Annotated in this window: 37 protein-coding genes and 2 pseudogenes; 19 read left to right on the forward strand and 20 right to left on the reverse strand. The window is 62.7% G+C overall.

Translation table 11 applies throughout. The features are described 5' to 3' along the window. The coding region (locus B4383_RS23510; RefSeq protein ID WP_139361013.1) for a PLP-dependent aminotransferase family protein at positions 1-1,236 on the forward strand (1,236 nt) is incomplete at its 5' end. A 12-nt stretch (positions 1,237-1,248) separates the two neighbouring features. Here B4383_RS23510 and serB read toward each other — a convergent pair. Then, positions 1,249-2,508, reverse strand: a complete 1,260-nt coding sequence (gene serB / locus B4383_RS23515) for a phosphoserine phosphatase SerB (RefSeq protein WP_078293959.1) — start codon at positions 2,506-2,508, stop codon at positions 1,249-1,251. A 3-nt stretch (positions 2,509-2,511) separates the two neighbouring features. Next, positions 2,512-4,209, reverse strand: a complete 1,698-nt coding sequence (ctaD, locus tag B4383_RS23520) for a cytochrome c oxidase subunit I (protein ID WP_078293961.1) — start codon at positions 4,207-4,209, stop codon at positions 2,512-2,514. 225 nt (positions 4,210-4,434) lie between these two features. Between ctaD and B4383_RS23525 the strand changes: the two genes are divergently transcribed. The 9 genes and pseudogenes from B4383_RS23525 (at position 4,435) to B4383_RS23565 (ending at position 12,708) form a co-directional block, all read left to right on the forward strand. Then, positions 4,435-5,442, forward strand: a complete 1,008-nt coding sequence (locus B4383_RS23525; protein WP_286150738.1) for an iron-siderophore ABC transporter substrate-binding protein — start codon at positions 4,435-4,437, stop codon at positions 5,440-5,442. A gap of 52 nt (positions 5,443-5,494) precedes the next feature. After that, positions 5,495-5,773 (forward strand): YciI family protein, encoded by a 279-nt coding sequence (locus tag B4383_RS23530; protein WP_078293966.1) that lies wholly within the window; start codon positions 5,495-5,497, stop codon positions 5,771-5,773. Continuing rightward, entirely contained in the window at positions 5,770-6,282 is a 513-nt protein-coding gene (locus B4383_RS23535) for a nitroreductase/quinone reductase family protein (RefSeq protein ID WP_078293968.1), read from the forward strand. The genes B4383_RS23530 and B4383_RS23535 overlap by 4 nt, the downstream gene beginning before the upstream one ends. 135 nt (positions 6,283-6,417) lie before the next feature. Continuing rightward, entirely contained in the window at positions 6,418-6,891 is a 474-nt protein-coding gene (locus B4383_RS23540) for an SRPBCC family protein (RefSeq protein WP_078293971.1), read from the forward strand. A gap of 41 nt (positions 6,892-6,932) precedes the next feature. Then, positions 6,933-7,549 (forward strand): annotated as a pseudogene (locus B4383_RS23545) (EamA family transporter); the annotation flags it as partial. Positions 7,550-7,681: 132 nt separating this feature from the next. Next, positions 7,682-9,553, forward strand: coding sequence for an ABC transporter ATP-binding protein/permease (locus tag B4383_RS23550; RefSeq protein ID WP_078293974.1), 1,872 nt, complete (start codon positions 7,682-7,684; stop codon positions 9,551-9,553). A 70-nt stretch (positions 9,554-9,623) separates the two neighbouring features. Continuing rightward, complete coding sequence (locus B4383_RS23555; protein ID WP_078293976.1) at positions 9,624-10,664, forward strand: NAD(P)-dependent alcohol dehydrogenase; 1,041 nt, start codon at positions 9,624-9,626, stop codon at positions 10,662-10,664. Positions 10,665-10,720: 56 nt separating this feature from the next. After that, complete coding sequence (locus tag B4383_RS23560; RefSeq protein WP_078293978.1) at positions 10,721-12,214, forward strand: LLM class flavin-dependent oxidoreductase; 1,494 nt, start codon at positions 10,721-10,723, stop codon at positions 12,212-12,214. Next, the gene (locus B4383_RS23565) at positions 12,184-12,708 is read left to right on the forward strand and encodes a hypothetical protein (protein ID WP_078293981.1); all 525 of its coding nucleotides are present in this window, start codon (positions 12,184-12,186) and stop codon (positions 12,706-12,708) included. Before B4383_RS23560 ends, B4383_RS23565 begins: the two co-directional genes overlap by 31 nt. On the opposite strand, the gene B4383_RS23570 is transcribed toward B4383_RS23565, so the two are convergent. Then, complete coding sequence (locus B4383_RS23570; RefSeq protein WP_078293984.1) at positions 12,709-13,038, reverse strand: DUF3349 domain-containing protein; 330 nt, start codon at positions 13,036-13,038, stop codon at positions 12,709-12,711. Between the two features lie 157 nt (positions 13,039-13,195). Then, complete coding sequence (nrdF, locus tag B4383_RS23575; RefSeq protein WP_078293986.1) at positions 13,196-14,170, reverse strand: class 1b ribonucleoside-diphosphate reductase subunit beta; 975 nt, start codon at positions 14,168-14,170, stop codon at positions 13,196-13,198. Between the two features lie 173 nt (positions 14,171-14,343). On the opposite strand from nrdF, the gene B4383_RS23580 reads away from it, so the two are divergent. From B4383_RS23580 to B4383_RS23590, 3 genes are read left to right on the forward strand one after another with little or no spacing between them, the layout of a single operon-like run. Continuing rightward, on the forward strand, positions 14,344-15,210 hold the full coding sequence (locus tag B4383_RS23580; protein WP_078293989.1) for an SDR family oxidoreductase: 867 nt from the start codon (positions 14,344-14,346) through the stop codon (positions 15,208-15,210). 29 nt (positions 15,211-15,239) lie between these two features. Continuing rightward, complete coding sequence (locus B4383_RS23585) at positions 15,240-16,433, forward strand: geranylgeranyl reductase family protein (RefSeq protein ID WP_078293992.1); 1,194 nt, start codon at positions 15,240-15,242, stop codon at positions 16,431-16,433. Between the two features lie 30 nt (positions 16,434-16,463). Next, entirely contained in the window at positions 16,464-17,108 is a 645-nt protein-coding gene (locus B4383_RS23590) for a YoaK family protein (protein ID WP_078294041.1), read from the forward strand. On the opposite strand, the gene B4383_RS23595 is transcribed toward B4383_RS23590, so the two are convergent. Both B4383_RS23595 and B4383_RS23600 read right to left on the reverse strand, forming a co-directional pair. After that, positions 17,094-17,831, reverse strand: coding sequence for a maleylpyruvate isomerase family mycothiol-dependent enzyme (locus B4383_RS23595; RefSeq protein WP_078293995.1), 738 nt, complete (start codon positions 17,829-17,831; stop codon positions 17,094-17,096). The genes B4383_RS23590 and B4383_RS23595 overlap by 15 nt on opposite strands. Positions 17,832-17,921: 90 nt before the next feature. Continuing rightward, positions 17,922-18,635 (reverse strand): LysR family transcriptional regulator substrate-binding protein, encoded by a 714-nt coding sequence (locus B4383_RS23600; protein ID WP_078293998.1) that lies wholly within the window; start codon positions 18,633-18,635, stop codon positions 17,922-17,924. 28 nt (positions 18,636-18,663) lie between these two features. On the opposite strand from B4383_RS23600, the gene B4383_RS23605 reads away from it, so the two are divergent. Then, on the forward strand, positions 18,664-19,050 hold the full coding sequence (locus B4383_RS23605) for a DUF5997 family protein (protein ID WP_078294001.1): 387 nt from the start codon (positions 18,664-18,666) through the stop codon (positions 19,048-19,050). Positions 19,051-19,074: 24 nt separating this feature from the next. Here B4383_RS23605 and B4383_RS23610 read toward each other — a convergent pair whose 3' ends face one another. The 6 genes from B4383_RS23610 to B4383_RS23635 are packed head-to-tail and all read right to left on the reverse strand — an operon-like array spanning position 19,075 to position 24,466. Continuing rightward, positions 19,075-19,782, reverse strand: coding sequence for an anti-sigma factor (locus B4383_RS23610; RefSeq protein ID WP_139361015.1), 708 nt, complete (start codon positions 19,780-19,782; stop codon positions 19,075-19,077). Then, complete coding sequence (gene sigK / locus B4383_RS23615; protein ID WP_078294043.1) at positions 19,779-20,324, reverse strand: ECF RNA polymerase sigma factor SigK; 546 nt, start codon at positions 20,322-20,324, stop codon at positions 19,779-19,781. Before sigK ends, B4383_RS23610 begins: the two co-directional genes overlap by 4 nt. Positions 20,325-20,356: 32 nt before the next feature. Beyond that, on the reverse strand, positions 20,357-21,130 hold the full coding sequence (locus B4383_RS23620; protein WP_078294045.1) for a DUF1295 domain-containing protein: 774 nt from the start codon (positions 21,128-21,130) through the stop codon (positions 20,357-20,359). A gap of 8 nt (positions 21,131-21,138) precedes the next feature. Beyond that, positions 21,139-22,413 (reverse strand): class I SAM-dependent methyltransferase, encoded by a 1,275-nt coding sequence (locus tag B4383_RS23625; protein ID WP_078294011.1) that lies wholly within the window; start codon positions 22,411-22,413, stop codon positions 21,139-21,141. Continuing rightward, on the reverse strand, positions 22,410-23,147 hold the full coding sequence (locus B4383_RS23630; RefSeq protein ID WP_078294013.1) for a DUF1365 domain-containing protein: 738 nt from the start codon (positions 23,145-23,147) through the stop codon (positions 22,410-22,412). Before B4383_RS23630 ends, B4383_RS23625 begins: the two co-directional genes overlap by 4 nt. Beyond that, complete coding sequence (locus tag B4383_RS23635) at positions 23,144-24,466, reverse strand: FAD-dependent oxidoreductase (protein WP_176126607.1); 1,323 nt, start codon at positions 24,464-24,466, stop codon at positions 23,144-23,146. Before B4383_RS23635 ends, B4383_RS23630 begins: the two co-directional genes overlap by 4 nt. A gap of 221 nt (positions 24,467-24,687) precedes the next feature. On the opposite strand from B4383_RS23635, the gene B4383_RS23640 reads away from it, so the two are divergent. The 4 genes from B4383_RS23640 to B4383_RS23655 are packed head-to-tail and all read left to right on the forward strand — an operon-like array spanning position 24,688 to position 29,013. Next, the gene (locus B4383_RS23640; RefSeq protein WP_078294018.1) at positions 24,688-25,596 is read left to right on the forward strand and encodes a cyclopropane mycolic acid synthase family methyltransferase; all 909 of its coding nucleotides are present in this window, start codon (positions 24,688-24,690) and stop codon (positions 25,594-25,596) included. Beyond that, positions 25,593-26,240 (forward strand): heme-binding protein, encoded by a 648-nt coding sequence (locus tag B4383_RS23645; protein WP_078294021.1) that lies wholly within the window; start codon positions 25,593-25,595, stop codon positions 26,238-26,240. Before B4383_RS23640 ends, B4383_RS23645 begins: the two co-directional genes overlap by 4 nt. A gap of 50 nt (positions 26,241-26,290) precedes the next feature. Next, complete coding sequence (locus B4383_RS23650; RefSeq protein WP_078294023.1) at positions 26,291-27,649, forward strand: TIGR01777 family oxidoreductase; 1,359 nt, start codon at positions 26,291-26,293, stop codon at positions 27,647-27,649. Beyond that, on the forward strand, positions 27,646-29,013 hold the full coding sequence (locus B4383_RS23655; protein ID WP_078294025.1) for a deoxyribodipyrimidine photo-lyase: 1,368 nt from the start codon (positions 27,646-27,648) through the stop codon (positions 29,011-29,013). Before B4383_RS23650 ends, B4383_RS23655 begins: the two co-directional genes overlap by 4 nt. Here the strand turns inward: B4383_RS23655 and B4383_RS23660 are convergent. The 6 genes from B4383_RS23660 to B4383_RS26820 all read right to left on the reverse strand — a co-directional run bounded on the left by B4383_RS23660 (position 29,010) and on the right by B4383_RS26820 (position 37,382). After that, entirely contained in the window at positions 29,010-29,504 is a 495-nt protein-coding gene (locus B4383_RS23660) for a TspO/MBR family protein (protein ID WP_078294027.1), read from the reverse strand. The genes B4383_RS23655 and B4383_RS23660 overlap by 4 nt on opposite strands. Positions 29,505-30,399: 895 nt before the next feature. Next, entirely contained in the window at positions 30,400-33,264 is a 2,865-nt protein-coding gene (locus B4383_RS23670; RefSeq protein ID WP_286150736.1) for a hypothetical protein, read from the reverse strand. Between the two features lie 399 nt (positions 33,265-33,663). Further along, positions 33,664-35,802 carry a class 1b ribonucleoside-diphosphate reductase subunit alpha gene (nrdE, locus tag B4383_RS23675; RefSeq protein WP_139361016.1) on the reverse strand — a complete coding sequence of 713 codons (2,139 nt, stop codon included), beginning with the start codon at positions 35,800-35,802 and terminating at the stop codon, positions 33,664-33,666. Then, the gene (gene nrdI / locus B4383_RS23680; protein WP_078294033.1) at positions 35,799-36,239 is read right to left on the reverse strand and encodes a class Ib ribonucleoside-diphosphate reductase assembly flavoprotein NrdI; all 441 of its coding nucleotides are present in this window, start codon (positions 36,237-36,239) and stop codon (positions 35,799-35,801) included. Before nrdI ends, nrdE begins: the two co-directional genes overlap by 4 nt. Positions 36,240-36,260: 21 nt before the next feature. After that, entirely contained in the window at positions 36,261-36,503 is a 243-nt protein-coding gene (locus B4383_RS23685; RefSeq protein ID WP_078294035.1) for a redoxin NrdH, read from the reverse strand. A gap of 447 nt (positions 36,504-36,950) precedes the next feature. Beyond that, on the reverse strand, positions 36,951-37,382 hold the full coding sequence (locus B4383_RS26820; protein ID WP_176126603.1) for a hypothetical protein: 432 nt from the start codon (positions 37,380-37,382) through the stop codon (positions 36,951-36,953). A 723-nt stretch (positions 37,383-38,105) separates the two neighbouring features. On the opposite strand from B4383_RS26820, the gene B4383_RS23700 reads away from it, so the two are divergent. Continuing rightward, a complete protein-coding gene (locus B4383_RS23700) occupies positions 38,106-38,324 on the forward strand; it encodes a helix-turn-helix domain-containing protein (protein WP_078294037.1) in 219 nt (72 codons plus the stop codon). A gap of 35 nt (positions 38,325-38,359) precedes the next feature. On the opposite strand, the gene B4383_RS23705 is transcribed toward B4383_RS23700, so the two are convergent. Together B4383_RS23705 and B4383_RS23710 are read right to left on the reverse strand one after the other, a co-directional pair. Then, positions 38,360-38,968, reverse strand: coding sequence for a hypothetical protein (locus tag B4383_RS23705; RefSeq protein ID WP_286150737.1), 609 nt, complete (start codon positions 38,966-38,968; stop codon positions 38,360-38,362). Then, positions 38,956-40,447 (reverse strand): annotated as a pseudogene (locus B4383_RS23710) (hypothetical protein); the annotation flags it as partial. The pseudogene B4383_RS23710 and the gene B4383_RS23705, both read right to left, overlap by 13 nt.

Here is a 40,447-nt window from a genome sequence, read left to right on the forward strand (position 1 = left end):
TCCGAACTTCGCGAGAACGGATACCTGCGCGGCCGACAGGGAGCGCGCAGCACCACTGCTCTACCCGGCCCCGACCGATCACATTCGGCTACCACAGGATTGGCGAGCGCGATGATCGACCTGCAAAATGCCGCCACCGCCGCACCGGCTGCCGCGATACTGGAGGCGTATCAGCTCGCCCTGGTCAAACTGCCGACCCACCTTCGGGGAATCGGTCATGAATTGGTGGGCATTCCGGAGCTGCGACCCCGCATCGCCGAGCACTTCTCTCGGCGCGGCCTGCCCACCGCAGAGGACCAAATCATGGTGACGTGCGGCGCCCAGCAGGCCATCGCGCTACTCCTGGGCACCTTCGTGGAGCCCGGCGACAGAGTCCTGGTGGAGCAGCCGAGTTACCACGGTGCGCTCGATGCGATCACCCAACGTGGTGCACGCCCTGTTCCGGTACCGATGCACACCCACGAACGCGAGTCGGGCTGGGATATGACCGGCCTGGAGACCACCATCCGTCAAACGGCTCCAAACCTCGCCTACCTGGTGCTGGACAATCACAACCCCACCGGCCTCACCATGCCACTTGCGCAGCGAAAAATATTGGCGGACATCATCTCTCAGACCAGAACCCGCACGATCGTCGACGAGTCGCTCGTTGGATCCTGGCATGTGGCACCCACACCCGCGCCGATGGCCTCGCTGGTGGCGCGTCCCGATCTGGTGGTCACCATCGGGTCCATGTCGAAATCGTTCTGGGGCGGCATGCGCGTCGGCTGGATTCGTGCCGACCGCACCACCATCGCCCGGCTCGCCGCGGTGCGCTCGGCCATGGACACAGGAACACCGATCCTCGAACAGCTGGCCGCCGCCGAGCTGCTGGAACGTGCGGACGAGGTGGAAGCCATGCAGCGAGAGACCCTTCGCGCACGGCGCGCCCTGGTGGTGGCCGAGCTGCACCGGCGGCTCCCCGATTGGGAGCTCCAGGAAGCCGAAGGCGGACTGTGCATCTGGGCCCGGCTGCCCGCTCCGATGAGTACTGCGCTCGCGGCCGCCGCCGCGCGCCTCGGGGTCCGCATTGCTGCCGGCCCACGGTTCGGGGTCGGCGGTTCGCTGGAACGTTTTGTGCGGGTGCCCTTCACCCAGCACGACGATCAGTTGTTACGCGGTGTCGAATTACTCGCCCAGGCCTGGCACACCGTGACCGGTGCTGCACCGCTTGCCGATTCGGCGATGGTGGGCTGACCCACACGGCTCTTAATCGTCGAGAATCTCGACGCGGCGCACTCCGCCGTCGACGGCGTCGGCGGCCTCGATCTCGGCGCGGGTCACCCCGAGAATGAACAACACCACATCCAGATACGGCTGACTCACCGACGCGTCGGCAACCTCGCGCAGTGCGGGCTTGGCGTTGAAGGCCACACCGAGCCCGGCCGCCGACAACATGTCGATATCGTTCGCGCCATCACCGACCGCCACCGTCTGCGCCAGCGGCACCCCCGCCTCATAGGCGAACTGCCGCAACGCTTTAGCCTTCCCCGGGCGGTCTACGACCTCCCCGATGACACGGCCGGTGAGCTTGCCATCCACGATTTCCAAGACATTGGCGGCCACGAAATCGAGGGCCAGGTCGTGGGCCAGCGGATCGATCACCTGCCGGAATCCGCCCGACACCACACCGCACGAATACCCCAGACGCCGCAAGGTCCGGATGGTGGTGCGTGCACCCGGGGTGAGCACCAGCTCCTCGGCCACCTCTTCGAGCACTGATTCTGGCAGCCCGGCCAGGGTGGCCACTCGCTGGTGTAGCGACTCGGCGAAGTCCAACTCTCCCCGCATGGCCGCCTCGGTGATGGCCGCGACCTGTTCCCTGGCCCCGGCACGATCGGCGAGCATCTCGATGACCTCGCCCTGAATCAGGGTCGAGTCGACGTCGAAGACGATGAGCCGCTTGGCCCGCCGGTCCAGGCTGCTGTGCTCGACGGCGATGTCCACCGGCTCGTCGACGGTCACCTGCGCCATGGCGGTGTGCAGGTCGAGATCGGTCAGCCGCTGTCCCCCGCGAGCGGGAGGTGCCCCCAGCGGAACCGTGACCCGCAGCTCCAGGCCTGTCACGGGATAGTCGGCGATACCCCGGATCAGGTCGATGTTGATCCCTAGTTCGGCAAGTGCGCGCGCTACCGCCCCGAAGGCCCTCGCGGTGACGGGCCGGCCCAGCACCACGATGGTGTGAGTCGACGGGTCCCGGATTACTGAGCTATCGCGGCCGAGTTCGACGTCAACATTGAACCCGAGCGTGTGCATGGCCTCTTCGAGCTCGTCCTGCAAGGCCTCCACGGCTTGGTTGCCACCGTGCGCCTTGACCAGCACACCGAGCGTGAGCTTCCCGCGGATGACGACCTGCTCAACATTCAGTAGCTCGACGCCGTGGCGGGATAGCACGCCCATGAGCACCGAGGTGACACCAGGCTTGTCGGCCCCGGTGACGGTGACAAGGACCGTGAAGTTACGGGCCACCGGTTACTTGTGGCCGCCACCCACGTGCGCCTCGGCGCGCATGCGTTCGGACATGTGCGGGTAGTGCAGCTCGAATGCCGGGCGTTCCGAACGGATTCGGGGCAGCTCGGAGAAATTGTGCCGCGGCGGCGGGCAGCTGGTGGCCCACTCCAGGGAGTTGCCGTAGCCCCACGGATCGTCAACCGTGACGACCTCGCCGTAGCGGTAGCTCTTGAACACGTTCCACAGGAACGGCAGCGTCGAGGCGCCCAGGATGAAGGCACCCACCGTCGAGAACGAGTTCAGGAAGGTGAAGCCATCGGTGGGCAGGTAGTCGGCGTAACGGCGCGGCATGCCCTGGTTACCCAGCCAGTGCTGCACCAGGAAGGTGGAGTGGAACCCGATGAAGGTAAGCCAGAAGTGGAACTTGCCCAGACGCTCGTCGAGCAGGCGGCCCGTCATCTTCGGGAACCAGAAGTAGATACCGGCGTAGGTCGCGAACACGATGGTGCCGAAGAGCACGTAGTGGAAGTGCGCGATCACGAAGTACGAGTCGGTGACGTGGAAGTCGACCGGAGGCATGGCCAGCAGCACACCCGTCAGACCACCGAAGAGGAAGGTAACCAGGAAGCCCACCGAGAAGATCATCGGGGTCTCGAAGGTCAACTGCCCCTTCCACATGGTGCCGATCCAGTTGAAGAACTTGATACCGGTCGGAACCGCGATCAGGAACGTCATGAACGAGAAGAAAGGCAGCAACACGGCGCCAGTGGCGTACATGTGGTGCGCCCACACCGCGATAGACAGCGCCGCAATACCGAGCGTCGCGTAGATCAGTGTGGTGTAACCGAAGATCGGCTTTCGACTGAACACCGGGAAGATCTCCGAAACAATGCCGAAGAACGGCAGCGCGATGATGTAGACCTCGGGGTGTCCGAAGAACCAGAACAGGTGCTGCCACAGCAGAACACCGCCGTTGGCGGGATCAAAGATGTGGGCTCCAAGGTGCCGGTCAGCGGCCAGACCGAAGAGCGCGGCGGTCAGCAGCGGGAAGGCCAGCAGCACCAGCACGCTGGTCACCAGGATGTTCCAGGTGAAGATCGGCATCCGGAACATGGTCATACCGGGGGCACGCATACAGACGACCGTGGTGATCATGTTGACCGCGCCAAGAATGGTGCCCAGACCACCGACGGCCAGACCCATGATCCACAGGTCGGCGCCAGCACCCGGCGAGTGAATGGCGTCGGTCAGCGGGGTGTAGGCGGTCCAGCCGAAGTCGGCGGCGCCACCAGGGGTGATGAAGCCGGCGATACCGATCATGGCGCCGAAGAGGAACAGCCAGAACGAGAAGGCGTTCAGACGCGGGAAAGCGACGTCAGGCGCGCCAATCTGCAACGGCAGCACCACGTTCGCGAAGCCAAACACGATAGGCGTCGCGTAGAACAGCAGCATCACGGTGCCGTGCATGGTGAACAGCTGGTTGAACTGCTCGTTGGACAGGAACTGCAGGCCCGGCACCGCCAGCTCGGCGCGCATGAACAGCGCCATCAAGCCACCGATGAGGAAGAACGCGAAGCACACGACCAGATACATGATGCCGATCAGCTTGTGATCGGTGGTCGTGATCAGTCGGTAGATCAGAGTGCCCCGCGCGCCCGTGCGGGGCGGGAACGGGCGGCTGGCCTGCAATCCACCAATGGGGGGTGCTTCGGCGGTCACGGCTCCTCCGATTCCTTGTAGCGCGCAGTCGATCCAGTGACTGCATGTCTGTGGTGAATCCTAGCCCGCGCCACCCCCGATCGTGGAGCGGGTCCTACAGAGAGTCGTACTTGGGGTTGATTACCATCCGCGCGACCGTGGTCGAAGCGTCCTACCCGCGTGTTCACGACCCCGCGCGGTAAGTTCAACCGGGTGCAGACAGCGAGGTTCTGGGGCGCTGCCGTGATGTCGGCAGCACTGGTGACGGCGACGGTGTCCGGCTGTACCGAGAAACCCACCAACGAAACCCCGAGCACCCTGGCCACCAGCACCACGAAGATCGCCGGCGCGGGCGTGTTGGGCAATGCCCGTAAGCCCGACGAGTCCTGCGCCAAGGACCCGGCGGCTGTCGACTCCGCCGCACCGCGCGAGGTGCGGCACGCCCAAGGCGAGACCGAGGTACCCGAGGACGCCAAACGCATCGTGGTCCTTGATGCCGGCGCCATCGACACACTGTGTGCGCTGGGGTTGCAGGATCGCATCGTCGGAGTCGCACTGGCCGACCGCGCGACGTCTCCCCCGTCCTATCTGGGCACCGTGGTCCATGACCTGCCGTCAATCGGTCCAATGGCATCTCCGGACCTGGCCAAGATCGGTGCCGCCAAACCCGATCTCATCCTGAGCTCGGTTGGCGAGCAGAATTCCTACCTCGACCTGAGCGCCATCGCGCCTACCGTGATCGTGTCCGGCCACGATCTCGCCGAGCACGTCCGGCTGGTGGGTAAGGCCACCAGGCGGACCGCCGATACCGACAAGCTGTGGTCGGGCTTCGTCGATGCCGCCAAGAAGGTGGGCCGCGAGAACGACGCCACACATTTCCAGGCCTCAATAGTCCAGTTCACCGATCAGACGGTGCGGGTGTATGGCGCCAACAACTTCCCTGCTTCGGTGCTCGCCACCGTGGGACTGGATCGTCCTGCCACCCAACGGTTTACCGACACTCCGTTCATCGAGATCAGCGCCGAGGACTTCTCGGCAGTCGAGGGCGACATCGTCTACGTCTCGTTTACCAGCCCGTCGGCCAAGGATCGGGCTGCCCGGATTTTCGGCACCAAGCCCTGGAGGGCGCTCGGCGCCACACGAGACAACCGGGTGTTCGCGGTCAACAACGAGGTCTGGCAGACCGGGGATGGAATTGTCGCGGCCCGCGGGATTCTGGACGACTTGCAGTGGGTCAACGCACCCATCAACTAGATCTCCCAGTCGGCCCGCACCCACCCATCGCCCCAGGCGTTACGCTCCCGGCATGTACCACGTACTGCAGCTGACCTATACCCAACCGCTCGACGTCGTGGACGGTGTCCGCCCCGCACACCTGGAGTGGCTCGACGGCGAGATCGCGGCAGGCAATCTGCTGATCAGCGGCCGCAACGAGGCAGGTACCGGCGGCGTGCTGGTCACCGGCGACATCAGCGCACAGGACGCCGACGCCCTGATCGCCGCCGATCCGTACACCACGGCCGGTGTTGCCGAGTACACCCGAATTGGATTCAACGCTGGACGCAAAGCCGAGATAATCCCTTGAGCGACAAGGGTTTTCCAGAGAATCGCTGGGGCAATCCCGACAGCGCGCTGTCCCGGGCCGCCGCCAAGTTCGCCGCCACCAAACCGGGGTCGTGGACCATCCGAAAGTTGACCCCACTGGACCGGGCCGTCATGGAGCGCACCGGCAGCCGGTACACCGTGCTGGGCCCGTTGGGTTTATCGACACTGCTGCTCACCACGACCGGCCGCAAGTCTGGCCAGCCTCGGGTCTCCCCGCTGCTGTATCTCCACGATGGCCATCGGATCGTACTGGTGGGCAGCAATTTCGGCCAGGAGAAGCACCCGGCGTGGACCACCAATCTGCTCGCCGATCCGCGCGCCAAGGTGACACTGGCCGGCCAGACCATCGATGTGGTCGCGACCCCCGCGCAGGGCGCCGAGCGCGACGACTACTACCGGCGCTTCGAGGCGATGCTCGAGGTCTATTCCGCCTACAAGGGCCGGACCGGGCGCGAGATCAGGGTTTTCATTCTGGAACGTGCCACCTAAAGCTATCCGTTACCGGCAGTATCCGTACCTCCAGTACCAGTTCTGAGCTGGAACTTTAGAATCAGTTTGCCTGAAAAGGCTCCATTTTTGCTCCAATTGGGCTAACGTTCCCCGCAGTCCGCGGAAGGATGGAACGTGATCCAGGAACGCATCGACATTGCCGTCGCCGCTAGGCCCGAAACCGTTCTCGAGGTGCTCAAGGATGTGGAGTCCGTCGATAGTTGGCTGCGCCCACATCTGCCGACGTGGCCGCCGGTCGCCAGCACGATGACTGTGGTCGAATCATTTGACGACGGCTCGCCGCGGCTGGTGCGAACGGTGAGTACCACGCTCGGAATCTCCGATGATTCCCTGACTGAGTACGAGTGGTACCACGACGGCTGCCGGCTCACCCTGCTGGAAAGCAGAACCCTGCGCCATAACGTCAGCCGGTTCACCGTCGTCCCCGACGCCCCCGAATCCCGCCTTACCGCCGACATCTCCCTGGATCTCAAGATCCGATTGCCCGGCCTGCTGGAGCGCCAGCTCAAGAAGACCCAGGTGGGATTTGTCCGCAGCTTCCAGCGCGCGCTGGCCGCGGAATCGGCGCGGCGCGAGCTGAATTCGTAGCGATCCGAGTCAGTGCGAATCCACGCCGACGGCACGACGTTTTCTATCTCGCGATCGACCGACTGCCGCTGGGCACCGCGGTGGCGATCGAATTCCTGGGACCGATCAGTATCGCGGCGATCGGCTCGCGATCCCTCCGCGAAGGATTCTCGGTTCTGGCCGCTCTCGTCGGTGTCCTCCTGATCGCCGACGTGCAGCTCACCGCCGAGCCCGCGGGGATGGCATTCGCACTGCTTGCGGCAATTCTGGGCCGGATACATTGTGCTCGGCAAACATGTTGTGCTGCAGGGTAATCCGGACGACTCACTAGCGATCGGATTCACCGTCGCCATGATCGCGACCGCGCCGGTCTTGGCTCTCGGCATCGCCGGCGCTCATCACGAGATACCCGTCGGCCATGTCCTGGTGCTGGGACTCCTGATGGGCGTGCTCTCCAACGTCATCCCCCTACGGGCTTGACCAGGTGATCCTGCGACGAGCGGGGCGGAGCCACTTCGCAATGCTCCTAGCCCTTCTTCCGGTCTCCGCGACCGTGATCGGCGTGCTCGCTATGCACCAGATTCCCAGCACACCAGAGCTTTTCGGAATCCTCGCGATCGTGATCGCGGTCGCTTCACGCCGAGACGGCGACCCGAATGGCACACCGACCGCATTGTGATCCCCTTGCCGACGGCACCCGCACAAGACTTTCGCAACCTGGCCACTCCTCGCGCTTGCCAGGACGTGCTCAGGCCGGGGCCGTACACTCCGCGGACAACTGGATAGTGACGGACTCGGAAGGTATTGATCGATGAAGACTGCGACCGACTGGGGTACAGAGGTATGGCGATCGGTGGTCTGGATCGGCTGGGTGTTGCCGGTCACCATCGCGGCTTTTCTTACCGTCGTATTCTTGATTGTTCGGTTCACGCGGTGGGGTCGGCAATTCTGGCGCATCACCGGCCAGTACTTCACCACGCGTGAAGGGCGAGTGGGCTGGGCCCTATTGGCACTGGTGCTGCTCTCGGTAGTCGTGAATGTCCGCCTGCAGGTAGTGTTCACCTACTACTACAACGACATGTCAGCATCGATTCAGTACATCGTCCAGGCGCTGGCGCGCGATGGCCAGGGCATGCCCGAGGCCAAGGCATTCTTTTGGCTCAACGTCCGCCGATTCTGCCTTTTAGCGAGCATCTTTGTCGTGATGGTGGTAACCGACTTCTATCTGCTGCAGGCGTTCATCATTCGGTGGCGCGTGTGGCTCACCGACCGCATCACCACCGACTGGCTCTCGAAGCGCGCCTTCTACCGGTCACGTTTCATCGACGACACCATCGACAACCCGGATCAGCGAATTCAGGCTGATATCAACAACTTTGTCGCCATGTCGAGCGCACCGGAGCAGCTACAGAGTTCCTCGCTCCACCTGGCATTCGGTGCCGTGAACGCATGCATCTCGCTGCCCTCGTTCACCATCATCCTGTGGAATCTCTCGGGTCCTCTGAACATTTTCGGATATGAAATGCCCAGAGCCCTGGTGTTTCTCACCTACATCTACGTGATCGTGACGACCTTGATCGCCTTCCGGATCGGGCGCCCACTAATCCGCAGGTACTTCCTCAACGAACGCCTCAACGCCATGTTCCGTTACGCACTTGTGCGCCTGCGCGATACCTCAGAAAGCGTGGCCTTCTACCGCGGCGAAAAGGCCGAGGCCAAGCAGCTCAAGGGCCGCTTCGACGGAATCATCGACAACTTCTGGCAGCTGGTCTATCGGAGCATGGGCTTCACGGGCTGGAACTTCGCGGTATCGCAAACCGCGGCGGTTTTCAATTCCGTTCTGCAGGTTCCGAGGCTGATCGCGGGGCAGATTACCTATGGAGATGTAAGCCAAAGCGCCAGCGCCGCCGGCCAGCTGCAAACCTCCCTCTCCTTCTTCCGGAATGCCTACGACAACTTCGCCGCCTACCGCGCCACCGTCATGCGTCTGGACGGCCTGCTACAGGCCAACGCGCAGTCACGCGAGCTGCCCATGCTCGAGCCCGGCGATCAGGCGGACGGTGTCACGCTTCACAACATCTACGTCCGTAAGCCCAACGGCGACACTCTGATCGACGACCTCAACCTCAGCCTCACCGCGGGGGACGCGCTACTGATCAAGGGACGGTCGGGCGGCGGCAAGACCACACTGCTGCGCTCGCTGGCCGGACTGTGGCCGTACACCGATGGCGACTGGACCCGCCCCGGCGGCGAACACGAGACATTGTTCCTGTCGCAGATGCCCTACCTCCCGCTGGGCGATCTGCGCGCCGCCGTGAGTTACCCGGCACCGCCGGACACCTTTACCGACGAGGAATTGCGCAACACCCTCGACAAGGTGGCACTTGGTCATTTGTCCGACCGGCTGGACGAAGAATCCGACTGGATCAAGGTGCTCTCCCCCGGCGAGCAGCAGCGCGTCGCGTTCGCGCGGATACTGCTTCTCAAACCCAAGGCGATCTTCATGGACGAGTCGACGTCCTCACTCGATGAGGGGCTGGAATTCGCGCTCTACCGCCTGCTCCGCACCGAGGTCCCCGACTGCACACTCGTCAGCGTCGGCCATCGCAGCACGATCGATCAGCACCACGACCAGAAGCTGCAGCTGGAGGCCGATGGCCGGTGGTCGCTGTCCCCCGTCTAAGCGCGCGCTATGTGCGGGGCGAGTAGTGTGAGATCGGTAGCTTCGTTAACTATCGCAAAAGGATGCATATATGGTCACCGTGTCGGCTTATGCCGCCGTTTCCGGTAAGGACCCCCTGGTTCCCACCACCATCGAACGCCGTGAAGTCGGGCCGCACGACGTCTTCATCGACATCAAGTTCGCCGGTATCTGTCACTCCGATATCCATACCGTCCGCGACGAATGGGGACGCGCTAACTACCCCATCGTCCCAGGTCACGAGATTGCCGGCGTCATCACCGAGGTCGGTTCCGAAGTCACCAGATTCAAGCCCGGCGACCATGCCGGTGTCGGTTGTTTCGTCAACTCTTGTCGCGAGTGTGCGAGCTGCCTCGCAGGGCTGGAGCAGTTCTGCGAACGCGGCATGGTGGGCACCTACGGCGCCAAGGACCGTGACGGCACCCAGACCCAGGGTGGGTACAGCCAGGCCATCGTCGTTGATGAGAACTACGTGCTGCGCATCCCCGACAGCCTGCCGCTGGACGCGGCCGCGCCGCTGCTGTGCGCGGGCATCACCACCTTCTCTCCATTGCGGCACTGGAACGCAGGCCCCGGCAAGCGCGTTGCCGTCGTCGGCCTCGGTGGCCTCGGCCACATGGCCGTCAAACTCGGCAAAGCGATGGGCGCCGAGGTAACTGTGCTGAGCCAGTCGCTCAAGAAGATGGAAGACGGTCTGCGATTGGGGGCCAGCCATTACTACGCCACCGCCGACCCGGACACCTTCAAGTCGCTGCGCAGTAGCTTTGATCTGATTCTCAACACCGTGTCCTCGAACCTGGACATGGGCAAGTACCTGGGCCTGCTGGGTGTCGACGGCACCCTGGTGGAATTGGGTCTGCCCGAAAACCCGATCGAGGTCCCCGGCTTCCCGCTCCTGACCAACCGGCGCAGCATTTCAGGTTCGTTGATCGGCGGCATCCCGGAAACCCAAGAGATGCTTGATTTCTGCGCCAAGCATGGCATCGGATCGGAGATCGAGGTCATCGATGCGTCGTACATCAACGAGGCCTACGAGCGCGTCGTGGCCAGCGATGTGCGGTACCGGTTCGTCATCGACACTGCCACTTTGTAAGTTTCATCCCGAGTACAACCGGTGACTGATGTCGTCGGGGTGGCGATGCTGAGGGGATGACCCGCGTCATCCGTTTCAACGCGTTCGACATGAATTGCGTTGCGCACCAATCCCCCGGCCTGTGGCGACACCCCGACGACCAGTCCTGGCGGTACAAGGATCTGTCCTACTGGACAAATCTGGCCAAGCTGCTCGAACGCGGCCGCTTCGACGGACTGTTCATCGCCGACGTGCTGGGCACCTACGACGTCTATGACGCCAGCGATGAGGCGGCCATCCGCCAGGCCGCGCAGATTCCGGTCGCCGATCCCCTGCTGTTGGTCTCGGCGATGGCGCTGGTCACCGAGCATCTCGGCTTCGGGGTCACCACGGGCACCGGATTCGAACACCCATATCCGTTCGCGCGCAGGCTATCCACACTCGATCACCTCACCGGAGGCCGAGTCGGATGGAACGTCGTCACCGGGTACCTACCCGCCGCGGCACGCAACATGGGACAAACCGACCAGCTGGCACACGACGCCCGCTACGACCACGCCGACGAGTATCTGGAGGTGCTCTACAAGCTGTGGGAAGGCTCCTGGGAGGACGACGCCGTCGTCCGCGATGCGGCCCGCGGCGTCTTCACCGATCCCGACAAGGTGCACCACATCGGCCATGAGGGAACGCATTTCACCGTCCCCGGTGTCCATCTCGTTGAACCGTCGCCGCAGCGGACTCCGGTGATCTACCAGGCGGGATCCTCGCCGCGCGGGGTGCGCTTCGCTGCGGAGAACGCCGAGGCGGTCTTCACCGCGGCCCCGACTAAGGACCTGCTACGCCAGACGGTCACCACGATCCGCCGCGAGCTGGAACTCGCCGGACGAGATCCCTACTCCGCCAAAATCTTCAACCTCACCACCGTCGTCACCGGCGAGAACTCCGAGGCGGCGCACGCCAAGCACCGCGAGCTGCTGAGCTATGGCAGCGCCGAGGGCGCACTGGTCTTCATGTCCGGCTGGATGGGCGTCGACCTGGCCCGCTACGGCCTGGACGAGCCGATCGGAAATGTGGACTCCAACGCGATCCTGTCGGCGGTCGCGGCATTTCAGGCCGCCACCGACGACGGTCGGGAATGGACGGTGCGCGACATCGCCGAGTGGGGCGAGATCGGCGGCATGGGGCCGCTTGTCGTCGGCTCCGGCACCGAGGTCGCCGACACCCTGCAGGAGTGGGTGGAGGAAACCGATGTCGATGGCTTCAACCTGGCCTACGCGATCACACCGGGCACCTTCGAGGACTTCATCGAGTACGTGGTCCCGGTATTGACCGAACGTGGCGCATACCAAAATGGCTACACCCCAGGAACATTGCGCCACAAGCTACTGGGCAATGGCGACCGATTGCCCGATGAGCACCGCGGTACCAAGTACCGGATCGGCGGACCGCTGTCGACAATCGTCGATCGACCGTCCACCGTGCCCTCGTCGTCGGGGTCTACCGCGCCCGCGCCTACCCGGGGGCGGGGTAGATTGCGTCCATGGAAAACCGGGGCGTCAAAGCCCTGCTAGTCACATGTGTTGCGGCGCTGTGCCTGACACCCCTGGGCGCCCGCACCGCCTCCGCCGAACCGCCACCGGATTTCCCTGACGTGAGCCGGCTCCCCACAGTCGACTCCCGGCAGTACTTCAGCGTGAAGGTCTATCGTTTCGCCACACCCGATGGTGTCGTATGTGAAAGCGCCGGATGGAATCCGTACTTTCAGTGGACCTGCGTTGGACCGAAAGGCAGCGGGTCAGCTCAATTGGATCTGGGCAGCTATGCGCGGAACAACGGCGCGCCCGCGACGGTGGGCGAATCACAGGGCACCACCGAGATGTCCGGCATTCCGGTGCTACCCGGCCATCACCAGGTGCGGATAGCCGCCCCCGTGCACAACAACCACGGCAGCCAGACAACGCTGATATGTGCCACTCCGGCACCCAAGACCACTGCCTGTTTGGTCGACGATGTCCGTGGTACGCACGGATTTGTGTTGAGCCCAGAACGCAACTGGGCGTTCTAGTTACGCGTTGAGTGCGGTGGCGTCCACACCGGCCAAGGGCCAGCCGCCAGCGGCCAGGCGTGAAGCCACACGCGAAATGTCTTGAGCGGTCGGCTCATCCTTGGTCACATCCGAGATGAACTTCTCGATCTCGTCCTTGCTCACCACGCCGTCCAGCTGCGCAGCCGATACGGGGTCGGTCAGCTTGGCGACCACTTCCTGGACCTGCTCTTCGGTCAGCGTGCGGCGCAGCAGCGCCAACAGCGGGAATCGATCCGTGGGGGGAACCCCCTCCGGGTATCCGGCGGACAGCCAGGAAAGAATCGAACCGATAATCGATGTGCTCGTCACGGTAATAGTGTCCCCGCAGCGGGTTCACAGCGCGAGGTGACATCAGTACAGTTCACCGGCCGTTCATTTGTGAATCCGCCACCACCTGCGACCTGACAGGAAAGCCCCCAAACACTTGACGTATCGGGGGCTTTCATGCCTTGTGACATGGAGAGACCTAGAAATCCCAGTCCTCATCTTCGGTGTTCACGGCCTTGCCGATGACGTACGACGAACCCGATCCGGAGAAGAAGTCGTGGTTCTCGTCGGCATTCGGTGAGAGCGCCGACAGGATCGCCGGGTTCACGTCGGTCTCCTCGCGCGGGAACAGCGCCTCATAGCCCAGGTTCATCAGGGCCTTGTTGGCGTTGTAGCGCAGGAACTTCTTGACGTCCTCGGTCAACCCAACCTCGTCGTAAAGGTCTTCGGTGTAATCGGTTTCGTTCTCGTACAGCTCGTAGAGCAGGTCGTACGTGTACTCCTTGATCTCGGAGCGTGTGGCCTCGTCGGCGCGCTCCAGACCCTTCTGGAACTTGTAGCCGATGTAGTACCCGTGCACCGCCTCATCACGGATGATGAGCCGGATCATGTCGGCGGTGTTGGTGAGCTTGGCGCGGCTCGACCAGTACATCGGAAGATAGAAGCCCGAGTAGAATAAGAAGCTCTCCAGCAAGGTCGAGGCAACCTTGCGCTTGAGCGGCTCGTCACCCCGGTAGTACTCCATGACGATCTCGGCCTTGCGTTGCAGGTTCGGGTTCTCCTCCGACCAGCGGAACGCGTCGTCGATGTCGCGCGTGGAGCACAGCGTGGAGAAGATCGAGCTGTAGCTCTTGGCGTGCACCGACTCCATGAACGCGATGTTGGTGTACACCGCCTCCTCGTGCGGAGTGATCGCATCGGGGATCAAACTGACCGCGCCGACAGTGCCCTGAATGGTGTCCAGCAGCGTCAGGCCCGTGAAAACCCGCATGGTCAACTGCTTTTCGAGATCGGTAAGAGTGTTCCACGACGGGATGTCATTGGATACCGGCACCTTTTCGGGCAGCCAGAAGTTACCGGTGAGCCTGTCCCAGACCTCGGCATCCTTCTCATCGGGAACCCGGTTCCAGTTGATCGCCGAGACGCGGCTGACCAGCTTAAGTTTTTCACTCACGAGACCACTCCTGGAGAACGTCAAACAGATTCGCGGGATTCGCTGACTGTGCCACAGACACTACCCCTGGGGTGAGATATCACGGCGCAACACAACGTGTTGTGGTTAAGCGTGTCGAGCCCAATCGCAGAATCCCTAGTGACGCAAACTTGACACGTGTAAAGTCCGTGGTCATGGGCTCATCCAGGGACAAGATCTACGGGAAAACTATCGCCATCACCGGTGCCGCACGCGGGATCGGATATGCCACCGCCACCGCACTGCTGCGTCGTGGCGCTCGGGTGGTGATCGGCGACCGTGATGTTGAGGCGCTCGGAGCCGCGGTCGAGGGCCTCAAGGAAGAAGGAAACGTCGACGCCCATCCCGTGGACGTGACCGACCCCGCCTCGTTCAAGCGTTTCCTGGAGGCTGCCGGCGCCGGCGGACCGGTCGATGTGCTCGTCAACAATGCGGGCGTCATGCCGATCGGGCCGTTCCTGTCCACGAGCGACGGCGCGATCAGGTCGATGCTGGAGGTCAACCTGTACGGCGTCATCAATGGGTGTCGTCTGGCGCTTCCCGAGATGGTGGCACGCCGCGGCGGTCAGATCGTCAACATCGCATCCGTGGCCGGCCTCATGGCGGCACCCGGTATGGCGGTGTACAACGCGTCCAAGTTCGGCGTTGTCGGCCTGTCCCGCGCGCTGAGCGACGAGTTCGAGCCGCAAGGGGTCCAGGTCAGCGCCGTACTGCCGACCTTCACCAACACCGAACTGATTGCAGGCACTGATTCGACCGGCGCGCAGAAACCCGTCGAACCCGAAGACATCGCGGCGGCCGTGGTGCGGATCATCGAGAAGCCGCGCGTCCAGGTCACGGTCCCGAAGCCACTCGGCGCGGTGACCACAATCGTCAATTCGCTGCCCACCAAGGTCCGCCGATTCATGAGCAAGAAGACCGGAACCGACCGCGTGTTCCTCGAGATCGACACGAAAGCACGCAGCGCGTATGAGAACCGCGCAGGTTCGAGCTTGGGTGTGACCAAACCCGAGGGCGAATAGACGCACTCGCGGCCCTTACTATTTGATACGTGACCGAGAAGCACTACGACATTGCGGTAGTCGGCGGGGGCCCGGCCGGGTCATCCGCGGCCTGGCAGGCCGCCCGCACGGGCGCCAGCGTGGTTCTCGTCGACAAGGCCGAGTTCCCGCGGGATAAGCCATGCGGCGACGGGCTGACTGCCCGCGCGGTGAGTTACCTACAGAAGATGGGTCTGGCCCATGAGGTCGCCCAGTTCCACCGGGTCGATGGCGTGCGCGTCGATAGCGGCAGTGTCTGGGAGCTCACCTTCCCCCAGCGTCCCGGCATGCCCGATCACGGGCATGTGGTGCGTCGGCCCGAGCTGGACACCCTGCTGCTCAAGCATGCCGAGTCCGCGGGCGTCGAAGTGCGCCAGTCCACCGAGGCGGTGGGCCCGATCGGCGATGGCAATCTGGTCAAGGGCATTGAGGTCAAGACCGCGAATGGATCTCGCGAGACCATCTCGGCCGACGCGGTGATCGTGGCCGACGGTGCCTACTCCCCCATCAAGCGCGCGATGAACCTCGACTCGGAGGTCAAGGGGTACACCGCGATTGCGATCCGCGCCGAGATGGAAGCTAACCGCGAAGACTCGAACATGCTCGATATCGACCTGCGGTTGCACCATAACAATGACGCGCTGATCGGATATGGCTGGGTTTTCCCGCTCGGCGCCGGGCGGATCAATATCGGCATCGGGTACGTCAACAGCTACAAGAAGTGGCAGGACGTCAACGCGGCGCAGGTGCTGGACACCTACATGAAGAAGCTGCCCCGGGAGTGGGAGCTTCCCGATCTGGCCGAGCTGCGCAAGAACAAGGGTGTGCGGGCCTGGCGCCTGCCGATGGGATTCACCGCATGGCCACCCTGGCGCCCCGGAGTGCTGTTCGCCGGTGACGCACTGGGCGCGGGCAAGCCGGTCAGTGGTGCCGGCATCTCGAAGGCACTCGAATCCGGCTTGGCGGCAGGCGAATGCGCAGTAGCGGCGTTGCAAAACGCCGGCCCGCAAGACTTCACCAACTACCAGCAGCGGATGAATGACGCCTGGGGCCGCGAGTACCAGCGCGGACGGATCATGCACCGGGCCCTGGGTAATCCGTGGCTGTGCGACAAGGGCATCAAGCTGATGGACAACTCGACCTTCCGCGACAACCTGCTGAAGGTCTTGTACAAGCGGGCCCAGGGCCCCGGCCACAAGCACTGATCTGCCGTGTGGTCGATCCGGCGGCGCGAGATGGTGCTCGCCACCGGACTGTCGAGTGTCGCAGGATTTCTCGACGCGATCGGGTTCGTGCATCTGGGCGGGTACTTCCTGTCCTTCATGAGCGGTAACACGACCAGGATGGCCGCCTCGACGGCCGCCCAACAGTGGGAATCCGCCTACAAGGCAGCCGGTTTGATCGCCATGTTCTTCATCGGGGTGATGATCGGCGCCGTCGCGTCCCGCGTCAGCGGCGACCACGAGCGGGTCGCCGTGCTGGCCGTCGCCTCGACAACCGTGGCCGCGGCGGCGATCACACAGGAATTGGGAGCAGGTGTCGCGGCGCTGCTCGTCACGGCGCTGGCCATGGGTGAGATGAACTCGGTTTTCCAGCGCTCCGGCGAGGTCCAGGTTGGCCTCACCTACATCACCGGCACGGTCGTGAAGGCCGGACAGCGGCTCGTCGATGCGTTCTTCGGCGGACCCCGATGGGTGTGGCTGCGCTACATCACACTGTGGGCGGGCCTGACCGTCGGCGCCGTGTCGGGCGCCGCGACGTACCACCGCATCGGGCTCGATGCGCTGTGGATCGGATGGGTGCTCCTGCTCCTCGCGACGCTCACGACGTGGCTGATACGCCGATCGAGCCCCGCTCGGCCGGTACTAGATCCGGATTAGATCCAGCACCTGCTCCACGCGGGCGGCATCCCCGTCGACTGTCAAGCGTGACAACGGAACCCGGTGCCACAGCGCAAGCAGCAGATCGGACGTGGACGCCGTGATCGTGGCATCCGGTTCGGCGTCGTCATCGACGATGCCGATGGCTTCGGCGTCCACACGTAGCAGCCAGGAACCACCGGCCTCGCTGGCCTGCAGGAGGATCCGCGTTCCCCGAAGGTCTTCCGGGGTACCGCCGTCACGCCCGATACGCCTGGGCGTAAACAGCTCCGACCACTCGCCGATGCCGTCGGCCGCCAGGGCAGCGTCGATGGGTTCGGCGTCCCATCCGCGGTAGGCATGCTCGATGTCCCAGCGGTGTACCGCCACCTCATTTGCCTGGCGGCGATACCAAAATCGCACCGGCCGCTCGCCGAAGGGCGACTTCGTCGGTGCATCAAGGTCTTTCGATGTCAGGGCGGCGATGAGATTGTCGGCGCGATCGGAGTACCAACCGATGACAGTCTCCCCCGACGGAGCGTCTAGGTCGACATCAGTGTACGGAACCTTTTCCCCGATAACGACTCCCACGGCCCAGCGATGCACTCCGCCGAGATGGGCCATCACATCGCGTGCCGTCCAGCCCGGACAGGACGGTGCGTCACGCGCGAGGTATTCGGGCGGGGTGGCAGCGACCGACGCTATCCCCTTTCGCAGTGCTTCCAGCCATTCGTCGGAGCTCATGGATTAGTCATACCACCGACGACTCGGAATCTCACGACGGTTTCGGGCCGAAAAACGTCGTGAGATTCAGACTCGAGGTAAGACAATGCGTCAGCGCCGCCCGCGCTTGGCCGGGATCGGCTTGCTGGCGCGCTTGCCCGCTGCCGCGCGGGCGGCCTGCTTCGCGATGGTCTTCTCCCGTGCGGTGCGCTTCTGTGCGGGCTGATCCTGCCCCCGCGATGACCCGGGTTTGCGGCCCCGCACAATGCCGATGAACTCGTCGACCAGTTCCGTCTGCGGCCCTTCCGGAAAAGCGAGTGCCACCGGGCAGGCGGGCGCATCGGTGATCGGACGGTACGTGAGGTCCTTGCGGTGATACAGCCGCGCCAGTGACTGCGGAACGATGAGCGCGCCGCTTCCTGCGGCGACGAGTTCTATTGCATCCTCAGTGGTTTCCGGCCGGTGATCGACTGGGCTACCGGGAGCACCGGCCCAGGCGAGGACGTCATCGAGTGGGAGCAGCATCGGCTCGCCGTCGAGGTCTGCGGCGGTGAACGTGTCGAAGGCACTGAGAACGTGATCGGTCCGCACCACGATCACCGTTGCCTCGTCGTAGAGGGGAATGACGGCCAGCCCGGAGGTGTCGGCCGGCGGCCGCAGCAGCGCCATATCGACGGTCCCCTCCCGCACCGCAGTGGGCGCGTCGGCTGCCGCAACGACGCACAACTGCAGCGGGACCTCGGGGTGACGCTGCGCCCAGACCCGAGCCCACTTCGCGGGTGTCCCGCCGGGGACGTACCCGAGGGTGAGGGAGCGCGAGGTCACTGCCTCAGGCTACCGATAGGCTGGTCCTATGAGCAGGCTGAACGCGCAGTCCATGAAACCCGCTACCGCGGCGAAAAAGCTGGACGTGTACCTGCAAGCGACACCCGCGGAGTTCCAGGAGAACCCGATTACCCGTGCCGAGCTCGCGGCCCTGCAAGCGGACCCGCCGCAATGGCTCAAGGACCTCCGCAAGAACGGACCGCACCCGAAGAACCTCGTGGCAGCCAAGCTGGGTGTCTCGATCTCCGGTCTCTCACGCGGCGGCGTCGAGGGTGCGCTCACTACCGAGCAGATCAACCAGCTGCTCGAGGAGAAGCCAGCGTGGCTGGTCGCGGAACGCGAGAGCTATCAGAACGTGCTGCGTGAAGAGCGACGCCTGAAGGCTCTGCACGCGGAACAGGCCCGCGAGAACTGAGCCCACACGCGGTACCGCAGTGCGCTACTGGTTCAGCGGTAGTTGCGCGATGACCGGGCCTGTTGGCGTGGTCGAACCTCGGCCGTTCTCGACAGTGAATGCCAGTGCGGTGGAGTCATTGAGGCGAGGTATGACTGCCGTAGTCGAGGGTGCGACGGCCTGAGCATCCATCGTTCCCGCGGACTGCGGCCCGCGGTCGCCGATCAGCCACATTTGGTACACGGTGCCGGGCTGTGGTGGGGCGACATTGTTCATCACCAACACCGCAGTGTTCTTCTGCCGCGAGTAGACGACGGTCGCGGTACCACCGGTGGGAATGGCGCCAGTGACGGTCCGCACATCGGTTGCAGTGAAGACTTGCTGCGCACTCGGAGGCGGAGGCCACAGGATAGTGCCGATTCCGGCGGCGGCCAGCCCGATAGCGGTGGCGGCCGCAACGGCCACGAGGGGCGCCCGCCAGCGATTGATATCTGTTGTCCTGGAAACTCTTTCGGTGTCCCGGGCGACTATCTTGAGTAGTCGTGAGCGAAGCCGGGCCGGGGGTTCGACCGCGGTGCTTGCCGCCAAGGCCGCCATGGTTTCCCGTGTGGCACGCACTTCCTCGGTAAAGGAAAGCGTTTGTTCGGTCGCGCCGGCCGACAGCCAGTGGTCGATCTGATCTCGTTCATCATCGGGCAACGCGTGCAATGCGTAGGGGGCTGCGGCGGCGGTGAGGTCGTTGGGTTCGGTCATGGTGTCCCCAGGCATCGGCGCAGCGCCTTGATTGCGTCACGCATCCGAGATTTGATGGTTGCCAGATTCGTGGCAAGTCGTTGCGAGACTTGGTTATAAGTCAAACCGTCGTAGTAGGCCAGATGCAGGCATTGGCGCTGGGTGTCCGTGAGCGTTTCGAGGCATACGGTGACTTGCCGCTGTTCTTCGTTGCGGATCACCGATTCAGTGACCTCGTCGACAGCTCGCTCGATCGTGGCAGCGCCATAGCGTGACTCGCGGTCGGCCGCAGATTGCTCTGAGCGCACGCGGTCGATGGCACGACGATGAGCCAACGTCATGATCCAGGCAAGGGGCGAGCCGGCGGTCGGGTCATAGCTTTGGGCCGACCGCCAAATCTGTAGGTAGATTTCTTGCGTTGTCTCCTCGCTGTAGCCGGAGTCGCGTAATACCCGCAACACCAGACCGTAAACGCGTGCGCGGGTGTGATCGTAGAGAGCGGCAAACGCCGCGGTATCGCGGTCGGCGACACGGCGCAAAAGGACATCGAGGTCGCCGGTCACGCCCGTGAGCCTAAACGCATCACGGAGAATGTTCACGATGATCCGCGTTTCGGGCGACGCGGCACGAAAAACGACACCCGACGTTGGTAGTCAGTGAATCCGGGCCGCCCGGCCATTGCCTTCTCGGTGCGGCGACCGCCGGTGGCGTGGACCAGGAAGTAGGTCATCAGCACGGGGTACGGCACTGTCGCCAACGATTGCCAACCGGTGATGGTGACCAACCACAGCCCCCACCACACGCAGGCATCGCCGAAATAGTTCGGGTGCCGAGTCCAGGCCCATAGGCCCTGGTCCATGATCTTGCCCTTGTTGGCTGGGTCCTGTTTGAAACGGCGCAGCTGGCAATCACCCACCGCTTCGAAAAGCATTCCGAGCAGCCATAACCCGATACCGGCGGCCAACACGGGGCGCAGTGACTCTGGAGTGGGCCCTTCAACGGCTGAGCGCAGGACGGGTATGGATACCAGCCAGGTGGCGGCGGCCTGGATGACGAAGATCTTGCGGAGCACATGCGGCACAGAGAAATCGGCGCCGAGCAAGTCGCGGTACCGCGGATCCTCCCCTTTACCAGCTGATTTCACCAGCATGTGCCCGGACAGTCTGGCTCCCCATAACCCGATGAGCACGAGCAGCAGAACCCGGCGCTGCCGGTCACCGTCACCGAGCGCGGTGCACACCGCGGCCACTGCGATAAACCCGAGGCCCCATGCGACGTCGACCACGTTGTAGCGGCCGATGCGGTGGCCGATCAGGAAAGTGACACTGTGCACGGCCACCACGGCCCCCAGCGAGCACACCATCACCATCAGAAAGTTCATTGTTGACCTCGCTGGAAAATCCACTGGTGGACATCGAGATACCCGGAACGAAATCCGGCTTCCGAGTACGCCAGGTACAGCTCCCACATGCGGTAGAACGCGTCGTCGAAGCCCAACGCCGACACGGCCTCGCGCCGAGCCGCGAACTGCTGACTCCATAACCTCAGTGTCTCGGCGTAATGGGGTCGCAGGGATACCGTCTCGATGGTCCGCAGATCCGTGGCATCAGTGGTCGTTTCGGCGATTGCCCGCACCGAGGGAAGCAGACCGCCGGGGAAGATGTACTTCTGTATCCAGGTGTGGGTATTGCGGCTGGCAAGCATCCGCTCATGGGGCATCGTGATGGCTTGAAGGGCCAGCCGGCCGCCCGGTTTGAGCAATCGGTCGATGGTTTGGAAATACGTTGTCCAGAAATCGAATCCAACCGCTTCGATCATTTCTACCGACACGATGGCGTCGTATTGGCCCTGCACGTCTCGATAGTCGCGTAGCTCTATCTGCACTCGGTCGGACAACCCGGCACCTTGTACCCGCTGCTGGGCCAGCTTCTGTTGCTCGGTCGACAAAGTCACCGACCGTACATGCGCTCCGCGAGCGGCTGCCGACAAGCACACTTGCCCCCAGCCCGTACCGATCTCGAGAATCCGGGTGCCGGGGCCCACCCGTGCGTGGTCCAGCAAGCGGTCAATCTTGCGCCGCTGAGCATCCGCCAGTATCTCTGTTGCGCCTGGTATGTGGTCGAACAGTGCACACGAGTACGTCATCGTCTCGTCCAGGAACATGGCGAAGAACTCATTCGACAGGTCATAGTGATGCGCAACATTGCGTTGGGCCTGCGGTGGCTCGTTACGTTGGGCCTGAGGGACGCGCGGCACAGCGATACGTCGGAAGCGCTGTAGCACAGGAGGAACCAGGTCCTCCACGGACCCGGCCCACTGGGTGAGAAAGTCGGCCAGCTCCTCGCAATCCCAGTCTCCGGCCATGTATGCCTCACCGAATCCGATCAAGCCTGACCGGCCCAGGCGTCGTGCCAGCGCCGCGGGCCGCCAGATTCTCATGGTGGGCAGGGATGCATCTGCTGCCCCCACGACGGACCCATCGGGGTACACCAACCGCACCGGGAGCCGCGCGGCCGCACGACGCAGCAGCTTGTCGGCTACCACCGCCCGTGCCGCCATCAGCGGCCCGGAAGGAACTGGCGTGATATCCGGCCCGCGATGCGCTCTGATATCGCGCACATCGATGGTGGCGCTGTCGGGATGCCCGTTCACGCCGCCCTCTCCCTCCCGTGTGTAGGTGTGCGCTCTACCACCGGTAGCCCTTTCAGCCACAGCCTGATCCCTTCTATATGGATGGCCAGCGCACCCATCAGCGGCGCCAAGGGCGCAACGGCCTGCAACCACAACAATTCACCGACCCGGGCCCGGCGCCGGATGCCGCGCACCGCGGCGAAGAACGGCCGCTGGCCGCTGCGCTGCAGCGAGACACTGATGTTCAGCGTCTCGCCGGGGCGGGCAGCACGAACTCGATATCGCCCGTCGACGCCGTTGAAGGGAGAAACGTAAAGCTGTTTGGCCACTTCAGAATTAGCAATCGGAGGCAGCAGATATGCGTGTCGCTCGCCGTAAGTGTTGTGGACCTCGGCGATGATGTGCGCGAGATTGCCGTAACGGTCGTGGCACCAGTACAGACTCAGCGGGTTGAAGACATGCCCCAACACCCGCGCCTGCAACAGCGCAGTGACCGTACCGCCACCCAGGTCTACCCCCTGCGAGGCTAAGAATCGGTCTACACGTTGGCGCAGCGTGTCATCGTCGCCGCCCCGGAAATGGTCCCGTGCTTGGAAACTGGCGAAGGCGCCCAGGCCGAGCGGCAGGCGCGGTGGCTTGTCGATATCGATGTACCAGCAATAGCCGCGATAGGTGAATCGGTGCGTGACCGGCGAACGCCGCACATGAATGATCCGGGTGCGGTACAGGCAGGGAACCGTCGTCGCGGAATTCATCGTGCTCCCACGTGGAGCTCGCGCTTGGCAGCCGCACCAACCGGCCAGTCCCGACCCAGTGCTTGTGCTGCGCGTAGGCCCGAGGCGGCGCCGTCCTCATGGAAACCCCATCCGTGGTACGCACCAGCAAACGCGATCTGGTCATCGTTGAGGCTTGACAGTCTGCGTTGGGCGGCAACAGATTGCGACGTATAGACCGGGTGTTCGTAGGTCATCTCGGCAAGCACCGCCCCGGGGTTTACCAAGTGCTCGCCGCCGAGGGTAACCAGAAACCTGCGCGGGCCAGGCAATCTCATCAGCCGGGTGATGTCATACGTCACCACGACGCCTTGGGTACCGCCGCCGCACAGGTAGTTCCACGATGCACGGGCGTGTGGATGTCGCGGCAATAGCGACTCATCGGTATGTAGTTGTGCGGAATTGCTCACGTACCCAATGGCACCCAGCACCGCACGCTCGGCATCGGTCGATTGCGCCAGCAGGGCCAGTGCCTGATTGGGGTGCGTCGCGATCACGGCGGCATCGAACACCTTCGGCGGGTGCCCCGCGGCTGTCACCACAACGCCCTCGGGAGTCCGTCTGATCTGGGCGACAGGGGAAGCGGTGAACGCCTCGTGTAGGCCGCGTATCACTGCGTCGACATACGTGCGCGAGCCCCCTGTGACTGTTTTCCACTGCGGCGACCCGAATACCGACAGCATGCCGTGATGGTCCAGGAACCTGAACAGGTACGGCGCCGGGTACGCCATGGCCTGTCCGGGCGGGCAGGACCACACGGCGGCCACCAATGGTGTCAGGAAGCGGCCGAGGAAGAACTGTGAAAAACCCAACTGCTGAACGAAATCCCTGAGACTCAGGGCGTTGCCGTCCGCGTCAGGGTCAGCGAGCAGTCGGCGAGCGTGGCGATGAAACCGCTTGATCTCTACCAGCATCCACAGATAGCGGGGACTCGCCGTGGCGGGCGAGGCGAAGAGGCCGCGTACGCCCCTCGCACCGGCGTACTCCAGCCCAGTGCTGTCGTCGCGCACCGACATCGACATATCGGTGTCGTCGGTGGCGATACCGAGTTCGTCGAACAATCGGCACAGTGTGGGGTAGGTCCGGTCGTTGTGCACCAGGAACGCGGTGTCGACCGCGGTCAGCGCACCTTGGCCGGCATCGACGAACTGGGTGTGAGCGTGGCCCCCGAAACGCACATCGGCCTCGTACAACGAGACCCGGTCGTAGGCGGACAGCACATAAGCTGCGGTCAATCCGGCCACCCCACTGCCGATGACGGCGATGGACCGTGCCCCGCCGGGTCCAGATATTTCACTCACACCCGGTATTCGGAGTAAACCTGCCCGCGGATGGGTACTGCCTCTATCGGATGGCGTCTCGGCGCGGGCTAGGCCTTTTTACGCAACCGACCCATCCAGATGACGTTCGGCACCGAATAGACAACAGAGCTGCGCACACATGCCCCTGGAGCGCATCCACTCCTCAGAAGAAAGGGCGGCAGGTAGACGTCCCCGCACCGCCAATGAAAGGTTCTGCCCAGATGCCAGACTCACCGCGACTGCGCCCGCATTTCGCCGATGTCCAGGCCCATTACGACCTGTCGGATGACTTCTTCCGCCTTTTTCTCGACTCGACTCAGACTTACAGCTGCGCCTACTTCGAGCCCGACGATATGACTCTCGAGGAAGCGCAGCTGGCCAAGATCGACTTGGCGTTGGGCAAGCTGCACCTTGAGCCCGGGATGACGCTGCTGGATGTGGGGTGTGGTTGGGGCGCCACCATCAACCGGGCATTGGAGAAGTACGACGTCAACGTCATCGGTTTGACCCTGAGTAATAATCAGAAGGCGCACGTCGAGAAGCTTTTGGCGGCATCGTCGAGTACCCGGTCAAAGACCGTCCAGCTGCACGGGTGGGAGGAGTTCGAGGGCAAGGTCGACCGGATCGTGTCGATCGGCGCGTTCGAACATTTCGGCTTTGACCGCTACGACGACTTCTTCAGGTTCGCCTACAACGCGCTACCCGATGACGGCGTGATGCTGCTGCACACCATCACCGGACTGCACCCGAAGGAGATCGTGGCCAAGGGCCTGCCGCTGAGCTTCGAGCTGGCGCGCTTCATCAAATTCATGGTCACCGAGATCTTCCCCGGCGGACGAGTGCCGTCCATCGACATGGTGCGCGAGCATGCCGAGCGGGCGGGCTTCAGCTGCACGCGAATACACCAACTACAGCCGCACTATGCCAAGACCCTGGACCTGTGGGCGGCGGCACTTGAGGAACACAAGGATCAGGCCATCGCTATCCAGGACGAGGTTGTGTATGAGCGGTACATGAAGTACCTCACCGGATGTGCGAAGTATTTCCGCATCGGCTACATCGACGTCGCCCAGTTCACCCTCTCCAAGCTGCACCTCCCATATCTCGAGAACGAAAGGAGCAAGAAATGAGCGCCATCGTGCCGCTCTGGACCCTCGGTGTCGAACTGCTCAAAGCCGCGGGCAATATCTTCGGGGTCCGCACAGGCACCGAAGAACCGCAATACTCGTCACGGCCACTGACCGCTTCGGTGCAGATCAGGCAGTACAGCAGCCGAGTCGCGGCAGAAACGATCGTCTTGGCCGATGATGACCTGGCACGCAGTGAGGGCTTTCGCCGCCTTGCGGGTTACATTTTCGGCAAGAACCACCGGCAGGCCAAGATCGCCATGACCGCACCGGTAGCCCAACAAAACGACACCATCGCCATGACGGCCCCTGTTGGCCAATTATCAAGCGCTGCTGGCGGTTCAATAATCCGGTTCTACATGCCGGCGAAATGGACACTGGCTAGCCTGCCCACTCCCGGCGATGAAAGCATCCGGCTCACCGAAGTGCCCGCTGAAACGCTCGCAGTGCTGCGCTTCAGCGGTGACCGATCGGCGGCCACCGTCGCCAGACGCACCGATGAGCTGCTCAATATCCTGCGCAACAACGACATACAGATCGCGGGCGATCCCCAAGCCTGGTTCTACGACCCACCGTGGACACTCTCGTGCGCTCGACGCAACGAGGTCGCAGTCCCGATCCACGCACGGGGTGACGACGCCCTCTAAAGGGACACGTAGAGCGCTTCGAAACCAGCCTTCCCGATGATCGGAGACTTATGGGTAGCAGTGGTTCGGTGATTGTCGACGCGCCCGTCGAGGACGTATTCGCCTGGTATTCCAGGCCGGGCGCGTTCAGACGCTTGGCTGCACCGTGGGCGCCGCTCGAGCTGCGTACCGAAGCGGCCTCGCTGTGTGACGGGACTGCCGTACTGGACTTGCCGGCAGGCCTGCGCTGGGTCTCCCGGCACAATCAGGATGCTTTCCTGCCCGGCCGACGATTCGTCGACGAAGGCGTCGCGACGGGACTGCGGTCGGCGGTAAGTGGTTTGTTGCCTTGGCGGCATATCCACGAGTTCGAGCCACTCGACGGCGGCCGCACTCGGGTACGCGACACCATCGAGACCCCCATTCCCGGAAGGTTTCTGGCCGAACTCATCGCATATCGTCACCGGCAGCTCACCGGGGATCTGGCCGCACACCGCATGGCCGCCGACCACGGAATGAACGCCTCGACAGTGGCAATCACCGGCGCATCCGGCCTCGTGGGTACCGCACTTGCCGCCTTCCTGAACACTGGTGGGCACCGCGTGATCCGCCTGGTCCGCGGAAAGCCGATCCACCGCACCGACCGGAACTGGGAACCAGACGACCCGGACCCGGCCGCACTGGAAGACGTCGATGCCGTCATCCATCTGGCGGGTGCCACCATCGCCGGACGCTTCACCCCGCGGCACAAAGAGCTCATCGCCTCAAGCCGAATCGAGCCCACTCGCCTGCTTTCCCGAGCTGCCGCATCCGCAGGTGTTCGCACGTTCGTCTGCGCCTCGGCGGTGGGGTACTACGGAAAGAACCGAGACGATGAAACCCTCACCGAAACAAGCCCACCCCCGCCGACGGCAGACTTTCTTTCCAACGTGGTCGCTCGTTGGGAGCAGGCAGCATCAACAGGCGAGAGCGCCGGGACACGGGTCGTCACTGTCCGCACCGGCATTGTGCAGTCACCACGCGGCGGAACCCTCAAGCTCCTGCTACCGCTTTTCCGGGCGGGTCTCGGCGGGCGACTGGGCTCTGGCACCCAGTGGTTGCCTTGGATCGGCATCGACGACTTGGTCGACATCTATCACCGCTGCCTGTGGGACCTTTCACTATCGGGCCCCCTCAACGCCGTGGCACCCGGCGTAGTCCGCAACGTCGAATACACGCGCGCACTGGCCCAGGCAGTCCACCGCCCGGCGGTCATACCAGTGCCTGCCTTCGGCCCCGCACTGCTGCTCGGACGCGAGGGTGCCGAAGAGCTCGCGATGGCAAGTCAGCGTGTTTCTCCCGCAGCACTATTGGACCGCCAGCATGTTTTCCGGACTCCCAGCATCGGTCCGGCCTTGGGCCATCTTTTGGGAAGTCATCTCCGCTCGTGACCGCTATCTGGTGGGCCCGCCGCGACTTGCGGTTGGCCGACAATCCCGCACTCCAAGCCGCGGCCGCGCGCAGCGATGTACTTGCCGTGTTCATCCTGGACCCGCAGTTGCTGAGCGGCGCACCACGTCCGCGGGATGCGTGGCTTGCCGCCAACGTTGTTGACCTTGACAACCAACTCGACGGGCGGCTCTGCCTCCATTCCGGTGCGCCGGAACAGGTCCTTACAGGGCTCGCGGAACGTGTCGGCGCAACTGAGGTGCACGTAAGCCGGGAGACGACCCCTTTCGGTAGGCGCCGGGATACGTCGGTATCGGCCGCGTTGGCCGAGATCGGCGTGGACTGGATCGAGACGGGCTCACCCTACGTAGTGACGCCGGGGCGGATCACCAAATCCGACGGGTCCCCGTACCGGGTATTCACCGCATTCGAACGCGCCTGGCGCGAGCACCACTGGCCGCGCCCCGCCCACCTGAAAACGAGGCCTTCCTGGACCAAGCCTCCCGAGCCCGCGCAATTGGGTCCCGTCAGGTCGGCACTCACAGAACTGGCCCAAAGATGCAGCATCACCATGCCGCCCGCGGGCGAGGTAGCGGCCCGCATGTTGTGGGAACACTTCCTCACACACGATCTCACCGGGTATGCCGTACGTCGTGACCGCGCCGATCTGGACGCCACATCCAGGATCTCGCCCTATCTGAAAGTCGGCGCCATCCATCCCCGCACCATGCTCGCCGACCTGGCCGCCATCGCGGGCCAAGACGCCGCCAAGTTCGTTTCGGAGCTGGCCTGGCGAGACTTCTACGCCGACGTGCTCTATCACCAACCACACTCCGCGCACGCCGACTTAACCGATGCCCTAGCGCATTTGTCCTACACCGAACCCGGCGAGGGCTTTACGGCCTGGCAGCGCGGAGAAACCGGATACCCATTGGTTGATGCAGGTATGCGGCAACTACTTGCCGAAGGTTGGATGCACAACCGAGTACGGATGGTCACCGCGAGCTTCCTTACTAAGGATCTCCACATCTGGTGGCCGCACGGAGCCAAGCACTTCATGAACCACCTCATCGATGCCGACAGCGCATCCAATACACACGGCTGGCAATGGGTCGCAGGAACGGGCACCGATGCCGCCCCGTACTTCCGGGTCTTTAATCCGACGGCTCAGGCACAAAAGTTCGACCCGAATGGCGATTACATACGCAAATACATCCCTGAACTACAGCACCTGCCCGGCACCTCAGCCCTCACGCCCTGGAAGCACTCCGACGGCCACCTTCACGGATATCCGACTACCATCCTCGATCACGCAGAGGAAAGAAACATCGCGCTGCACCGTTACCGGGCCAGGCAAGACCACTAGCTATTCAGCTGCCACACCGAGAAATTCAGCACCGCCGCGAAGGTCGTCCATGCTAAGTAGGGAAGCAACAAGATTGCGGCCCAACGGCTTCTGTGCCAGAACAGCATCACCGTTGCGGCAATGAATCCCCACAGCACGAGGATCTCGATGAATGCCGTTCCCCGCCAGCCAAGACCAAAGAACAGGGGTGTCCACGCCATGTTCAGGACGAGCTGTATCCCGTACGCCGCCAGAGGCAGCCGGTTCTCTGGTGAGGGATATGACCGCCATACCAGCCATGCCGATACCGCCATCGACGCATACAGCACGGTCCACATAGGGCCAAACAGTGCGGCCGGTGGAGCCCAACCGGGCTGTTGCAGACGCCCATAGGTTTCCGCGGCACTCGTTACGGCCACCCCGCCGACTCCCGCAGCGATCGTCACCGCAATGGCAGAGACGGCAAGCCCAGCCCCTTCCCTGGGCCACCGGCGCGAAATCCCTTGAGTCATAACGCCATAATAGACAGAATTCGCACGTTGGTGACACTCCGCCCAGATCTAGGTTCACTATGCGGGCAACACCCAGAGGCGTACCCGAGCGTGAGCGAACGCACAGTTCATGAAACCCGCCGCCGCGGCGAGGAGTTGGACGTGTACTTGTAGGCGACCCCTGCAGATCGATCAGGTGCCCGAGGAGAAGCCGCCGTGGCTAATCACCGAACGCCAGAGCTACCAAGAGGTGCTGCGCCAAAACTCCACTCCGACGGCGCGAAGAATCCGTGCGATGGCAGAGCCGCTCTTCACAAACGCACGACGTCGAACTCTTCGATCGCGCGCGCCAGCATGGGGAATCGTCTGTGAGCCCGCGGATCGCCGTGGCGGCAATCATCGTCGCAGCGGCGAACCAAAGTCCGCTTCTTGTGTGGCAACAAGCTGACGGCCGACTACCAGCGCGTGATCAAGCCCTACTCACTAGATTGCGCGTCCCACTCACGTCGGTATGCCTCCATAAAAGGCTGGGCAATCTGCTCGCCCTTAGGAGTGATATTGAGCAACCATTTACGCTCCCACTCGCCGTCAGCAAAGTGGTTAACGTATGCGTCTGCAATCTGGCCCAATGTACCTTCGGTGTCAGAGGCCCGGACAAATCCTGACGCGCTCGGAGGATACGAGCCTAGTTCGAAAAGCCCATCATCCGTAAGTGAACGGATCAGTGCGAGAGTGTTGCGCTGGACTGCGCTAAGGGGCGCTTTGGGGTCTGATTGCTGTACATGCCAGTGAACAAGGGCAAGTTCCACCCAATCGCCCATACCTTCGATTAGGACCTTTTGACCCGGCGTAAGACTCTCATAGGCCATCTCTACCTCCGTTGATTCCCTTGCAGTCAGAGGCGTTTCGATCCTCATTACGGGTCCTCCACTTCGAAGTTACCCGACCCACCGATGATGTCATTGGCAATTTCATGGTCATTGGGAACTATTTGGTGCGGAATCGTCTCGAGAATTCCCGGCGGCGCGCCAACGGGAAAGCCCCCACCCCGAGGTGCCGGAGGGGCAACTGGTGCTGAACCGGCCCTTGGAGCGGCTGGCGAGGGAGAACCGGCCCTTGGAGCCGCAGGCGCCGCAGCCCCCTCTCTCGGCACACCTCCACCTCCCTCCGCAATTGGGGCCCTGTGGACCTTGTCTGTCGGGCGCCCCTCGCTGTTCTTTGGATAGACAACATCGACCGCCGGCCCCTCAGACTTTCCGCTCGTGTCTCTCCAGTTCACCTTCGTGCCGTCCGGCAACTGCACCCATTCACCCTTGTAATTGGGGTCTTGGATCGGTTTTCCACCTCGCGACCATTTGTCATACCAACCACGAAGGTCCGCATCGGTAGGCACCTGCCTGATCGGCGGGTTCTTTCCACGGGGAAGCCCGGCAATTTCCTGTCGAATCTGGTCACCCGTCATCGGTACCGGCGGATCAGGGGGCACCGGCGGGGCAGGCAGCGCGGGCTGCGGACCACCGAATTTCATCGGAGAAGCTGCTGGACCGCTTGCCGAAGTCGCCCACCCCACCATCTCTGCTGGCGCTTCACCCGCCGCCCCCGTCGGCACTCCACCCGACCCCACGCTGCTCACCGAGTTGACCGCACCAGCACCTTGCGAGGTCAGCTGCGCACCCTGCCCGACAAGATCAGTGCCCTTCGACACAGTGTCATTGAGTTGGGTGAACTGTTCAGTTTGCGGTTTCAGCTGTGGGTTGGCGTCCCCGACCGCCTGGGCGACCTGATCAGCTTCTCCCTGAGCAGTTTTCACAATCTGACTACCCGCATTCACCGCGTCGGCGGTGCCCTGGATTCCTTGCGAGACACCCTGCACCACCGTGACGGCGTCTTGCGGATTCACTGCACCAGATTGCGCCGACGATGCGAGTGAGGCACCGGCTTGCGCAGCCGAGCCGAAACCCTGCGCGGCCTGCCCGGACGACTGCCCGATCTGCTGGCCGGACTGCACATAGGTCTGCACATCACCCGGAAGACCCTGCACCGCTTGGGATGCATCCTGACCGAGCGCCTGAGTATCCGGGCCCTGCTCCTGCTCGTCCTGCTTACGCCGCCGCGTCGACGCCGCACCGAGTAGCAGCGAGGCCAGGTCGGTGTTCTGCGACTGCTTATCGCGGTCGCCCTGCTCGTCCTTGTCGTCCTTCTTCTTGTCCTTCGACGGTAACTTCGTCGACTGCTGCTGCTTCTGGTTCTGTTTATTCTGCTGCAGCTGCTTGGTCAGATCGTCAATGCGCTGCCGATCCTGACCGGACTGCTGCTGTTTCTCCTGCAGCTGGCGAGTCAGGTCATCGATCTTCTGCTGATCCGACGACTGGTTCGGCTGCTGCCCCGCATCCTGTTGAGGCGGTTGCTGTTGAGGTGCCTGCTGCGCGCCCTGATTCGGTTGACCACCTTGCGATCCCGCATTGTTGCCCGGGTTGGTTTGTCCGCCGTTGAAATCTGGATTCGGCCTGCCCGGTCCTTGGGTATACGGCGTCGCGTTCTGGTAATTGGGAGGCTGAGTGCCGTGCGCGGGCTGATCCCACCCTTGCTGAGGACCCTGCTGCCCACTGGAGCCGTGAGCACCGTTGTTGCTGATCGAGGGTGCCTGAGTGTTGTAGATCGATATCGAGCCGTTTTGATCCATCGGCGGCTGATTGATACCGCCCTGATAGTCCGGCATCTGCGGCCCACCCTGACTGGGAGGCTGAAACATCTGCCCACCCCCAGGAGGGCCATCGCTACCGCCCGGCCCTCCACAATCCGGCGGGCACGCCGCGCGCGCCACCGGCACCGTCGCCGGCGTGAACCACCCCAAACCCAAACCACTTGCCGAGAACATCAACACCGCAACAACACCCGCAGTCGCCGTAGCCTTCTGCGAGGCATCAGTAGCCCACTTGTAAAGCCCGCCAAGACCTTTCCACCACCCCAGATTCGAGCCGATCGCCCACAACAACACGAAGGCGATCGCGGCAATAGCGGGAAACACATCGGGGCCGGTAATCCATACATACAACCGCGGGGCGATTCCGGCGGTCAGCAGCACCAACCCCAAACCACCACCGATCAAAGCCGCCACCAGGCCCGGATGCCACAGCCCTTCCGGCGCGCCGCGCCTGCCGGTCGTCTGATCACGCTCAATGAGCAGGCCCGAATCGGTGAGAGCTTCCTTGGCCAAACCGGTCAAGTACCGGCCGCCAGCGAACAGTGCTGCACCGGCAAGCACCGCGACGAGCATCTGACCAACCCCAAGCGATAACGACCAGCCACGCTCACCGGTGAGGTGCTGCCACCAGCTGGCATATCCGCCCCGAAACACCCACCACATCCCCAACGCCCCGGCGACCACCGCCGCAGCCGCTACGATCGCCAACAAGGGTTCTGACAAACGCTCCTTGGCTTCATCAGATAGCGCGGCCGTTACTGGCTTGGCGCCCCACATCGCGAGCTTGATCCCGCCTCCGAGCGCTGTCATGCCCAGCAGCAACAACCCGGCCCAGCCGATCAGCTCTGCTGCACCATCGCCACTGCGGTACAGGCGGTGCAACGCGGCCACCGAGCCAACCACCAGGGCGCCTCCAGCAGCGAAAGCCGCTAGCCGACGACCGAAGCCACCTTCAACCCGGAGATGCGGTTCAAGATTCCGCGCAGGCAACTCTTGTGTAGCCGCAGCAGAATGTGCCAGATCACGGCAGTCCGTTACCGCTGTTAGCTGTTCAGTCGATCGATCGTTCCCCGCCACGCCGCCTCCGTCGAATCCCGCAAAGCCCTCAGGGACGTGACACTACGCCCCGATAGAGACACCTGTCCATGTGGATAGCAAACACTCTGCTTGCTGAAGAGAACCCATAGGGGGAAGCGAGCAGGGCCACGAAACGTGCAGATGCATCCCTCGACACCGAGCTCGATCGGGCTCTCACCCGATCGCGTGGCCTCCACCGCACCGAGACTATCGGCGACGGATACGTGCTGCGGACCGTCGAGGCTACACCGCCGACGGCAGCCACGTATCCGGCTGATCAGGGTTAGGTGCAGGCGACCAGAGACAGCTGGTTGAGCGGCGAAAGTAGATCGCCGTCGCCCAGATAAAGAAGCAGGCCAGGGAAAATTTTCCCTGGCCTGCAACCTAACTGGAAGAGCCTCACAGCATGCAGGAGACGCAGCCCTCAACCTCGGTGCCTTCCAGCGCCATCTGACGTAGCCGGATGTAGTACAGCGTCTTGATTCCCTTGCGCCAGGCGTAGATCTGCGCCTTGTTCACGTCGCGCGTGCTGGCGGTGTCCTTGAAGAACAGCGTCAACGACAGACCCTGATCCACGTGCTGAGTCGCCGCAGCATAGGTGTCGATGATCTTCTCGTAACCGATCTCGTACGCGTCCTGGTAGTACTCCAGGTTGTCGTTCGTCAGGTACGGCGCCGGGTAGTACGCGCGCCCGATCTTGCCTTCCTTGCGGATCTCGATCTTCGAGGCCACCGGGTGGATCGAGGACGTGGAGTGGTTGATGTAGGAAATCGATCCGGTCGGCGGCACCGCCTGCAGGTTCTGGTTGTAGATGCCGTGCTGCTGCACCGACTCCTTCAACCGCTGCCAATCATCCTGTGTCGGAATGCGAATCCCGGCGTCGGCGAAGAGCTGCCGCACCTTATCGGTCGCCGGTTCCCACACCTGCTCGGTGTACTTGTCAAAGAACTCACCGCTGGCGTACTTCGACCTCTCGAAGCCACCGAAGCTCTTGCCGCGCTCGATGGCAATACGATTCGACGCCTTCAGCGCGTGGTACAGCACCGTGTAGAAGTAGATATTGGTGAAGTCCACACCCTCTTCGGAGCCGTAGTAGATCCGCTCGCGAGCCAGGTAGCCGTGCAGGTTCATCTGCCCAAGACCGATGGCGTGAGAGTCGTTGTTGCCCTGCTCGATTGAGGGCACCGACCAGATGTGCGTCTGATCCGATACCGCGGTCAGCGCGCGGATCGACACCTCGATGGTCTGCGCGAAGTCCGGGGAGTCCATCGTTTTGGCGATGTTCAGCGAGCCCAGGTTGCACGAAATGTCCTTACCCACCTTGGCGTACGACAGGTCATCGTTGAACAACGAAGGCGTCGACACCTGCAGGATCTCCGAGCACAGGTTCGAGTGGGTGATCTTGCCCTCGATGGGGTTGGCCCGGTTCACGGTGTCCTCGTACATGATGTACGGGTAACCCGACTCGAACTGCAGCTCGGCGAGGGTCTGGAAGAATTCGCGCGCCTTGATCTTCGTCTTGCGGATCTGGCCGTTATCGACCATCTCGTAGTACTTTTCGGTGACGTTGATGTCGGCGAACGGCACCCCATAGGTGCGCTCGACGTCGTACGGCGAGAACAGGTACATGTCCTCGTTCTTCTTGGCCAGCTCGAAGGTGATGTCCGGAATCACCACGCCCAGCGACAGCGTCTTGATGCGGATCTTCTCATCGGCGTTCTCCCGCTTGGTATCCAGGAAACGGAAGATGTCCGGGTGATGCGCATGCAGGTACACGGCCCCGGCGCCCTGACGAGCACCCAGCTGGTTGGCATAAGAGAACGAGTCTTCCAGCAGTTTCATGATCGGGATGACACCCGAGCTCTGGTTCTCGATGTTCTTGATCGGCGCGCCGTGCTCACGAATGTTGGTGAGCAGCAGGGCCACACCGCCACCGCGCTTGGACAGCTGCAGCGCCGAGTTGATGGAGCGCCCGATGGACTCCATGTTGTCCTCGATGCGCAGCAGGAAGCAGGACACCGGCTCGCCGCGCTGCTTCTTGCCCGAGTTGAGGAAGGTGGGGGTAGCCGGCTGGAAACGTCCGTCGATGATCTCGTCGACGAGTTTCTCGGCCAGCGTGGTGTCACCCGAGGCCAGCGTCAGCGCCACCATGACCACGCGATCTTCGAAACGCTCCAGGTAGCGCTTTCCGTCAAAGGTCTTCAGCGTGTAAGAGGTGTAGTACTTGAAGGCGCCCAGGAAGGTCGGGAACCGGAACTTCTTCGCGAACGCCCGGTCCAGCAGCGACTTCACGAAGTTACGCGAGTACTGATCGAGTACCTCGCGCTCGTAGTACTCCTTCTCGATCAGGTAGTCGAGCTTCTCGTCCTGATTGTGGAAGAAGACCGTGTTCTGGTTGACGTGCTGCAGGAAGTACTGCCGCGCTGCCGCAGCGTCCATGTCGAACTGGATTTTGCCCTCGGCGTCATACAGATTGAGCATGGCGTTGAGGGCGTGATAGTCCAGCTCGCCGTGAGCCGAGCCGTGCGCAGAGGTCACAGGTTCTGCAGTTGTCGCGGTTGGCGCCACGGTGTGTCCTTCCAAAATTCGTCGAGTCCAGAGAGCACCTGCTGCACGTCTTCTACGGTGCCCATGAGTTCAAAGCGGTACAGATATGGCACGTCGCACTTGGCCGAGATGACCTTGCCGGCGTAGCAGTACTCCGCACCGAAATTAGTGTTCCCGGCCGCGATAACCCCGCGGATCAGGGACCGGTTGTGTTCATTGTTGAGAAACTTCACGACCTGCTTGGGGACGTATCCCCCGGCCTGGCCGGGAACCGGATGCCCACCGCCGTACGTCGGTACGACCAAGACATAGGGATCGTCAACCTCGATGTCGCCACGCAGCGGGATCCGGGTGGCGGGAACACCCAGCTTCTGAACGAAGCGGTGGGTGTTCTCCGACACGCTGGAGAAATAGACCAGATGGGCCATGCCCGGCTCCCGTACTACTTATTAGGCAGACACTGCGACTGCGCCAGCGAGCGTCTTGATGCGGTCCGGACGGAAACCCGACCAGTGATCGTCACCGGCCACGACCACGGGCGCCTGCAGGTAGCCGAGCGCCATCACGTAATCGCGCGCCTCGGGAACCTCGGTGATGTCCACGACGCTGTACTCGATGCCCTGCTTGTCGAGGGCCTTGTACGTCGCGTTGCACTGTACGCAGGCGGGTTTGGTGTAGACGGTGATGCTCATGCGTAGCTCCTCAGCGAATCGATCGTGTACATCTCAACAAAGTTTTCAGCAGTCCAGCACCCCGGAAAATTCCGTGTCGCCCGTGGTGGCTGAGCGCCAGGATCAGCCAGAAGATCTGGCGAGAATCCGGGCCGGGCGGCCCGGATTGATTCCCGGCCTTTCGGTGTTCCAGACACTACACCTAGTGTCCGACAATCGGAACCTATACAAGATGTTCTGAACAACATTCATGAAATTCCCTGGTCGTGAGACCTGACACCCCTGAAATATGGGCGTGTCGTACGCGCGGCGTGTCCAGGCGTCCGGCAGTGGCTGGACCACATGTGGTGTCTACCCCCGGGCACCGACACCGGCTAGCAGATCACCCACCGCCGGGCAAACCCTGCAGCCCGGCGAGCCTGTGGAAACTGTGGAGTTCTGTGGACGAATCTGGGGACAGATTGCGATCTAGCGGAAGAGTCCCACGTTGTCGGCCACCCACTGCGCGAAAGTGGTACCCGGGTACCCGGTCAGTTCGGCCACCAAGGTGTTCGCCGGCTGTTCGAAAGCAGGGTCGGTCAGGGTCTCGACGTACCACTGGGCCCGATCTCCCATCGTCGGCCTCAGCTCACGTACCACCTCTTCAGGTGAGCTGATCACATAGCGCACCTCCACGCCCGCCACATCGGCGATGGTCTGCACCAGCTGCTGCCGGGTCACCCCCTCCGGACCGGTAATCGGGTACCTCTTACCCAGGCGCTCATCGCCCGAACAAAGAACCGCCGCGGCCACCCGCGCGATGTCATCCATGGCGATGGGTGATTGGGCCACGTGGCGCTCCGGTTCGTGGACCGCGCCGGTGCGGTTGATCTGTTCGGCCCACATCGCGTAGTTCTCCATGAACTCATTTCTGATGAAATGGCCATTGACGGCTGTTGACGGATCATCATTGTCTTCGCAGTTCAAATGCCATAAATGACTATTGGACAACAGCGGTGAGCGATGGCTATTGACGGCTATGTTACGTACGTTTTGCGTACGGATATGGTGCAGACGACGATAGGGCCTGATCCCGTCTTAGCGCCGCACCCTTCTGTCACGATGGCTGTGGCCAAGTCACACCAATGCGATTCGGGTTGTGCGCCAGCCGTTTTGGGCTGATGCGCTCGCGGGGCTGCGCCACCCACATGAACTCGATAGGCGATGCAATGCTGGGTCCCACAACGGCTTTGGATAGCTCCGAGGCCGACAACCAGGGAAGGTTTTGCAGGATGACCCCATCACGGTTAGGCATGCAGGAGGCTGCCGCGTACCTCGGCGGTGTACCGGAGAACACGATGCGGTATTGGCGTGCCACCGGGACGGGGCCGCGTAGTTATCGGCTAGGTCGGCGTTGCGTGTACGACGTAGCCGATCTGGAGCCTAAAACACCACCCGATGTGCGGGGGCAAGGTCATTGACACGCCGATGACAGTCACTATCCCGCCCACCACACGGGGACGGAAGCCAGGGGCGGCTACTTCGATCCGACGAAAATCCAGATCGTATGGAAGCAGGAGCAATAGGCCAGGTGGCCAACCTGCGAGAATCAACACCCAGTCGCGACGGGAACGGGGAAAGCGAATGAAAACAACCGGGACGGAACGTGCTCAGGAACGCACGGCCCTGAAAGCGGCCTATGAAGGTGGAGCCAGGATCCGCGCCCTGGCTGCCGGTGGTGGACACTCTTACGGGTACGTCCACGACGCGCTCACCGAAACGGGAGCACAGCTACGTGGACGGGGCGGGCCGAACAACCGGAACCCGGTACCGCCTCACAAAGCCAAAACCCGCCCCAAGTAGTGGCACCACCGCCACCCCGGATACCGCCAACTAAACTAGGTGGCAAGTTGCGCGAGACGACGGCCCTCTCCGATCAATCGCGGCCGAATATCAGCTGACTGTTGATTTAGAGTTCCTGAATCCATTTTGTCCAGATCGGATTCTATATAGCCTAGAGTCGCAGCGATAATAGGCTCGGCGGCTATATCGGCGACATATTCATTCCTATCTCGGTGCAGCACGAGGTCGGCGAGGTTGAACAGGTTCTCAGATGCGTAATAGGCGCTCTCCGACGCTGATTCAGCCGGACCAGTCAAGACGTGAATTGCATATGCAGCGGCAGAAAAAATGTCGTTGACAACCGAATTATAGAATGTATATCCCTGATCGTCTTCGGGTAGCATCCTCTCAAACAATGCAGGTACATAGGCAGCGAGATCCGCGTCACTGCCATCGTTGACCACGCCCCAGGATGCGGATAGCGCCCCATCTATTGCTACCTGGTCAGGTTCATAAAAGCTACCAAGTACCTCCGCCCCCAAAGCTACTGCCCGTTGCACACTTGACAATGCATAAATAAACAACTCCACTGGCGGAGTGTTTTTTGCGGAGGCTTTAATGCGCGCTTCCGGGAACGGATTTGGGTAACTAGTTACTTCGGCCATGCTGCTCCTAGTCCACCTGGCAGGATTGTGCCACCTGACTCAACAATAGCAGTCGTACAATCTGGGCATATCAACCGCGTGACAGCAATCTGTTGGGGTGTTAGCCCTGCCGCCTTAGCCGCTTTAATCAGAGTTGTCTCAGCATGTAGGGACGGGTTCTTTGCGAGTTGTTCACCCGGCTGCACGAGTGCTCGTTGAGCTGGGGTCAGGTCCCTCTTACCACTTGCAATGAGGTCCGTTCCCTCTCGTGTTGACATCGCCCCGGTGGTTCGCATGTTTTGTGCGATCGGATCTAGCGCGGAGTGATATCGCGTGGCCGTGTCAGTAAGGCGCGTAGCCTCGCTTCCGACGCTCGAGGTCAGGCCGCGTTCTATGGCTGCGCCTTCGCCACCCAGAGGTAAGCCCGGTGCGATTGCAGCCGTCTCTACAAGTTTTTCGCCGAAGAATTTTCCTGGGTTGTCGTATACACGCTGTGCATCGTTGGCCATGCTGCCAAGAGGATTGGCGGTCTGTTCGAATAGTCCCTTCGCGGAATTGACGCCGAGGTCTTTCCACGAGTCGACGACACCGGGCGCGCCTGGCCCGCCTTGTCCTGTGAGGTTCTTGCCTTGCTGCAACATGTTGTCAGCGAGCTGGTTGCCGCCTTCGTTGGCATTGGTCACGAAATCGTTAAACCGATCCCCCAGCGGCTTATCCAGTGGCACCTCCCCAGGTGTGCGCATAGGCTCCGGGGCAGGCATGAACCGTGGGGTCTGTGCCTGCGTAACGGCGTCGTTGACCCGCTGGTCGATCTGGTCGGCAGGTACATGCTGGTTTTCGAGATTCTGGCGGACGAGGGCCCGGAAGGCATCCACCTGGCCAGATTGCAGAGTGGGCGTTAGCTGTTGGGGCGCCTGGCGGAGATCGTGAACCCCAGGAAGAGACGACAAACTGCCCGCATTCGGATTCGACGCTTGGGGTGGCCGTTGGGGTGCGCGCGTCGTTGTGCTGTCGAGGGCATTCACATTCGACGGCGACTGCGACGGCCCGGACGGTGGTGTCGGTGGTTTAGGGACATCAGTAGGACCGTTGACAGCGGTCGCGGTCCCCGAGAGTGCATCGGTGGCTCCCGACGTGTCGGGCATGCCGGATGCACCGAGACTTGAAGCGGTGTTGACCATTCCGGAGACCTGGGAGACACCGCCAGCCACCTTGCCGGTCAGATCAGCGACTTGGCCACCGGCCTGCGTGACCTGCTGCACCTGTTCGGCCTGGGGTTTGAGTTGCGGGTTGGCATCGGCGGCCAGCTGGGCGCCCTGACCGGCGTTGTTGATCCATGTGGAGGCGATCGACGCACCGGAACTCACGGCGTCAGCGGTATCGCTGATACCCCCAGAAACGCCCTGTACCAGCGCGACCGCGTCCATGGGGTTCACGGCACCGGACTGCGCCGAGGATGCCAGGGACGCCCCGGCTTGGGCGGCGGACCCGAAGTTCTGC

Origin of the sequence: Mycobacterium sp. D16R24 (assembly GCF_002013385.1) — a bacterium.
Classification (GTDB): Bacteria; Actinomycetota; Actinomycetes; order Mycobacteriales; family Mycobacteriaceae; genus Mycobacterium.

What these genes read in the sequence shown, in the direction of transcription:
- nrdI (WP_078294033.1), bottom strand. Translation starts at nt 36,239, where the DNA reads ATGGCCCATCTGGTCTATTTCTCCAGCGTGTCGGAGAACACCCACCGC.
- B4383_RS23605 (WP_078294001.1), top strand. Translation starts at nt 18,664, where the DNA reads ATGAGCAGGCTGAACGCGCAGTCCATGAAACCCGCTACCGCGGCGAAA.
- B4383_RS23705 (WP_286150737.1), bottom strand. Translation starts at nt 38,968, where the DNA reads ATGGCCGAAGTAACTAGTTACCCAAATCCGTTCCCGGAAGCGCGCATT.
- B4383_RS23645 (WP_078294021.1), top strand. Translation starts at nt 25,593, where the DNA reads ATGAGCGCCATCGTGCCGCTCTGGACCCTCGGTGTCGAACTGCTCAAA.
- B4383_RS23630 (WP_078294013.1), bottom strand. Translation starts at nt 23,147, where the DNA reads ATGAATTCCGCGACGACGGTTCCCTGCCTGTACCGCACCCGGATCATT.
- B4383_RS23560 (WP_078293978.1), top strand. Translation starts at nt 10,721, where the DNA reads ATGACCCGCGTCATCCGTTTCAACGCGTTCGACATGAATTGCGTTGCG.
- B4383_RS23620 (WP_078294045.1), bottom strand. Translation starts at nt 21,130, where the DNA reads ATGGTGATGGTGTGCTCGCTGGGGGCCGTGGTGGCCGTGCACAGTGTC.
- B4383_RS23550 (WP_078293974.1), top strand. Translation starts at nt 7,682, where the DNA reads ATGAAGACTGCGACCGACTGGGGTACAGAGGTATGGCGATCGGTGGTC.
- B4383_RS23555 (WP_078293976.1), top strand. Translation starts at nt 9,624, where the DNA reads ATGGTCACCGTGTCGGCTTATGCCGCCGTTTCCGGTAAGGACCCCCTG.
- B4383_RS23640 (WP_078294018.1), top strand. Translation starts at nt 24,688, where the DNA reads ATGCCAGACTCACCGCGACTGCGCCCGCATTTCGCCGATGTCCAGGCC.
- B4383_RS23700 (WP_078294037.1), top strand. Translation starts at nt 38,106, where the DNA reads ATGAAAACAACCGGGACGGAACGTGCTCAGGAACGCACGGCCCTGAAA.
- B4383_RS23660 (WP_078294027.1), bottom strand. Translation starts at nt 29,504, where the DNA reads ATGACTCAAGGGATTTCGCGCCGGTGGCCCAGGGAAGGGGCTGGGCTT.
- B4383_RS23595 (WP_078293995.1), bottom strand. Translation starts at nt 17,831, where the DNA reads ATGAGCTCCGACGAATGGCTGGAAGCACTGCGAAAGGGGATAGCGTCG.
- B4383_RS23565 (WP_078293981.1), top strand. Translation starts at nt 12,184, where the DNA reads ATGGAAAACCGGGGCGTCAAAGCCCTGCTAGTCACATGTGTTGCGGCG.
- B4383_RS23530 (WP_078293966.1), top strand. Translation starts at nt 5,495, where the DNA reads ATGTACCACGTACTGCAGCTGACCTATACCCAACCGCTCGACGTCGTG.
- B4383_RS26820 (WP_176126603.1), bottom strand. Translation starts at nt 37,382, where the DNA reads ATGGAGAACTACGCGATGTGGGCCGAACAGATCAACCGCACCGGCGCG.
- B4383_RS23650 (WP_078294023.1), top strand. Translation starts at nt 26,291, where the DNA reads ATGGGTAGCAGTGGTTCGGTGATTGTCGACGCGCCCGTCGAGGACGTA.
- B4383_RS23685 (WP_078294035.1), bottom strand. Translation starts at nt 36,503, where the DNA reads ATGAGCATCACCGTCTACACCAAACCCGCCTGCGTACAGTGCAACGCG.
- B4383_RS23580 (WP_078293989.1), top strand. Translation starts at nt 14,344, where the DNA reads ATGGGCTCATCCAGGGACAAGATCTACGGGAAAACTATCGCCATCACC.
- B4383_RS23590 (WP_078294041.1), top strand. Translation starts at nt 16,464, where the DNA reads ATGGTGCTCGCCACCGGACTGTCGAGTGTCGCAGGATTTCTCGACGCG.
- B4383_RS23525 (WP_286150738.1), top strand. Translation starts at nt 4,435, where the DNA reads ATGTCGGCAGCACTGGTGACGGCGACGGTGTCCGGCTGTACCGAGAAA.
- B4383_RS23610 (WP_139361015.1), bottom strand. Translation starts at nt 19,782, where the DNA reads ATGACCGAACCCAACGACCTCACCGCCGCCGCAGCCCCCTACGCATTG.